The sequence below is a fragment of the Mesorhizobium sp. KR1-2 genome, assembly GCF_040045035.1.
Lineage (GTDB): Bacteria > Pseudomonadota > Alphaproteobacteria > Rhizobiales > Rhizobiaceae > Pseudaminobacter.
In genome coordinates, this window is the sequence record NZ_JBDZDS010000014.1 from 1 (window position 1) to 55,947 (window position 55,947).

Genomic DNA, 55,947 nt, shown 5'->3' on the forward strand with positions numbered 1-55,947 from the left:
AAATCGTCGGCCGCGCTCGAGATCTCGCCGGTGCCGGCATGGATCGCCCGCACGCTGGTCGAGATCGACGCCAGCGTCTGCTGCAGCTTCTCCACCGCGTCGTTGAAGTCGGCGCGCAGCTTGGCGAGCTTGTCCGGGAACGGCGCGTCGATGCGGTGCAGCAGGTCGCCCTGCGCCAGCTTGTCGAGCCCCTCGCCCAGCGCCGCGATCGCCACCTGGTCCTGACGGTCTTCCTCGGCCTTGGCCGCGGCGGAAGCCGCCCGCTCGGCCTCGGCCGCCGCCCGGCTCGCCTCGGCCTCCGCCTCCAGCCTCAGCTTGGCGATCGCCGCCTCCTTGAACGTCGCCACCGCCGCCGCCATCTGCCCGACCTCGTCGCGTCGCCCCACCGCCGGGATCGCCACCGTATGGTCGCCAGAAGCCAGCGCCCGCATCGCCCCCGTCATCCGGCTCACCGGACGCGCAATCTGATGCGAAAGCCACCAGCCAATCAGAACGAGGATGGCAACGATACCGATCGCGCCGCCAAGCTGGACATTCTTGACGATCGATGCGGCGTCGTTCTTCTTCGCGGTGACGTCATCCAGCCAGGAAGCGATCTTGGTTTGCACCTCCGAAATCGCCGAGCGCGCCATGGCTGCCTTTTCCGATCCCGCCGAGGAGGTGATCAGTTCGCGTCCCCGACTATAGGTGTCCGGCTTTGCCGCGTAGGAGACCCCTGGATCGCCAAATTCGGAGGTCCACTGACGTGCCATGGTGCGAATGTTTTCGATGGAGTCCTGCAGCAGCTGATCGCCGGCAGCGTCCTTCTTCGCTGCGTCGATCGCCTTGTCGAAGTCCTTGGTCAAGGCGAAATAGCGCTTCTGGATGTCTTCCCGCAGCGACAGCAGGTAGTGGCGCGCGAGGTTCATGCGATCGATGTTTGCGGCTTCAGCCTTGCCGATATTGGTCAGCAGGCGGTTGGCTATTTCATAGTCCCTCCCGGCGGTTTCCATCGTGTCGACGGCCCGCATCACCAGGAAAGCCACCACGACGCTGACCAGGGTCACAGCCGCGAACCCCAGCGCCAGCTTGCGGGTGATGTTGAGATTGGTGAGCGAAAAACCGCGGCTCCGTCCTGGGGCGTGGGAATTGGGCGCAGGCGCGGCGTATGGGAGGGAGCTCATCGGTTGTTTCCTTGCAGTAGAGATAGCGAGACTTCGGGGTTGCCTCCCCACAGGTCGCGGCGGGAAGGCTCCGGGTTGTCAAACAAATACACGGGGGGTGCGAGCCGGCAGAATTGCCGCGAGAAATGCCCGAGCCTGCATTTGGCCTGAATTAGCTGGTAAAAATTTTCTTAAAAATTTCCATGATGTTACTTTTCAATGTTTGATGCACGCAGGATCGACTTGTCGCCTGCCATGGAACGATGAAATCGATGATTGTTTATGAACACGCGACGTTCCCCCTCACGAATCGCACAGAAATCGCCCGTTAGAATTAACATCTGCCAAATAGCCCTCCACGCGCGGTCGCTCGATTGGGCGGCTGACGAAATAGCCCTGTGCATAGTCGCAGCCCTGCGCCTTGAGGAACCTGAACTGCTGCTCGGTTTCGACGCCCTCGGCGACAACCTTCATCTTCAGGCTTTGGGCGAGGCTGATTATGGTGCATGCGATCGCCGCATCGCAGACATCCGACTGGATCTCCTTGACGAAGGACTGGTCGATCTTGAGCTTGCTTACGGGATAGCGCTTGAGATGCGACAAGGACGCGTAGCCGGTGCCGAAGTCGTCCAGGGTGATGACAATGCCGGCGCGGTCCAGTTCCCGCAAAGCCTCCGAGATCCGGTCGCTGGAGCGGTCCAGCAGAACGTTCTCGGTCAGTTCGATCTCGAGTGCGTCGGCCGGCAAGTCGAACTTGCGCAGCAGCGCTAGAACCCCGCTGGCAAAGTCGCTCTGTTTAAGCTGCGCCGCCGCGACATTGACCGCGATCGGGCCCGGAGCGTAGCCGAGATCCCGCAGCCGGCGCGCCGTTTCCATGGACTTCTCGAGAACCTGGTAGCCGAGCTGAAGGATCAGGCCGGTTTCTTCGGCAACCGGGATGAATTCGCTCGGCGGGACAGACTGGCCATTGTGCGTCCAGCGGGCCAGGGCCTCGAAGCCGACATGGGTTCGATCGGCTAATCGCACCTGCGGCTGAAGGGCGATGTCGATCGCGCCGGTAGCCAGAGCCGCCCTCAGGGCATCGCCCGTTGACTGCCGCCGCTCAACCCGTTCGCGCAGGGCCGGATCGAAGAAGCAGGTCATGCCTCGCCCGCGCGCCTTGGCCTGATAGAGCGCTATGTCTGCATGCTTGAGCAGCTCCTTGGGCGCGTTGCCGTCGGTCGGAAACATGGCGACGCCGATGCTGCAACGCGGATTGAGGGTGCGGTGCTCGATATCCGTCGGCCGCTCGACGCAGGCCAGGATCTTGTCGGCAACCCTGACCGCATCGTCGACGCCCGCCAGGTTCGGCACGACGATAGCGAATTCATCGCCGCCGAGCCTGGCGATCGTATCGGACTTGCGCAGGGCTTCGCGGAACCGTTGCGCGATAGTCAGCAAAAGCACGTCGCCCGCGTCGTGCCCGAGCGTGTCGTTGACGCTCTTGAAGTCGTCCAGATCGACCACCAACAGCGCGCCTTCGCGGGCGGAACGTTCGCTTGCCGCGATGGCGTCGGTCAGCCGGTCGAACAGGACGCTGCGGTTGGACAGGCCGGTCAGCGGGTCCTGCTCGGCCTGGCGCTTGATGACAAGCTCAGCCTGCTTCAGATCGGTGATGTCGCTGCGAACGCCTACCACATGGCCCGAGCGCGACCGCCGCTCGCGCACCTGCAGCCAGCGGCCGTCGCTCAATTGCTGGAGCACGCGCTTGCCCGGATTTCGATGTTCGCGCATACGCGCCGCGATCCACGCCTCGCGTGCGTCGGGCGTCTTCCTGGCGATGTTGAACTGCCCGTGCTCGACGCCGAAGCGCAGGATACTCTCGAAGGACACGCCGAGTTCGATGATTGGTGCGGAAACGCCATAGTAGCGTTTGAAGGTTTCGTTGAACAAAGCCAGGCGATCGTTTTCGTCGAACGCGGCCACCGCGTCGGGTATCGCTTCGAGAATGTCGCGCAGGAGTGCCTCTGCTTCGCGCCGCTTCTGGTTCTCCGCGGTCAATGCCGCCTCGGCCGCCTTGCGCCGGGTTATGTCATAGCGGATCGAGACGTAGCCTTTGATATTTCCCGACGGGGCCAGCAGCGGCACGATGGTGGTGTCGACCCAATACAGGGCTCCATCCTTGGAGCGATTGCAGACTTCTGCGTGCCACAGGCCGCCGCTTGCGATCGTGCGCCACATGTCCGCAAAGAAACGTCTGGGGTGCAGACCGGAATTGACCACATTGTGCTTTCGCCCGATCAGTTCGTTGCGACGATAGCCGCTGATCTGGCAAAACAGGTCGTTGACATAAACGATGGTTCCGCCTTGATCGGTTATCGCCACGATGGCGTGTTGATCGAGGGCGGCTTTGTAGGCGCCGAACTCCGCTTGTATCTGCTTGACCTTGCTCCCCGCCATGTCAAAATCCCGACTGGCCACGGCAGCTACGGCGGAAGAATCTGCTCTCCCCTCGCTTCCGAACGACGTAGGTTCCTGATGCAATGACATGCTTCCCCCTTTCGGCCGCAGTGTCCCCCTCCCGCGGCCGCCCCATTCATCACTGTCTATGCAAGAGACACCCGTGCCCTTTCACAACTCCCGCTCAAAACAAACCACTCTAGCGGAGTCTTGCGGAACACCGTTATGTTCCAGCATTCCTGACTCTCGATACCGACGAAGTCATCATATGTACGGAGCCGAATGAACCATACCGTACACATCAAAAGGTTAATTGGAGATTAATGGCATTGAGCACGCAAGATACACTCCTCATCACTGCCGGAAATACCATGCAGTCGGCTCGGCACGCTGTATTGGGTAATGAAATTCGCAACAAGGTGCTTCTGTCATTGCGGCCCGAAGCGCAGGACTTCTTGAGAGAGCGCCTGGCAAGCAGGCCTATTGCAGTTGGCGATGTGATCTTTGCGGATGGCGCGCCCGTTACCCATGCGGTTTTTCCGAACGAGGGCGTGATTTCCTACATGGCCGAGATGGAAGATGGGCGAAGCGTTGAAAAGGTATCGATAGGACTTGAAGGGTTTGTCGGCGTGGCGCTGGTCATGGGAGGCGGCAACGCGATGGGAAGAACCGTGGTCCAAGTGGCCGGTTATGCGTCCTGGCTTTCCATTGACGATCTCAATGCCGCGCATGAACGCTTCGTGTGCGTTCGCGAAGCGATGCTGCGCTATTCGAAATCCCTGATCGTCCAACTCATGGAGTCGGTTGCCTGCAACAGCCTGCACACAGCCGAACAGCGTGTGACGCGTTGGCTGCTGCAAACCCACGATCGCATGCAAGGTGACGAGTTCATCTTGACGCAGGAGGCCGTATCGCAGGTGCTCGGACTGCGACGCGCCACGGTGAGCGGCATCTGCTCGGGGCTGCTCGATGCCGGCGTGATCAGCTACCACCGCGGCCACGTCACCATTCGCGACCGTGCCGCCTTGGAGGGACACGCCTGCGAATGCTATCGGCGAGTGCTGGACGCATCTTTGCTAAGATGATCGGGCGCAGCGACCAGGTTTGATTGCCGGCTTGCCACCCTTCCATGTCATCATTGTCATAACATTGTCATGGAATGCGTATCAAATATGGCGCATCTCGCGCATTCACTAGTAATTACTGTCTTGTCGGGGCTTGGCGGCGCCGTTCCAATTCAATGGCCAATAAATGCAGATAATTACTTGGTTGGTAATGAATTTTTCGAATCAAATTTAAATTAAGCTCCAATTAACATTTCGTTGTGTACGGTATTGTTCATTCGTTACCGTACACATGAAGACTTTCATCGACTCTGGTGAATGGGACGACCGCAACGGCGGCCGTATGGGGAAAGCGTGTCATTGCATAAGAATCCTAAGGGCGTTCGAAAAAGCGACTAGTAGGGGGCAATCTGCCGTAGTTGCCGGGCAAGCGGGGCTTACAGAGCATCATAGGAAGATCAGGTGGTTGCGGTGGAATTCGGCGCGCCGGGTCCGATTTCATGTAAACGCTCGCACATGACGGCTGCTCGACCAATGAAATGCCATCGCGATGGCGCCGCTGGACTGGATTTTTTTATTGTAATTGAACCGCAATATTCGTGCGGGAACTGCGAATTGACGCTTTAATCCATGAAATATCGCTTGCCGTGACTGGTGAAACGTAAGCGACATGGCCGATGAACTCAACTAGAGAGGAACATCTTGATGGCACATTCGACAGGTGGGCAGGGCTCTTTGAATGAACGTCTGCATTTCATTGGCATGGATCAAAAAGCGCGCGAAACGCTGAGCAGCTTGCAGCCACTTCTCGGCCGCTCGCTCGGGCCGGCTCTGACTGCCTTCTACGAAAAGGTGAAGGCGACGCCCGAAACACGGAGTTTCTTTGGCGACGATAAGCATATGGCCAGCGCAAAAAGCCGCCAGGAGCAGCATTGGCAAATCATCGCGGAGGCCCATTACAACGACGACTATTTGAATGCCGTACTCAAGGTCGGACAAACCCACGCGCGCATCGGCCTCGAACCGCGATGGTATGTCGCCGGATATGCGCTGGTGTTGGAGCAGTTGATCCATGCCGTCGTGAAGGAGCGGTGGCCGAGCTTCATGGCGATGGCCAAGCGGCGGCCAGAAGGGATGGCAGAGACGTTGTCGTGCCTCGTCAAGGCTGCCATGCTGGACATGGATCTCGCCATCTCGGTTTACCTGGAAACCCTAGACGAGCAACGCCGTAAAGCCGAGGAAGCTGGGCAGGAGGCACTCAGGCAAGAGCGGTCGCTTGTGGCCAATTCGATTGGCGTCGGCTTGGCCAAACTGGCGGCCAAAGACCTGTCCTATAGGATCGAGGAGGATATGCCCGAGGCCTATCGCAAGTTGCAAAGCGATTTCAACGCGGCGATCGAGCAGCTGGAAGGGGCGATGCAGAGCGTTGCCGGCAGCACGAATGCGATCCAGTCGGGAACGCAGGAAATGGCAGTGGCAGCCGACGACCTGTCACGCCGAACCGAACAACAGGCTGCAAGTCTCGAAGAGACCGCCGCCGCGCTCGACCAGTTGACGGCGACGGTCAAGAAATCGGCCGAAGGGGCGGCTCATGCGCGTCAAGTCGTCGTTACCGCCGACGAGGATGCCAAACAGAGCGCCCTTGTCGTGCGCCAAGCAGTCGAGGCGATGGACGCAATTTCGAAATCGGCGCGGCAGATCAACCAGATCATTGGTGTCATCGACGAAATCGCCTTCCAGACCAATCTTCTCGCCCTAAACGCTGGCGTCGAGGCGGCGCGGGCCGGCGATGCAGGTCGAGGCTTTGCAGTCGTCGCCTCCGAGGTGCGGGCGCTCGCTCAGCGCTCCGCCGAAGCGGCCAAGGAGATCAAGAATCTGATTTCTGACTCGACGACGCAGGTGGAAGGCGGTGTCAAACTGGTCGTCGAAACCGGCAAGTCGCTTGAAAGGATTTTGGCGCAGGTGGCTGACATCAACAATGTCGTCAGCGATATAGCCTCCGGGGCACAGGAACAGGCTGCCGGGCTTGACCAGGTCAACACTGCGATCAACCATATGGATCAGGCGACGCAGCAGAATGCGGCAATGGTTGAGGAATCAACGGCGGCCACCCATTCGCTGTCGCATGAAACCGGGCAACTGGCAGAGCTGATCGGCCAATTCCAGGTCGGCCGAAGCGGCGGAGACGATTACATTCGTCGCGAGCTGAAAAAAGTCGCGCCGCACGTCTTTCGGTCCGTGACCAAGCCCCCGGCTGCAAGAGGCGTCCAAAGATGATGTCAAGCGGAGAGGTAACTCGGGAAAAATGAACAGGGGCTTTAAGTGGAATTTCTGCCTGAAAGCGGCACAGACGCCGTAAACAGGAGAAACCATCACGAAACGCCCTTGCCGTAATCACGGCCCCGAGTTCAAGGCGAACCATTAGAGCGTTTTCCGATCATTCTTGGTCATATCCGCATGATATCAAGTAGTTTGTGCATTCATCGGGCTCGAAAATGTCGACGAGGGTTCCGATAAGATCCCACAACCTGGAGACGGTCCGCTCACCGGGTGTTCGCAGCATTGCCTTGAGCCGCGGGAAGGCTTTCTCAATGGGTGAAGTCGGGGCTGCAAGGCGGAAGGAAGGGGCAGAGCCCGCATCTAGGCGCGCCGCACGCGAGTGATTCACCGATCTCTGCGTCCGGATTGAAGCGATCGGTCGCCGTCATAACGATCATCGCTATCCAGCAGGCCCATCCCTTTGCAAGAGACACCTCCTTTTAGATGAATACCGTCGGCTAGCGAAGTCTGATTTGATCGGCATCTTGTGACCCGGCATGCGCTTTTATCTCGACCGGATCACCGGGCATGCAGCAAGCAGGCTGAAATCATGGATGGAAGCATTTTCCGGAACCTCGTGCCGCCCCGGATCAGGGCGACAAAGGATGCGCTGAAATCATGGTATGGTGGTGAGCCGGAGCTGCGGCTGCTGCCTCATATTTGTGCTCGCGACGAGCTCGCGATCGACATTGGGGCAAATCGCGGCGTTTATTCGTGGCATCTTCGTCGCTGGGCCAGCGGTGTCGTGGCCTTCGAACCGCTGCCCGAAATGGTGCGCGCCCTCGAGCGGGCGTTCGGCTCAAGCGTCCGAATAGAAGCGGTCGCACTGTCCGATGCAGACGGAACCGCGACGCTGCGCATACCATCAGACCGCATGCTTCAAGGCTGCGCCACGATCGAGGAAGAAAATGTGCTTGGCGGAGAGGTGGCAGAGATCCGCGTACCGCGCCGTAGACTGGACGGATATCGCTTCGATCGCGTAGCGGTCATCAAGATTGATGTCGAAGGCCATGAATTGGCCGTTTTGAAAGGCGCCTGCGCGCTTTTAGCGCGAGATCATCCAACTCTCATCGTGGAGGCGGAGGAGCGTCATCGTGAGGGCGCGCTCGAAAGCATCTGCGATTACCTGTCCACATGGGACTACCAGGGCTTCGTTCTTTGGGGCGGCCGCCTTCAACCTCTGAACGAAATATCGGGTGGGTCTGACTTCGGTCGCGAAGCTGCAAAGCAGGGCATATACAATTTCGTATTCGCGGCACGAGACGATGTGATCGAAAGAATGCGGATCCTTCACGCTCGTCGAACAGAGTAGGGACGAGGACGGTATGAGTAAGGAACCCTTGATGATGTCCCAAGGAGTGGTGTAGCTTCGGCGCTGGCCGTGCTTTCCGGCTTGGGCCGGGAACGGATCAGCTTGCCGCAGCGGGCCGGCAAGAGCGGACGGCGCGTCAAAATCGCGGGCTTGGCACCGCCAATTCGATTGTGGTTCTCTCTCGCCCGGATGGCGGCGTTGCTGACAATTCCGCTGCAATCGGTAGCGTCTGGAAACTGGGAGGCACAGCACCGAATTGAATGGCTGCATGCATATCTGCCCGTCCCCGTTCATATTCCCTGACGCGCTCGGCCTTCCGCAGATAGGCCTCCGCCTCCACATTCTGCTGAACAAAGGCCTTCAGCAACGCTGGAAAGTCTGGCTCGATCATACCAGCCTCACAGCTTGCGGCCTGGGCGCGGCGGTTCAGGTTCTTCAGAAGTTCCTCGTGATTGCGGCGAGCGAACAGGCGTTCCTCGGAAATGGGCCAGGCGTCCTGAAGATAGGTACGGAGTTCGGCAACGTTTTTCTGGAAGAGTGAACCGTAGTCGATGCTGACGTTCATCCGATGGAACCAGCCAAGGCATTCCGAAAGCCTCAGCCGAGCTAAGCGATAGTCGCTCGTTCCGAGAGAGGCGCGATAAAGTGGCTTGCCGACGAGCGGCGCGACCTGAACGGCGAAGCGAACCTGCATTAAGTAGCATCCGTCGCGCCGTGCCAAATAGGAGGTACGAGCCATGCCATCTCCGCTTACAATTGCGTGAGATGTCTCACAGCATCCAGAACCTGCTGATTCCTTTAACTAACTGATTTTCCGATCTGGGATCAATGGTAGCGGAGGAGGGAAAAATTCTCTCGCCGCGTAAGCTATTGAAATTCAACGATCCAGCGGATCGAAAAAGGTACCAAAAGGTACCAGGCATTATGCCTATCTGTAGGTGACGTGCAATGGAGATGTTTGCGAACTCGATTGCAATTGCTTGCCTCGCACGGTTCGCATCCAGATGAGCATTTTCGAACGGCTTTGATGCAGAACGCTTGACTTTGGCGAACTCAATGGTGATCTTGGTGCCTCAGCTTGGCAGAAACCATGGAGGGTAGCCCAAGCGCAACGGGAAACCGTGCGCGAGGTCTATGGTGGGTTCCGCGCACCGAAAATGGAGCGTGGGCGATGTCGAAGGACATTGTTGAGCAAGCAATGAAGTTCTCCCTGTCGGTCGCCGCTCAGGCGCAAACCGACAAAGTTGATCCTCCTATTCCCCAGCGGAAAGCTGCTGAGCATCTTGGTATTTCCGTCAGTACGTTGCTCCGCTGGCGAGCACGCGGACAAGGACCGAAGGGCTTCAAGATCGGAGGGCGCGTCAAGTATCGCCTCTCTGAACTGAATGCGTTCATCAGTCGGTGTGAGGATCCCTCGTGCACTGGGGTGACCAGCGATGAGTGAGGAGATCGACCGCATTGGCGACGAAGCATGGCGGGCGATACGTTACCGTATGACCGTCAACGAAAACGCGTCGCTGCAGATGCCTGCCGCAGTTTTCAGTCAGGCTGATCGTGGCGAAGCCAGTAAGGTGATAGCTGCATATCGCGCCGCATTGCAACGGCTGGAAAAGGCGTCCGCCAAAAAGAGTTTCAAGCAAATTCAGGACGCACGGAAACGCGTCTGCCGCAGCTTCTCGGCAAGGTTTGTGGCGACCGTCCGTGCAACTCGAAACTTCAAGGAGCCTGACGTTGCCCGCTGCAAGGACGAGCAGCAGGAAGCGCAGAAGAAGGCGCAGGAGCTCGAGCGCCAGCGTGACGAAAAAACGGTGAAGGCCGATCACCTGATCCATCAGCACCACTACTTCGCCTATACAGTGTCGCTGCTTTAGATTGCGATTGCTCTGGGCGCCGTGGCTGCATTGACGCGAAAGCGCCTCGCCTGGCTCGGTTCGACGGCGCTTGGCATCATCGGCGCTAGTATATTTCTCGGGGCGCTCGTTACATCCTGAGCCAAGCCGGGTTGGGAACCGGCACCAGCGGTCAGCCGGGAGGGTAGCCCGGCGTTTCGATTTCAGCAGCGTGGGGAAGCTCGGTCTATCCCGTCTGGTTCATACCCAGAAGATAGCCGGTTCAAATCCGGCCGCTGCAACCAGGCTCACGCGCAGCGCAACAGAGTTGGGTACAGATTACGGCGCCTCGGTCATGAGCCAGGCGGCGATCCAATCAGAGAGCGATTGGGTCGCCGCGCAACTGCCTCACTGGCAATCAGAGACAATCACCTTACAGTTGGGGCAATCCTTCAGGGCCATCTGCTCGGCGATGCGCTTGGTTTTTCCATAGCCAATACCGTAGTTGACCCGGTCGCCAGCATAAGCCCCGCACCGTTCAAACCAGACCGCTACCTCGCATGTCCTGTTCCCGGCAGCATGGCACGTCTTGATGGCGTCGCGCTCTGCTTCCCTTCGCGATGATCCCCATCCAACGCCATAACCAGCTTCTTCGGCAGACGTACCTTGTCCGTCATTCACCGCAATCGCGCCGAACGCGAATGCAGAAGTAACCTGTAGTCCAACAATGGTCGCGACGAGCAAACCCAGTCTGATTTTGTGAAACAATCTATCCCCCCTGTGGCGGCACTATGCCTGCCAGCCCCAGATATATTGATGGGGCTGAATGACAAATGAACGGCCAGAAAGATTCGGATCAGGACAGTGGAGGGACAAGGCTAAGGTCGATCTACTTTACTCCGCCAGCCATTGTTCATAGGTTTGGCTTTCGCTTCCTGCGAGCGATGCCGAGTGGAAACCACGGCTCGCTTCGGCAGCTATTCCGCTATCAGGAAGAAATCCACAGCCGCGAAGGTCAACGCCAGGCCGCCGATGAAGACAACCCAGGTGATGATCGAGGCGCGGATTTCGACCCTCTTCTCTGCAGGGGTGCGGTTGTCCTTGTCGGGCTCAGTCACTTGGCAAACTCCTGTCGGTGGCTCTATGGACGGTGACGAGCCGTGGGCCGCCACCGTCACCAAGATTATAGATCGACACCTGCCAGCCTGGTCATAAGCGCTTGCCGGTCACCGAGGGATTTGAGGCGGATCGTCAAAGTCTCGCTCTTGATTGGAACCTGAGGTGGCAAGCTGACTTCGATTTCAGGAGCATGCTCGGCTGCCCACTCCTTGAACCTGGGCAACTTGTTCGCACCGCTGATGGGGAACGTGAAACTGTATTTGAAGGTCATCGGATCAATCCCAAAGAAGTGGCGCTCGGCTGGGAGCGCGCGCGAAATCAAGCGCAGCAAACAGCACAGCCGGCGCACGTACATTTCTGATGTGGTGGATGTCGCTTCCCTGGCGCCGCTCTTGCCTTCGCAGGTAGCGGCACCAGGTTGTCAGCCTGTTTGAAGGCCGCCTTTGCAGATGATGACGATGGCAAAGGAAACTATGTGCATGGCCCGTATCTCGGCCATATGCCAGCGATTGTCAAATTGGTTGCCTGCGGTCAGTTCGCCGCACGGAGGCAGGAGTAGACATGGCGCTGACCGACAAGCGGCGTCATCCGGGCCGACCCGAGGCGGAAGCATACCGCAAGCTCTACCGTGACCAGCGCTGATGTGGCCGCCGGCCCAATGGGCGTCGAGTAGGGCAGAGATCCCGGCCGCGCGGGTAATCGCGGCATTTCTCAACCGAAAGGAACCCTGATGGTTCGAACCTTCCGAAGCATTTTCTTCGGCGGCCTCGCCATGCTTGCGGCTGCCATCATCTCTGCCATCATCTTCAGAATGCCGGCATCTGCCGTCAGTCGGGACGCCGGCATCTACAACCTGACCGATGAGCCGCCGGGCCATGTGGCGCCGGACCTGATGAAGGTCGCGGCGATCAATCCCGGGCTCGAAGCCGTGCCCAAGCCGGGTGACGGTGCTTTCGACGCCATTTTCGTTCGTTCGAACCAGTCGCTGACCGCCTGGCGCTTCGCCGCCGACTGCCACTCGCGCCGCGATCCGCACATTCGTCTCGGCTGAACCTTAGAAGGCCGTTGTCCTACAGCGGGCGACGGCATCGAGTTCCGCCGCTTATTTCCGCCAGATTTTATCATAGAACACGACCAGGTTTGGTGCATCCATCGGTGGTCCGATGCGATAGACGCCGAGCTTAAAGAACACCCTGTTGCCAGACATCGTTTTACCCTTGAAGTCGTAGGCAAGGGCGTCGTTAACGAAGACCTTGAAATAGCCATCCTGCGTCTTGCGCCAATACGCTTCGACGCGGATATCATGCCAGCGGCCGCGCAGTTCCTTCTCGTCAATGACGGTGCGAACATCAGTACCCACGCTGTTGCGTGTTTCATCCACCCTTCGCTTCACTTGCAGGCCGCCGCCCTGGCTCTGATAGAAAAACTGGAACGCCGGATGAGAATCGGCCTGATGGAATTGACCCATCACGATCTGCGAAAGGTCTTTCGGGTTCCAGTCGACTGGGAGGTAAATGCTCCATCCGTATTGAGTGCGGGAATTTGGCTTGATCCAACTCTTTTCTGGGGTGGTGAGTTCAACGCGCTCATTTGAGTGGTAGCAGTCATCCCAATCCGCGCTCTTTCCACAGTCGCCCTTGTGGAGTTCAATGCGGAGCGAGTACTTGCCGTCGCGAACAGGAAGCGGTGTGGAGGCCAGGAGCATCCCGTAGTCTTTTACATTCGACAACGGGTCGCGATAGACGCTCAGCCCGGTAGCAACGTCTTTTCCTAGGGGCTCCCCGGCAACGACTTTGGCTAGACCGTCGATTTCCTGGGACAAGCCAGCCGTCGGGAAAAAGGCCAAAGCAGCCAGCATAAAAGGCAATGCACGCGCGCCCATCGTCCCCTCCCGTCGCCTCAACGCAGGAAACCACACATGGCGCTGAGCGACAAGCAGCGGCCCCACTCCCGCCGGCCTGAGGCAGAAGCATACCGCAAGCTCTACAGAGATCTGCGCTGGTGCGGCCCGCATGGCATCCGCCAGCAGGCACTATTACGGGACCTCTACACCTGCCGGCGCTGCGGCTGCCTCCTGGTCACCGGCAACCGTCACCATCCACGTGCCGCTGTGGTCAACCACATCAAGCCGCACAAGGGCGACCCGAAACTGTTCTTCGACCTTGAGAACACTGAGAGCGTGTGCAAGGCCGACCACGACACGCTGATCCAGCGCGAGGAAGCCAGAGGCTACGCGATCGGCTCGGATGTGGCTGGCCGGCCTGTTGATCCTGGTCTGCCCCCTGAAAAGTGATCCTTCTTGAAGCATGGCTTGAATATCTTCTGCCCGAACAGCGTCACTTGAAGGGTATCTGGAAACATAGACGCCCACGGCTCGACATCGACATTGCCGCGAATTGCCGAGACTGGCGCAACACGTTCCAATCTCTCGATGATGGTGGGGTTTCCAATGTCGCCCGCATGGACGATGTGGTCGACGCCTTTAAGAAGCGCAACAGCGTCCTCACGCAGAAGGCCGTGAGTATCTGAGATCACACCGAGAATGTTCATAGAGCCCAGAACTATCAGTCCTCGCTGGCACTGGCGCCGAGCACTGGGCTACGATTGCCTCGCTCATCGAGAGCTGCAAGCTCAACGGCATCGAGCCTCACGCCTATCTCAGCGACGTCATCACCCGCATCGTCGCCGGCCATCCGCAAAGCCAGATCGATGATCTGCTGCCTTGGGCCTACATAGCTGAGCCGCTCAAGGCGGTGGCCTGAGAACAGCGCATACGTCGAACTGGCGGCCCTTGAACATTTAATCCTCCGAAAATGTCAGAGGCGCTCTTGCCACAGTGCCGGTGATGAAAAGGTTGCAACAGATCCCAGGCGGCACCAGCCCGTCGCATCATGCCCGTCATTCCGCGAAAGGCCAACGAGACGGGCAGGCCCCGGCTTCTCTACAAAGGCCGCGCCCGCATCGAGCAGGCCGTCGGCAAGCTCAAGCGCTTCAAACGTGTCGCCCTACGATGCGAAAAGACGAAGCGGAACTTCGCACCCACCGTCGCTCTCGCCGCAGGTTTCATCTTGGTCAAATCCGCCCACACTCCCTAGTTTTCCTTGATCCGCATCTGCAGAGGAAGGTTTAGCAGGCGAGTTCTTCCGCACGCTTCGCCAGTTTCCGATGCGCCTCCTCGATGGGATCGCGCACAAGAACGAATGGGCATGCCGCGAGGCTCAGAAGAGCCTTCAGATGGGCCCGGCCACCTTCACAGCCGGCAAGGCGGGCATAGGGCCTCATCTTAGATCCGATCCGATCGGGGTAGAGGCGCTCGTACTCCACGAAATTCGTGAAGTTCTCATGGTTGCGGTCCCAGACCCGTAAGGTCTCGGCGGGAGCGCCCTCGGCCAGGACTATCTGGTGGGTTGCCAGCACGAGGTGGAAATATTCGATCACCTCCAGGTGGTCGGGATTTACGGGGGCAACCGAAGTGCCGTTGACCAGGTGCTTTACCGGGATGAGAACCCCGTCGATGAACAGGGCGTGGTTAGGTGATAGATACAGATCCGAATGAGGCGTCTGCTCGGCCAAGGCCCCGCGCCCCACGTGAATGGGCACCACTTCCTCCGGCCAGGAAGAGCCGCTTCTGCGGTAGCTCTGGCGACCGATCCACAGCGCCGGCAAGGTCTTGCCGTCCACCGTTTCGATCGGATCGCCTACCTTCAGGTCCTCGACCCGCACCGGCCCAGAGGAGGTCAGGATCGAGGTGCCGCGAAGGAAACAGTTCGGGCCTCGGCCCTTTCCGTGACCGCCGCCGTCAGAATCTTCTCCCTGGCTGTTGTCGTCCTTGGCATTTGCCGACGATGGGAGAACCATGGCAGTCAGCGTGCCGAGCGCAGCAGCTCTGGCCGCCACTGCTGCCGTGAGGCCAATGAAATGACGGCGTGCCTCGTCGACTCGGCGCGCGGACTTGTTGCCTTGAAAATCATGGTTCTCCGTGGACCGGGGCATGGGTTCATTCCCTCTACCGTTATCACTCAAACAATTCGTCTACAGTCGTTCAATGTTCGCCGCCTGCAAACCTAGCCTTTTGATGAATGGTGACGAGTCGACTACACAAAAATGCTAGGTGGCCTTCGCCAGCCACCATCGCCTCGTTTGCAAACTTCCTGGGCGCGCGCTCTTCTTCACCACTCCGGCCGGAAGCAGGAGCCGCCGCCGAATTGGCGATAGCAGCTGCTCAGGAAACTCGATCCGGCTTCCGCTACCATCAACACCTCGGGTTGGCGCGAAACACCGACGATGGCTTCGCCAAGCGGGTCGCCGCACTGGTGGCATGGCGTCGCCTTATGAGTTCACGACCTAAGCAACGCGCGTCGTGGGGTATCCCGGCCTACGAAGCCGACATGGCGACGATGTCCGGCTTGACCCCAGCTATCCACTGGGGCGCTGTGCGGCGGCTCTCCGCGCACTTTTCGGAATAGTCCGGGTGCTTGGCATGTACCCGACTGGCGAAAAGCGCCATCAATGAACGGCGGGCACGCATGCCAAATGGCCAAGAAGGCGATGTTGCGCTCAGGTCCCACGATGTCGAGAAGGTGGCCCAGGTGTATGGCATTGCTGTCAACCCAGACGATCCTACGACGTTCCGCCTCCGCCCACGGGGCGCCAACGACACAATAAACGTTTCCATTGAGGCCTGGCACCGTCTTGCTGGGGCATGGCCAGTCCCACATTGCCCCGTAGCTCCGCAATGCGTTCGCGCCCGGCGACAATCGGCTCGCCGCTCCGTCGCTTGCCATGATCGCCCATCCGAGGGCAACGACGGTGCCGACAGAGAGAGCTCCAATCGAAACGGTGAGCTTCGGCCTGCGCAGCTTTCGCATTGGCTCCTCGACGCAGCGCCATGAAATCCACGACAGCAGGAAGGTGATGAATATGAGAAAGACAGCTTCATGCACCTCCGGACGGTCGCCATTGGCATAGTGTCGGAACAGCACAATTGTCGGCCAATGCCAGAGGTAGAGCGAGTAGGAAATTTTGCCCACAAATGTTGCTGGTTCCAATGACAGCAGGCGCGCCGCGACCGTGGTGGATGACTTCGGCCAGATGATCAGCGCCGCTCCAAGACAGGGGTAGGCGGCATCCGTGCAAAGGACGTCTTCTCCAAGGCTTGCGACACGGCCTGGAGCCAACTTCTGGAGGCCCAAGCCAATCACGACGGACAGGCCGGAATCATTGTTCTGGACGCTGCGTTGGCGGACAGTTCAGTGCTCGCCGAAGTCGACGACCTGAAATTCATTCCTGGCGTCGGTTTTGTGGTGATTGTTGATTCAGCTCGCGGTGACTACCGCAACTTAGCAATCGCTTATGCTTTGGCGCGGGACCCTATTCTCCGGCCTAAGAGCGACGACATCGATTTGGAAATACTTTCGCTGATCGTTAACCGGACCGCGAAGGATCTTGCTGACGTGGCGGCCATCCGCTCGCTTGTCCTTTCCAATATCGAGAACGCCAAAGCGATCCTGGCGCGCTTGGAAAAGAGCCTCCTCCTGATGGAATTCAACGGCCGGTATCTGGCGAACCTCATGAAGGACGGGACCCTGTCCAAACAGGATCTGATCAGCTTCTACTCCGGAGAGGAGATCAAAGAACGCTACCGTTCGGTAGAACAGGACATTAAGGTCTTGGGTACCTAGAGCCGGTTTCCCGAAAGCCGAACGATCGCAGGTCTGGAGCGAGAGACTGCGACGATGCTTGCCCTGACCTGAATGAACGCTTTTGAATGTTCGAGCCCCGAAGCTGTCAGTCAGATTTCGGCCACCAAACTGCCAGTCCGCTTCGCGCCCCAAGTCAGACGTAAGAAACACCTTCTTCGCTTCCTGAAAGCAGTCATCGTTGCTGGCCACGGTGGGGTGCTCTATGCGTGCCAAGTCGGCCGCTGAGGTGCGCCTTGCGTTTCCTGAAAGGGTTTTGGAAATTGTTGAGAGGCGATTAAGCCTGAGGCGAGTTGTTTGCGATGTCGATCATCATTTAGGATGACTGGACACGATACGGACTGATTGCTGCCTGCCTGGCCGCAAGGGTGGGCAAAGGGGGCCAGGCTCCCCCGCGGCCGGTCATGTGGATCGTCCCCGCGTCGGTCCCCCTGATGCCCCCGCGAGGAGCGTCGCGTTCACACTCGATCAAGTCATAACGAAATTCAATTTTCTATCTCCCAAGCCAGCCCATACGTTCCGCCGCGCTGGCGTAATTCCGATTTCACATCGCGACTGCGCCTGAATTTGGGAGGGAGAAAGCTTGATGAAATCTTCACGGACACGTTTGCGGATTCTGGCATCGGGGCTTGCGATTTCGCTTTGCCCGGCCGTCGCGCAGGCAGAGGAAAGCCTGTCGATCATGAGCTTCGGCGGGGCCTATCAGGCCGCCGAACGCCAGGCGGTGTTCGAGCCGTATACCGCGCAGACCGGCATCCGCATCATCGAACAGGAGTACGGCGGCGAGATCGCCAAGATCAAGGCCATGATCGAAGCCGGCAATACCACGCTCGACGTGGTGGATGTCGACGCGCCGACCTTGCGGCAGGGCTGCGACGAAGGCATTTACGAGATCATCGACTGGGCCCAGATCGGTTCGCAGGACGAATGGATCGAGGGCACGGCCTCGGAATGCGGGGTCGGCAACATCGTCTATTCCACCATTCTGGCCTTCGACACGGAAAAGCTCGCCGACGGGCCGAAGACTATTGCCGATCTCTTCGATACCGAGAAATTCCCGGGCAAGCGCGGTCTCTGGAAGAACCCGATGACCAACCTGGAATTCGCGCTGCTGGCCGACGGTGTCGCGAGTGCCGATGTGTATTCCCTGCTCTCCACCAAGGAAGGCGTCGATCGTGCCTTCGCCAAGCTCGACACGATCAAGAAGGACATCCTGTGGTGGGAGGCCGGGGCGCAGGCTGCGCAGCTGCTTGCTTCGGGCGAAGTGGTGATGACGACGGCGTGGAACGGCCGAATTCACGACGCCAACAAGGAGGGACGCAAGTTCGCAATCGTCTGGGACAACCAGATCCTGGATTCGATGTTCTGGACGATCCCCAAGGGAGCCAAGAATATCGAAGGTTCGATGAACTTCATCAAGTTCGCGGTGCAGCCCGAGAACCTGGCGGCCACCACCAAGTACATTCCCTACGGACCGGTCCGCAAGTCGGCCAGCGGCTTCGTCGCACCTGGGGACGAGGCGAACCTGCCGACAAGCCCCGCCAACATGACCACCTCCCTTTTGCTGGACAACGGTTTCTGGGGTGACCACGGCGAAGAGATCCGCCGCCGGTTCATATCCTGGCTGTCACAGTAAAGATCGAAGCGACCTGGCGATGAACATCAAGGCTCAGTCCTCGGGGCAGTCCACTGCCCGCAACACGACGTCGAAGGGATCAGCTGACAAGGACCTGGTTCGCTTCCAGTCCGTGCGCAAGTCCTATGACGGCGTCCATTTCGTGGTGAAGGACCTCAATCTGTCGGTCCGGGAAGGTGAGTTTCTCACCATGCTCGGCCCTTCGGGATCGGGGAAGACCACGACGTTGATGATGCTGGCCGGCTTCGAAAGGCCAACGCTGGGTCGCATCCTGCTCGACGGCAAACCCGTCGAGCAGCTGCCTCCGGAGAAACGCAACATCGGCATGGTCTTTCAAAACTATGCGCTGTTTCCGCATATGACCGTGGACGAGAACATCGCCTTTCCGCTGCGCTATCGCGGCATCAAGGGGATCGAGGCGCGGGATCGCATTCGCAAGGCGCGGTCGATGGTTCATCTGGACGCCATGGCCGAGCGGAAGCCGGCGCAGCTTTCGGGCGGCCAGCAGCAGCGCGTCGCGCTGGCGCGCGCGCTCGTCTTCGAACCGTCCCTGGTGCTCATGGACGAGCCGCTGGGCGCTCTCGACAAGCAACTGCGAGAGCACATGCAGATGGAGATCAAGCAGATCCAGACCTCGCTTGGCATCACCATGGTGTATGTGACGCATGACCAGTCCGAGGCGCTGACCATGTCGGACAGGATCGCGGTTTTCCATGACGGTGTCATCCAGCAGCTCGCCGATCCGGTGACGCTCTACAACGCCCCGCAAAACAACTTCGTCGCCGGCTTCATCGGCGAGAACAATGCCATCGTCTGCGACGTCCAGGAACGCGGCCCCGTCAGCGTCGTGAAGGCGCAGGACGGCACGCTGATGACGTGCGTCGCCCCCGATCCGGAGGACGACGGCAGGGATCTGCGGCTTATGATAAGGCCCGAAAAGCTGAGGCTTGCCGGCGCGGAGCAGACGGGTCGCTCCAACGTCTTCTCGGGACAGGTCCGTGAAGCCTTCTTCCTCGGCGATCACATCAGGCTGAGGGTAAGCGCTCTCGGGCAAGACAATATTTCCATCCGCGTGACTGCGTGGGAGGGACTTTCCTTCCAGCCAGGCGACACGGTGAAGGTGGCCTGCAACGTCGATGACTGCCTGTTGCTTCGGGGGCAGGCATGACTGCGGCGCTTCACGACCGGATCGATGTTTTCATGGCGGTCAAGCGGGCCGAACGCCCTGCGCGGCGCGCGGCCTTTTCGCTGTCCTTGCCGCTGCAGGGCTTCCTCCTGCTGGCCTTTTTCCTGCCGATCGCGTTTCTGCTGATAGCCGCCGTCGGCAACCCCGAAACGCGGCAGATTCTGCCGCAGACACTCGGAGCCCTCGAGGGCTGGGACGGCACTCAAATCCCTCCGGACGCGGTGTTCGAGGCTTTCGAGGAGGACCTCAAGGCAGCGCACGCGAACCGCACGGCTGCACTGCTAGGCAAGCGGCTCAACTACGAAGTTTCCGGAAGCCGCAGCGCCGTCGTCGCCGCCGGCCGGCTGGCAGCGAGCAGGCCGAGCGGCTCTTTCAAGGACGCGCTGCTGGCATCCAATCCCATGTGGGGAACCGCCGAAATCTGGTCCGTCATCAAGCGTAACGGCTCGGCGGTCACGCCCTACTATCTCCTGATGGCGGTGGACCTGACCCAAAGCGCAGACGGCTTATTGAGGTGGGCGGACGAAGACCAGGGCATTTTCCTGGCGGTGCTTGGGCGGACCCTGTTGATAGCCTTGATGGTGACTATCGGCACGCTGCTGCTGGGCTATCCGGTTGCCTATGTCCTGACGCTGGCACCGCGAGGCGTCGGCAGCGTGATGCTGCTGATGGTGCTGCTTCCGCTCTGGACCTCGCTGCTCGTCAGGACGACGGCATGGGTGGCGCTGCTGCAGACCGATGGCGTCATCAACGACGTTCTGATGTTCCTTGGCTTGATCGACGAGAAGGTTCAGCTCATCTACACGCGCGTGGGCACGGTCACCGCCATGACCCACATCCAGCTGCCCTTCACGATACTGCCGATCTACAGCGTCATGCGCGCGATCAATCCTTCGCATGTGCGCGCCGCGCGGTCTCTCGGGGCCGGTCCGCTGAGCGCCTTCTGGCGGGTCTACGCGCCGCAAACGCTTCCGGGCGTGGTGGCCGGCTGCCTGATGACCTTCATCCTGTCGCTTGGCTACTACATAACTCCCGCCCTCGTCGGCGGCGCCAACGACCAGATGGTTTCCAACCTCATCTCCATCTACATCAACCGCGAACTGAACTGGGGAATGGCCGCTGCTCTTGGTGTGGTTCTTCTCACCGTCACGGTCGCAATCTACGCGCTGTTCCTGCGCCTGGTCGGCGCGGACAAGATCCGGCTAGGGTGAACGCAATCATGTGGCTTCCAACATACGCAACGCCGGCGGAGCGGCTGGGACGCATCTGCGTCGTCCTTTTCGCCTGCGCCGTGCTCGCTTTCCTCGTCATGCCGCTATTCGTCGTCGTGCCGCTGTCCTTGTCGCACGACCCCTTCTTCAGCTTTCCCATCGCTCGCTATTCGTTGCGCTGGTACGAGGATTTCTTCGGCAACGAACGCTGGATCAAGGCCATCGCCAACAGCATGGTCGTGGCGCTGGCCACCACCGTGTTGGCCACGACGCTCGGCACCCTCGCTGCCCTAGGCATGTCGCGTCACGATTTTCCGTTCCGCAGGCTCGTCATGGCGATCCTCATATCGCCGATGATCGTGCCGGTGGTGATCGTGGCGGTGGGTGCCTATCTGTTCTTCGGCAAGCTTGGCCTGACGGACACGAAGCTCGGGCTGATCCTGGCGCATACCGCGCTCGCCACGCCCTTTGTCGTCATAACCGTGACCGCCACGCTGTCGACCTACGACACCAATCTCTCGCGGGCGGCACGCAGCCTGGGCGCATCCCCCATTTCAACCTTCTTCCGCGTGACGCTCCCCAACATCGCAACGGGCATGGTGTCGGGCGCGATCTTTGCATTCGCCACATCGTTCGATGAAGTCGTGATCGCGCTTTTCCTGACCGGTGCCGAGCAGCGTACTCTGCCGGTACAAATGTTCTCGGGGATCCGCGACCAGATCAATCCGACCATCATGGTCGCGGCCACCCTGCTGCTCGGGATATCGACCCTGCTGTTCGCAAGCGTCATGCTGCTGACCAGACGGGGAAAGAAATCGCGCGCTTGATGCGGCACTCGCCACAGAACCACACAGGTCGGGCAGCGCGTGGCGTTGCCCGACGGTGCTGGTTGCCGGTCAGTCTTGCGCGTTATGATTGACGAACATGTCGGCGAACCGCGCCGCGAAGCTCTGGGTGGCGGAGCGGGCCCGGTCGCTGACATAAATGCCTACGACGACATCCTCCAGACGCGGCAGGCCTTTGTCGGGGCCGATCTGGTAGACCTTGTCGGACAGGACTCGCTTTGCCAGTACGCTCACGCCAAAGCCGTTCGCGATCGCGGATTCGATGCAGGACTGGCTCGGGCTCGAATAGACGAGATCAAAGTTGCGTCCTTCCCGCTGCAGCGCGCCGAGCATGCTGCGACGGTAGATGCAACCCTCCGGGAAACTGACGATGCGCAGCGGGTCCTCGGGCGCTGCCTCGGGACTGCTGCCCACCCATGTCAGCGGTTCACGCCAGGTCATGAAGGCCGACTCTGCAGGACCGTCCGCCGTCATTGCGACCACGATGTCGAAGTGGCCCTCGCGCAGCCCCTTCAGCAGGACATATGACAGGTCGCAGACAACCTCGAAGGTGAAACCCGCCTGCTCGAAAGTCAGGCCGGCCATGAGCTTGGGCATGAAATGATCCGCGTAATCGCTGGGTATGCCCAGTCGCAGCTTCCCACGCGTGTCGCGCCGGGAAATCCGCAGCATCATTTCGTCGTTCAGGAGCAGCATGCGCCGCGCATAGCTCGCCACGATCTCCCCTTCCTCGGTGAGGTAGACGCCGCCGGCTTCCTTGATGTCACGGCTGAAAAGCTGGACGCCGAGCAGATCCTGCAGCCGCTTTATCTGGGAACTGATCGTGGGTTGCGTCCGACCGAGACGCTCGCCCGCGCGGGTGTAACCGCGCACGTCGATGATGGTGACGAAAGTTCGCAGCAGATCGGTCGGGATACTCCGCATTGAAAGAACCTCGTTGTTTCGTGGCTGTAGGCAGTTGCGGTGCGGCCGGCTTCTTTCCGCCGTCACCCACGCCGCTGCCCGCATTTGCTGTTTTAAGTGAACTCGTGGCGCGGGCAAAGCGACGCCGCATCGTTGCGAGTTGCACATCCTGGAAACTTGACGGCGCCCGACCCTTTGGGGTGGGCGCCGTCAGCTTCGCTTTAGGCAGAGATAATGTTGTGCTCTGGGCCGAAGGGGAACTTGGTGATGTTCTCGTTACCGTTCTCCTTGAGCACCAGGATGTCGTGCTCGCGGTAGCCGCCGGCTCCCGGCGTGCCTTCCGGGATGGAGACCATGGGCTCCATCGAGACGACCATGTTGGGTTGCAGGATGGTGTTGACGTCTTCCCGCAGTTCCACGCCTCCCTCGCGGCCGTAGTAGTGGCACATGACGCCGAAGGAGTGTCCGTAGCCGAACGACCTGTACTTCAGCAGGCCGTGCTCGCGATACATCTCGTTCAGCTCGGCGGCGACGTCACCGCAGCGCGCGCCCGGCTTCAGGAGCTCGAGGCCGCGGCGATGAACCATGCAGTTGACCTCCCAGATTCTGAGATGCTCGTCGGTCGCATGATCCAGGAACATGGTGCGCTCGAGCGCCGTGTAGTAGCCGGCGATCATCGGGAAGCAGTTCATCGACAGGATGTCGCCCTTCTGCAGCCGGCGGCTGGTCACCGGGTTGTGCGCGCCGTCCGTGTTGACGCCGGACTGGAACCAGACCCAGCTGTCCATCAGCTCGGCGTGCGGGTAGACCTGCGCGATATGGCGGACCATCGCCTGGGTGCCGGCCAGCGCAAGGTCGTATTCGGGCACGCCTTCGCCGATGAGCGCCTTGATTGCCGCGCCGCCAACGTCCGCCGTGCGGGCGCCTTCGGTGATGATGGCGATCTCCTCCGCGGATTTGATCGTGCGCATCCACATGACCGGCTGCCCGATGTCGCGGAACTCCACATCGGGAAACGCCTCTTCCAGAAGCGCGCGGGTTTCCAGCGTGACGTGGTCGAACTCGATTCCGACCCGCTTCAGCCCCTTCAGCTGGCGCTGGAGTGCGTGGAAATAGTTGTCCTTGCGCCAATCCGTGTAGGTGATGTTTTCGCCGAAGGTCCTGCGCCAGGGCTGCCCGGCATCCACGCCCGCCGAAATGCTCGTCGCCTTGCTGTCCGTCACGATGAGCGCGTAGCGGCGGGCGAAGGAACAATAAATGAAGTCGGCGAAATAATTGATGTTGTGATAGGACGTCAGCAGCGCGGCGTCGAGCTTCAGATCGGCCAGAATTCGACGCAAGCCCTCCTGTCGACGCTTCATCTCAGCTTCGCTGAAGGTGGGTACGACCTTTTCCCCGTTGTGCATTTCCTGGAGCCGGGGCAGATCGTCCGACTGTATGCCTGCATTCATTCTCTGTGTCTCCTGAGCGAGATGGTCCCATTGCGGGAGGCCGCTCAGCTTTTAGGAACCGCCGAGAGGGCGGTGAAATAGAAAAAGGACATGCCTTGATAGATATTTTCGTGAGACGACGACCGAGGATATTGTCTGGTAGCTATCTGCTGCGACTGGTCGAGCTCAAACTGATCGACCGGGAACGGCGTGTCATCGAATGGCATATCAAGCAGGCCAGATTCCCGCCCACAAAGAGCTCGACAGGCGGTTGACGAGTACGAAACACAGGTCGAACTTAACCAGCGTAATCCGAACGTGGTGGCCAAGCGCGAGATCGAGAGACGCCAGGTCGCTGTACAGGCCAAGGAGGAGGGGTGGCCGCGGCCGTTTCGAACGAGCAGACCTCGCAGACGAAAATCTCTTCGTTGCTGTCGGCACAGCTTGCCGAGTGCTTTGACATGCGCGCGTTCAAGAATGTCGCTCAGAGCCAGGTAAGAGCAGATCTTGCGCAACCCGAATGTCCGGTTATCGAGATCTGGAGCCAGAAACGGCCGGTCCGCTCCCGGCCCCGCCACTGCCGTCACTTTTTACGGGTGGGACCTCGATTGCCAATCAAGAAATTGACAAGACCTTGAGTTCGCGCGGTCCCAGTTGGACAACGTCGCCAACGGTTTTGCCGATCAATGCGATGGCCACTGGTGAGCCATGTGAGATGGATCCTTGAGACGGATTCGCTTCGTCTTCACCGACAATTTGGAAGGTCTGGGTCCGTCCATCATCACGTTCGAAGGTGACGGTATGGCCGAATCCGACCACGTCGTTAGAAGTGGGCGCCGGGTATAACTGGGCCGTTCGGATCCGCTCGGCATAATAGCTAACATCCCTAAACGGGACCGCCGACTGCCGTCGCCTCTCGTTGATGTCTTCCTGCAAGTTGGCAGCGTCGAGAGCCTGCTGAGCGCGCGCCAATTCGACCTGCAACATCTTAAGGCCCGCCTCCGTAACGAGGTTGACTCGATCGGAGATCGGGCGCGCCGGCAGGATGGTTTCCGATGCTGCCTCAGCGCTTTCCTCTTTGACAAATGCTACGCTCACTTGATCATGCCTCTCATCCTGTTCTCCAGTATTGGGATAGCCTGCCACCGACAATAAGTCACAACGCAGCGTCTGCGACACGGCGACGGCAGCGACTCAAACGGGCCTTAATGTGCTGTCGCTGAATTTTGCGACCCATTGTCGGCAAACTCGCTGCTCGCTCGTCCTAGGCATATGACGCCCGGTCCGAACAATTCATCAAGAAAGGACATGACATTGCCCAGCACCGTCCAACTGCACAGGGTTCTCGCCACCCAGCCCGAAAAAGTCTTCAGGGCCTTCATCGAACCGGACGCGATTGCAAGCTGGCTCCCTCCCTACGGATTTCTCTGTACGGTCCACGAACTGGATGCCAAGGTCGGCGGCAGGCACAAAATGTCGTTCCGCAACTTCACCACCGGCGGCAGCCATTCATTCGGCGGTACATATGTCGACGTCGTTCCCGGCGAGCGGCTCGTTTACACCGACAGCTTTGACGACCCCAACCTACCGGGCGAGATGACGGTTACCGTGACCCTGAAAGCCGTATCGGTGGGCACTGAGCTGAACATCGAGCAGCGGGGCATTCCCGACGTCATACCGCGCGAAGCCTGCTACCTGGGTTGGCAGGAATCCCTGCGCAAGCTCGCGAAACTCGTCGAACCCGAAATCAGAGAGTAAAACGCTCGCGGATTTGGTCGAGAGGCTACGTCCATGTTCGCGAGCTAAATTCCCAAAGCCGCATGCCCGCATCCGCGACTTCACGACAGGAAAATCCCCTCATGGACAGGAAAAAAATTGAACCTGATGTCAGGCTGTCGGAAAGCGACCTTATGGCACTGACGACAGACTTTCTGCTTTCGCATGGTCTGAATATACCGCAGTCTCATTCCTTAGCGCGAATCCTGGTCATTGCTCAGCGCGATGGAAGCTGGTCTCACGGTCTGCAACGGTTGCCGGGAACGCTGGACACGATGAGCCATCCCCGGTTCAACAAGCAGGCAGATCCCGCTCCCGAAAGCGTTTCTGCGGCTGCTGTGCGGATCGATGCACAATACGGTTTTTCATGTCTGGCGGCCGAGAGGGGCATCGAGGCATTGGTTGAAAAAACCAAGCAAATCGGCATAGGTCTGCTTGCCGTCAAAAATGGTTTTCATTCGACCGCCTTGTGGCCGCTGATCGAGCGAATTGCCGAGGCTGGACTTGTCGCCCTCTCGATGAATCCCACCCATGCCTGGGTCGCGCCCGCAGGCGGGACAAAAGGATTGCTGGGCACCAATCCACTCGCCTTCGCCTGGCCGCGAAAAGACAAGCCGCCCTATGTCTTCGACTTTGCGACCTCTGCCGCCTCCCGTGCCGATATCGCCATGCATCGCAACTCCGGCGAGGAAATTCCAGATAACTGGGGCGTGAATGCGCGAGGCGAGCGCACGACGGATCCGGCCGAAGTCCTGGCAGGTGCGATGCTTCCGTTCGGCGGTCACAAAGGCTCAGCCATCGCGACCTTGATTGAACTGATGGCCGGTCCTCTGATCGGAGATCGTACAAGCCGCTTATCGCAGGACTTCGATCAGGGTGCCAATGCCGCTCCGTGTCATGGTGAACTGCTGCTAGCCTTTTCGCCCGACATCATCGGCGGTGCGGATGCCAACGATAACGCCGAATCCCTATTTGCCGGATTCTCCGATCAGGGTGCGCGCCTACCGGGTGACCGGCGCTACCGGATGCGGGAGGTGAGCGCCCGGGAGGGTATTGCGGTTTCGAGCGAGCTATTAGATCGTATTCGTTGACTGGTCCGCTAAGAAGCTGATCGGGCGTTAAGTCTTGTGGTGCGTGGACAAGACACGCTACTCACTTAGAGATCTTTCCCGCAGTAATTCTCACATCGATCCAATGTGCGCATCTTAAGAGCCCGTTGGGGTCATTCTATAACTCTCGCCCGAAAGGCGGCTTCTGGTGTTAGCCGGGGTTGTCCGCCCCATTTCTCTCGATATCAGAGAGCGTAAATTGCTTCCGCCAGACACTGTCTTCCTTGCGGCATCGCGCAACGGGTCATTAGATGCCGGCATCACCAGGATTTTAACGCGTTTCCTTCAATTCCGACCGACGCGGATGACGCGCTTGCCGAAGTTTTCGCCTTTGAGAAGGCCGATGAAAGCTTCCGGCGCGTTTTCCAGACCATCAATGATCTCTTCGCGATATTTGATCTTGCCGCTCGCGACCCAGCCGCCTATTTCTTCGGCGAACTCAGGGTAAAGATGGCCGAATGTGTCAAAAATGATGAAACCCTGCATCCTGATCTTCTTGCGCAGGATCTGGCCCATTAGCCAGTTCATTCGATCTGGCCCTGCGGGTAGTTCGGTCGCGTTGTATTGCGATACCAGGCCGCACACAGGTACGCGCGCATTCGGGTTCAGAAGCGGGATGACCGCGTCCAGTACCTTGCCGCCGACATTCTCGAAATAGATGTCGACGCCGTCGGGGCTAGCCTTGGTGAGTTGTTCGGCAAAATTCGAGGCTTTGTGGTCGATGCATGCATCAAATCCCAGTTCGTTCACAGCATAGGCACATTTCTCGGGCCCGCCAGCAATGCCGACCACACGACAGCCCAAGAGCTTGCCGATCTGCCCAACTGTCGCACCGACTGGACCGGTTGCCGCAGCCACGGCGATTGTCTCACCGGGCTTGGGCGCACCGATCTGCTTCAGGCCTGCCCAGGCCGTGAATCCAGGCATGCCCAGGATGCCAAGCGCCCAGGAGGGGTGTGCCGGCGACTGGCCAAGGTTGGTCACCCCCTTGCCATCCGAAAGAGCATAGTCTTGCCAGCCATTGAAGCTGAGTACCCAATCGCCTTGCGCAAAGCGCTCGACATGCGAGGTAACAACCCGCGCGACCGTACCGCCAACCATCACGCCGCCGATTTCGACGGGGGCAGCATAAGACGGCGCATCGCTCATCCGACCCCGCATGTAGGGATCAAGCGAGAGGTATTCGGTGCGCAACAGCATCTGCCCTGCAGAAGGCACAGGAATGTGGCTCTCGACCAACCTCAGCGTATTCGCGTCGGGCTCGCCCTTCGGTCGCTCTGCCAGTATCAGTTGGCGATTTGTCCTGTCGGTTTGTGGCATGGGAATTGCTTTCAATGCGCGGTTTGAGGAATGCGGCGGACATCTGTTGAGGAAACAAGCAGGCTTCAGTTCGCCTTCATTGCTTCCGAAAGATGACGGACAGATTGTTCGCGGGCATCTCACGGATTTCAGGCGGTCCGAAGCTATGCAATATAGCGCAGCGGGCGACATCCTCCACATTGCGCAAGCCCCATTCCGGATTGCGCGCACGCAACTGCCCGTCGAAAGCCTCGTTGCTCGGTGACGTCGGCACGCCGTTCCGCCGATACGGGCCATAAAGAAAAAGGATGTCACCTTGGCTAAGGGCAATTTCCGCTCCACGAATGAGCCCTTCCGCGGCAGACCATGGCGCGATGTGAATCATGTTCAGGCAAATAATCGCTGTCGCAGGTCCTGCCCGCCACGGCAGTTCGGTCACGTCGAGCCGCAGTGGGGGGAGGATATTCGGCAGCGCCTCTGCCGCCATCCATTGTTTGATCGATTGGAGGGACGGCTCGTCGCGTTCACTGGGCTGCCATATCAGGTCCGGCATCTCGCGGGCAAAATGGACGACATGTTGCCCTGTCCCGCTGCTGATTTCGAGCACCCTGCCATGATCGGGCAAGACGCGTTTCAGAATGTCGGCGATAGGGCCTTTGTTGCGTTCCGCCGAGGGACTGACCAGGCGTTTATCAGGAAAAAGGTCGAGTTCTTCGTTTCGCATTTTTCGCTTTGCTCCATTTGCTGATGCCCGAGAAGAATGTCGGTGCCCAAAAAAAATGGTCGTCCATAACGGGAAGAAGTCTGCAGGGATCAGGTCGGTCGCCGCGCCTTGGACCGTGATTCCCCGGAAGGCGTTGCTTTTACCCGGATGCGCATTGTCCCGCCTTCGGGATGGTCGACTTGGAACTCGTTCGTCTTTCGCACGAGGTCGCTCAATTTGCGTGAGCCGAAGGTGCGCGGGTCGAAAATGGGCGTCAGAGCCTTCGATCCCGCCACCGGCGCTGCAGCAGACATTGATGTTGTTCGCTTTCGAGTTAGCAATTGAACAGCCTATCTGTCGTAGATTAGGGCGACAGTTTCTGGATCAGTAGTCTGGGCCCGAAATGTCGACAGGTAGTGGTTAGCGGACCTCTGGTTATTCGTCAGACCGATCACAAAGCGGCGCGCGGTTTGTGCCCCCACCTCACTTACACGTAATGGCGGCTCAAGCTATTCTGAAGCACCTGGGATGGAGATTTTCATATGGCGAAGCTCGTCTTTGGCATGAACCAGTCGTTGGACGGCTATGTCGACCACATGGCGTTCGCGCCAAGCCCCACGCTCTTTCGTCACTTCATTGAACAGGTTGGCGGCCTGGCCGGCAGCGTGTACGGCCGCCGAATGTACGAGGTGATGCGGTATAGGGACGATGACCGTGCCGAGTGGGGCGCGGAAGAACGCGAATTTGCGGCGGCGTGGCGAGGCCAGCCGAAACGGGTCGTGTCGCGTTCATTGAAGTCGGTCGGCCCCAATGCCACGCTCGTCGAGAATGACGTCGCGGGGGTGATACGCGGGCTCAAGGCTGAGCTTGATGGAGAGATTGACGTTGCTGGCCCGGACTTGGCGCGAAGCATGACGGACCTCGGTCTTATTGATGAGTATCGCATCTACTTGCACCCTGTCGTGCTCGGTTCCGGCAAGCCGTTCTTCGCAGGCGCTCGGCCGCCGCTGCGCCTTGGAGCCAGCGAGCGCATGGACGCGAACGTGATTAGGTTGTCGTACGTTCCTGCCTAATCACGCAACTAGCCCGACGGATCGCGCCGACGCGGCAAATCCGCTTTGAGGTCGCTTGCCGAATGTCCGCTTCAGCCGAATGTGTTTCGAAAGCGGAACGGCAGATGTCGGCCCCCAAACCGCCAGTCACCAATGCGCCCCATAGCGGCCATTTGGGCTGATTTCGCCATATCGTGCGGATGGCTTTTTGACGTGATGCTGAAAGTTCTGCGTCGGCCTCATTGCTGACAGTCGATCAAGCCGCTGAGGTGGCCGGCGCAAACGGCAAGGTTCTACCCAGACACCTCATTCACAGATGGCACTCGAGAGGTCGGCTCCTGGCGCGTTCGAATCCTTCACCCAAGTGCGGATCTATGATCGAGTCCTTGCGCGTAAGGTGAGGAGCTGATTCTGAGCGGTAGTTGAGCAGGGCCAAGTTAATTGTCTGCATTGGGTCCGGCTTCCACCGTAAGATGAGCAAATCCGGACCGCTGCAGCGGAGTCGTGAGATGCGCGCGTGCTCCCCTGACCTCGTTGATATGTCCATGCGGATCAGCGAGGTTACCAGGAAGCAGCGCTTTCTGACGATGCTGGCCCGTCAGAGCATTGGTGGCGTACAGGCGCAGGCGACGACTGCGACCGTGCGGCCGATATTGCGCAGGGTGTAGGGTTGACGCCCGATCAGCTGATAGCCGCCGCCGCGCCGCAGCACACGCGTCACGTCGCCGACCGTGACCTCGACCGTTCCCGTCAGCACGACCGCTGCCGTCTCGCCGTCATGGGCGATGGGCTCGTCGCCGGTTCCCGCGCCCGGCTGGTAGCGTTCGATGAACATCTGAAGGCTCTTGTCTCGTCGCTCGGCGGCCAGCACCCGCAGGTCGGCCTCGCCGCGCGCCACCACCGCCAGATCGTCACGGTCGTAGAACAGCACGTTCTGCTGTGACGAGGGCAGGGCAAAGAAATCGGCCATCGAGATCGGCACGGCCGAGAGAATCCGGTGTAGCGAAGCGAGCGACGGCGAATGCGCCTCCTGCTCGATCATCGAGATGGTCGAGTTCGTGACGCCCGCTCGCTTTGCCAGTTCCCGCTGCGACAGACCCGCACGTTTGCGCACCGCGCGCAATCTCGCGCCAAGGTCGAGGTCGCTCGGGTCGCGAGTGCTCGCCTCATCCTTTGCCGAAATCGGTTTCTGCCCCATCCCTGTCACTCTCCTGCATGCAACGCCGCAACGGCGGAAATGGTGTCGAGCGCGATATGCGCAAGGCTGCCGAGCGCGTCAATGTCAAGCGCGAGAATATGGCGCTTGACTGTTCAAGATTTCATGACATGTTTGCAAAAAAATCAAACATACAGGGGAGGGGCCCATGAGCGCCATTGAAACCTTCAGCAAGCTTTCGGGCAAGCTTTTCCTCGGCGGCGAGTTCGTGGCGAGCGCCGCCAGCGAGCGGCTCGACGTGATCGACCCGGCCACCGAGGACCGGATCGCCGAAATCGCGGACGCGACCGATGCCGAGGTGGATGCTGCGATCGAGGCGGCGCTGGTCGCCGGGAAAGGCTGGAATGCGATCGACATGCGCAGCCGCGCCGTGGTGATGCACGAAATTGCCGCCGTGATGCGGCGCGACAAGGCGCTTTATGCCGAATACCTGACACGCGAAGAGGGCAAGCCCTACAAGGAGGCCCTCGACGAAGTGTCGTGGTGCGCGACCGCAATGGACTACTATGCCGAAGTCGCGCGGCATGAGGCCGGCCGCATCGCGGGCACGACGGTCCCTGGCCAGTTCCATTTCGCGGTGAAGGAGCCGCTCGGCACCGTCGTCATCATCCTGCCGTTCAACTATCCGCTCGTTCTGCTCTGCTGGGAGGCGGCGGCCGCGCTGGCCGCGGGCAATGCGGTGATTGTGAAACCGCATGAGCAAACCAGCATCACCACGCTGAAATTCATGGAGCTGTTCCGCGCGCTGCCGGCGGGGCTGATGCAGTGCGTGACCGGTGGTCCGCGGGTGGCGCAGCGGCTGATTGCCAGCCGCAATACGCATGGCGTGGCCTATACCGGTTCCGTTTCTGTGGGGCAGGCTGTGGCACGGACCTGTGCGGAAACCTTCAAGCCTTGCCTGATCGAGGCTTCGGGCAACGACCCGTTCATCGTCATGCCCTCGGCCCCGCTCGACGTCGCGGCGCGGGGGGCGGCCTTCGCGGCCTATCTCAACTGCGGGCAGGTCTGTACCTCGGCCGAGCGGTTCTATGTGCACGAGGCGGTGCATGATGAGTTCGTCGACCTTCTGGTGCAGGAGGCGAAGAAGCTGCGCATTGGCAACGGGCTGCAGGAGGTCGACATGGGACCGATGGCCACCCACCGCCAGCGCGAGCGGTTCGAGGCGCTGATGGCCAATGCCCGCAAACAGGGGGCAAAGGTCGCGACGGGCGGCGGCCGTCCGGCTAGCCTGAACAAGGGCTGGTTCGTGGAGCCGACGGTGCTGACGGAAGTCACGCCCGAGATGTCGATCCTGCAAGAGGAATCCTTTGGCCCGGTCGCGCCGATCTGCCGGGTGACAAGCTTCGACGAGGCGATCGAACTGGCCAACCGTTCCGATTTCGGCCTGGGCGCCAACCTTTATAGTCGCGATACTGACGAGACCTTCCGGGCAGTGCGAGAGGTTCAGTCGGGCATCCTCTGGATCAACGCACCGCTGCTCGACAATGACGCGCTGCCTTTCGGAGGACGGAAGCTCTCGGGGAACGGGCGGCAGCTTGGGCCTGAGGGGCTGAGCCAGTTCCAGAACACGAAGTTCGTGATGATCGACCCGGGCGCCAGCAAACAGGACTTCTGGTGGTTCCCCTATGCCCGCGAGGAAAGCTATCCGGGTACGCGCTGAGGTAAGGGGGGATGATGGCGACGGAATTCCCGGATCGGGCCGAGGTGGTGATCGTCGGCGGAGGGGTGGCCGGCTGCTCGGTCGCCTATCACCTGACCAAGATCGGCATCACCGATGTGGTACTCTGCGAGCGCAAGCAACTGACCAGCGGCACCACCTGGCATGCAGCGGGGCTTGTGACCCAGCTGCGCGCCACGCGTCGCATGACGGAGCTTGCCAAGTACACGGGCGAACTGTTCGGTGAACTGGAAGCCGAGACGGGGCAGGCGACAGGGTTCAAGCGGAACGGCTCGCTGCGCGTTGCTAACACGCCAGCTCGCTACGAGGAATTGGCCCGCGGCGCCTCGATGGGCCGGAATTTCGGCCTGCCGGTGGAGCCGGTGACACCAGGAGAAATCAAGGAACGCTGGGCGCCGATCAACACCGACGGCATCGTCGGCGGCTTCTGGTTTCCCCATGACGGACAGGTGAACCCCGCCGATGTGACGCAGGCCTATGTCCGCGGCGCGCGGATGCGCGGGGCGCGGATATTCGAGAACACGGGTGTCACGAAAATCCTGGTCGAGAACGGCAAGGCCGCCGGGGTGATGACCGACAAGGGGCCGATCCGCGCGAACACTGTCGTCCTGTGCGGCGGGATGTGGTCGCGCGATCTGGCGGCCGAGGCCGGCGTCACCATTCCCCTCCATGCTGCTGAGCATTTCTACATCGTCACCGAGCCCGTCGAGGGGCTGCCGCGCAACCTGCCGGTGCTCTTCCTGGGCGACGAGTGGACTTATTACAAGGAAGACGCAGGCAAGCTGCTCGTCGGCTTCTTCGAGCCGAACGCCAAGCCATGGGGCCAGAAGGGCATCCCCGAGGATTTCTGCTTCGGCACGCTGCCCGAAGATGTCGAGCACATTGCGCCCTATCTCGAAATGGCCACCCAGCGTGTGCCGCTTCTGGAACGTACCGGTATCCAGCTGTTCTTCAACGGCCCCGAGAGCTTCACGCCTGATGACCGCTACCTGCTGGGCGAGACGCCAGAGGTGCCAGGTCTGTTCTGCGCGACGGGCTTCAACTCCATCGGCATCCTTTCATCGGGCGGGGTCGGCAAGGCGCTGGCGGACTGGATCCGCGACCGCCGTCCGCCGATGGAGCTGATGGATGTGGACGTGCGGCGGATGCAGGTCTTCCAGTCCAACCGGAAATATCTGGAAGACCGCACGACCGAGACGTTGGGCCTTCTCTTCGACATGCACTGGCCGAACCGCCAGTTCGAGACAGCGCGGGGAGTGCGCCGCAGCCCTTTCCACGACCGGCTGGTCGCGATGGGTGCCTTCATGACCGAGGCGGCGGGCTGGGAGCGCCCCGGGTTCTTCGGCGCGCCGGGCACAATGCCCAGCATAGGCTATTCCTATGGCCGGCAGACCTGGTTCGACGCCTGTGGCGAGGAATGCCGCAACACGGCAGAGAACGTGACGTTATTCGACCACAGCTGCTTCATCAAATATCTGGTCGAAGGGCGCGATGCTACGCGCGTCCTGAATCGCATCTGCGCCAATGAGGTCGACGTTCCGCCGGGCCGCGTCGTCTATACTCAGTGGCTGAATGAGGTTGGCGGGATCGAGGCGGATGTGACGGTCACGCGGCTGTCGGAAAGCTCGTTCCTCGTGGTCACCATCGCCGTGTCTCAGCGCCGCGACATGGCCTGGTTGAAGCGACGAATGCCCGGCGATGCCCATGTCTTCGTGCAGGATGTGACCTCTGGCATGCCGATGCTGGCTCTGATGGGGCCGAAATCGCGCGCGCTGCTGGAGAAGCTAACGCCCGCGGACCTGTCGGACGCAGCCTTTCCCTTCGGCACCAGCCGCGAGATCGACCTCGGCTATGCCCGTGTCCGAGCCAGCCGCCTGACCTACGTTGGCGAACTCGGCTGGGAGCTCTACATGCCCTCCGAATTCGCGGGCCATGTCTTTGAGAAACTGGTCGAGGCGGGTGAGGGGCTGAGCCTGAAGATGGGCGGCTATTTCGCCATCAACTCCCTCCGAATGGAAAAAGGCTACCGCCATTGGGGCCACGACATCGGCGAGGAAGATACACCCTTGCAGGCGGGCCTCGGCTTTGCCGTGGCTTTCGACAAGCCAGGCGGTTTCATCGGGCGCGAGGCGCTGCTTCGCCAGCGTGAGGCCGGGCCGGAGCGGCGGCTGGTGCAACTTCGGACCGAGACCGACGGCATTCCCCCGCATCTCTACCACAACGAGCCGATCCTGCGGGACGGCGAGATCGTCGGCTCCGTCACCTCGGGCGCCTACGGCCACAGGATCGGCGCCTCGCTTGGCATGGGCTATGTCGTCCGGCCCGGTGGCTTCGAGGCCGAGTGGCTCGAAACCGGTCGCTGGGAGGTCGAAATCGCCTGGAAGCGCTACCCAGTCCGGCTGCAACTGCGACCTTGGTATGACCCGAAGGGTGAACGGCTGCGCGGCTGACGGTTTGCACCTGTCTCCTGGGGTGCGCGTGAACCGGGAGCAAAGAAAACGAGAGACCAATGGGAGGGAAGGAAATGGCGCAGGAAAGGCTCCATCCGGAACTGGAAAAACGGATAGCTCTGCTTGAGAGCGAGCAGAATCAAGGCGACGACTATGACGGCGCGGCCTGGCTTGCCCTGATCGGGCTGGGGATCGTGCTGCCGATCATCGCGCTCTGGCTGGCGAGGTGACGGCGATGAGCAGCACGACCGAAGCCGTCCTGATCGAGGCGGACAAAAGCGCCTGGCCCCTGCTGCCCGGCGAACGCACCTGGGGCTCATGGAAGCTGGGCATCTCGCTGGCCACGGCTGCCGCCGCGACCTGGTGTTACATCATCGGCGAGTATGTCGGCTATTACCTGAACTTCCGCGAAGGCTTCTTCACGCTTTTCGCTGGCAGCATGATCGGCATGTTGATTGTGGCGCTGGCGGCCGTGCCGGTCAGCATCCGGTTCGGTGTGGATTCCATCGCCTCGTCGAAACCCCAGTTCGGCTCGCGCGGCTGGGTCATTCCTGCGGCCATGCAGTTCGTCTCCATCGTCGGCTGGAACTCGCTTCTGCTGATCTTTTTCGCCAAATCGACTAAGCAGCTTCTGCTCGCGCTTGGTTTTGTCACCGACGGCTCAGGCAGCTTACTCGTGTCAGCGACCGTGCTGCTGGCTTTGGCGCTCGTGTTCCTCTTCCTGCTCAAAGGTTCGTCCGGCGTCGACAGGGTAGCCAAGATCCTCGTGGCGCACGTCTTCGTCGGCTTCTGGATGCTCTACATCCTGCTGACCGAGCGCTGGGACGATCTTCAGGCGGCAATCCCGGCCTATGCCTCCGAACAGCCGCTGTGGAACTATACCACGGGGGTCGAGATCGGCATCGTTTCGCTGTTGTCCTGGTGGCCCTATATCGGCGCGATGGTGCGAATGGCCCCGAATGGGCGCAAGGCGGCGTTGCCAATCATGGTCGGCATGGGCGCACCGGTACCGCTCCTCTCCGCAATCGGAATCGCAGGGATCCTGGTTCTCCAGATTTCGGACCCTGCCGAATGGATGCGGACGGTCGGCGGCCCGGTCTACGGCGTGATCGCTCTGCTGTTCGTGGCTGCTGCCAATCTTGGTACTGCGGTTGCCGGCGTCTACTCTTCGTCGATCGGGCTGCGGCATTTCCCGGCGCTTCAAAACCTTCGTTGGCCGGCACTGCTGTTGATCTCCATTGCGCCGGTCGGGATCGTCGGATTGTTCATCCCGGAACTGTTCTTCGCCAACTTCGGAACGTTTCTGGCCTTCATCGGGCTGGGCTTTGCGCCACTCTGCGGCATCCAGATTGCAGACTACTATTTCTTGAGGAAGCGCAGAATCGACCTGCGGGGGCTGATTGAAAGCGGACCGCAAAGCGCCTACCGCTTTTGGGGCGGGTTCAATCCGGCCTCGCTCGTCGCGATGGTTGCCGGGTTCCTGACCTATCTCTACCTCCTAAACCCGATCAGCTATGACAGTCGTTGGCCCTACGACTATCTAACCGCGTCGCTGCCAACCGCTGTTGTTGCCGGGGTGGTCTACGCACTGATCACCGCACTGTTCGTGCGCCGCTCAGGCAAGGGGGGGTACCGGTAAAGGGAAGGGCTGCCGGTGGTCATTGCTGGTAGCCCTCTACATCGCCGTCGATCGGGCGGGCTCGTTTCAAGTTTGGCCAGCGGGTTATTTCCGTTGCGCAAATTATAGCCCTGAAATCGGCCAACACTGGTTGCCGGTTTGAAGAGTTGCTTCTGGCGCCTCTGCGAGCCGGCAGGGGTTGAAGATTCGTTTGACCGGAATCCATCTGAACGCGAAGGATTGACGTCCACACCTCATACTGCGAACGGCAGCTCTGCGCGCATTGTTTCCGAAAGCGGACAGGCGGGAAACGGCCCCCAATCAGACGTTGGCCTGATGGTGTCTTGATCGGAACTCCTGCGCGAGCAGCATCGCAACTGAAAAAGGGAGGCCCTAGCGTTTTCTCTGGAACGGTCGCTTCTCATGCATGGTGTCAGCAAGGGAAGGGCCGAAACTCTAATTGGCAGTGTTGAGGGCATGAGATGTCTCCTTGCACGGCGGCCCGCCCCGCTTCGTGCAACATGACATCACGATCTTACCCTTGGTTCGCCGCTGTCATACGCTTTCGAAAGGTTTCAGGAGCCAGGCGGTCAGGGCTTGGCGATCGTCGTTCCTTACCAAACCGTAAGCTGCCGGACAGGCGGAGTTGACCTTTGGGCTTTAGAGCTTTGTGCGACGGCGCTCTCTGGCCGTGACAAGACCCATTTTTCCGACACCAACGGGATAAACCTGCCATGAACGCACTTTCCCTCGCTGCCCTTTCACTTGTCGCTGCGATCAACGTTCTTCCTGCAATCGCCAGTGCCGCGGAAAATCCGGTGCCGTGCGAAAAGATGCTCAAGGACGTCAATGCGGCTCTCGAGGCCACCAAGGTTGGTGACGCCGACAAGGCCAAAGCCAACGATCTGAGATCTCAGGGTCTCGAGCGCTGCAAGGCTGACGACGATGCCGGCGCCGACGAGCTCTTTGCCCAGGCATTGAAAGCGCTCGCCAAGTAGGCGTCCCCCAAACAATTCATCCGAGATATCCCCGTCTTCGAGGAGACCATCCATGACGACGCTGGCAAACCGCGCGCCTATGCAGAACAAGGTACCCGAGGTCACTTTCGATTTCTGGCTGATAAAGCTGCTTGCGGTGACGGTGGGGGAAACCGCCGCCGACTATATGAACCTGGACCTGGAGCTGGGTCTCTCCACGACGTCATGGATTTTGAGCGGTGTGCTGATTGCAGCGCTTGTCCTGCAATTTGCTCAGAGGAAGTACATCCCCTGGGTCTACTGGGTCACCGTGGTCCTGATCAGCGTCGTTGGCACGTTGGTGACCGACAATCTGGTCGACAACTTCGGCGTCAGCCTTGAGACGACGACCATCGCCTTCAGCTTTGCCTTGGCCGCCACATTCGCGCTCTGGTATCTCGTCGAGAGAACGCTTTCGATCCATACGATCTTCACGACGCGGCGCGAGCTCTTCTACTGGCTGGCGGTGCTGTTCACCTTCGCCCTCGGCACCGCTGCTGGCGACCTCGTTGCCGAGGGCTTCAAGCTCGGGTACCTGGCAACGGGCCTCTTGTTTGGCGGCGTTATCGGCGTCATTGCCCTCGGCTATTATCTGCTCGGTCTCAACAGCATCCTGAGCTTCTGGCTCGCCTATATCCTGACACGCCCGGTGGGGGCTTCGCTGGGCGACTTCTTCTCCCAGCCGGGCCAGCACGGCGGCCTCGGTCTCGGCACGACGGTGACAAGCTTCATCTTTCTCGCCGGTATTGCCCTGCTGATCGGTTATATGACGCTGATGCAGCCGCGCGAGCAGATTGACCTCAGCGTTAGCGAGGCCGCACCTGATTGAGGTATTTGTCGCTCAGGCTCGAAGATGTCGCCGTTGTGCGAATGAAGTGATATCTATCGCCAACGACTTGCCTGGTGGGGCTGAGAGGCGGAGTGCATGCGCATCCTCGTCGTGGAAGACGACAAGAAAACGGCTGATTACGCGGTCAAAGGCTTTTCGGAAGCCGGGCATACCTGCGACGTCATCGTGGACGGCCGCGATGCGCTTTTCCAGGCAACGCGCTCGCCCTACGACGTGCTGGTGGTGGACCGGATGATCCCGGGCCTCGATGGCCTGTCGATGGTCAAGGCGCTGCGCGCTGCAAATGTGAAGGTCCCCGTTCTGTTCCTGACCTCGATCGGTGGCGTCGACGATCGGGTCGAGGGGCTCGAGGCCGGAGGCGACGACTACCTGGTCAAGCCCTTCGCGTTCTCCGAACTGCTGGCGCGCGTCCATGCCCTGGCTCGCCGGCCTCCGGTGCAAGACCAGAAGACCGTCTTGCAGGTGGCCGACCTTGAGCTGGACCTGGTGAAGCGACTGGTGACGCGGCAGGGCCAGCCGATCGATCTGCAACCTCGCGAATTCAGGCTTCTGGAAATCCTGATGCGCAACGAAGGGCGCGTGCTGACGCGCACCATGCTTTTGGAGCGCGTGTGGGATTTGCATTTCGATCCGAAGACCAGCGTGGTCGAGACACACATCAGCCGGCTTCGGGCCAAGATCGACAAGCCATTCGAAGCGCAGCTTCTCCACACGCTCCGGAACACCGGCTACAGCCTGCATGCGCCGCGTTAGCCTGTTCCGCAGCACGCCGTTCCGCCTTGCGGTGGCATTCGGCAGCCTGTTCGTCTTCGCATTCCTGTCCACCGGCTTCATCGCCTACCAGATCATGAAGGCCGATCTTGCCGCCGGGCTCGACAGCACGGCGCGCGAGACATGGTCGGTGGTGGCCGCCACCTATGGCGAAGGCGATTTGGAGGATCTCGTCGGCGTGGTCGAGACCTATGCGCGGCTGACCAAGCCGGAGGACAGGATTTTTGTCTTGTTGAATCCGACCGGCAAAACGCTGGCCGGCAACTTCACCATGACGTCCAAGCCGGCAGGCATCACGACATTGCCGGCCGGCGATCTCGGCTTACCGGGCAACACCAGCTACCGTATCGTCTCGGGAAAGGTCGGTGACAACTGGCTTGCCGTCGGCGTCAGCCTTGCCGAGACCGATCACCTGGAGAAGATCGCACTGACCAGTTTTGGCTGGGCGCTCGGCATTATCATTGCCATTGCCTTTGCCGGCAGTGCCTTGCTCGCCTCCCGCGTTCAACGGCGCCTCGATCGCATCGCCGACACGATGGTCGCCGTCTCCAACGGCAGGCTGGACGCCCGCATTCCCTTGCTTGGCAGCGGTGACGATATCGATGCGGTGTCCAGCCAGATCAATGCTGCGCTGGAACGACTGGCCGCATTGGTCGAAGGCATGAAGCAGGTCAGCACGGATATTGCGCATGATTTGAAGACGCCCCTCAATCGGCTCAAACTGACCATCGAGAGCGCCGTCAACAGCGATGAAAAAGGTGCGCCGGTTGCCGATGAGCTGAATGAAGCACGTGCCGAAGTCGACCGTATCAACGAAACCTTCGACGCGCTGCTCCGCATCGCACAGATCGAGGCGGGATCGCGCAAGGCCCGCTTCGCGCCGGTTGATCTCAATGAGGTGGTGGCCTCGATCATCGAGATTTACGCCGACGTGGCCGAGGATGACGGTAAGTCCCTGGCCATTGCGGAGGGACACCATAAGGCAAGCCCCATTTCCGGCGACCGTGAACTTCTGGTCCAGATGTTCGCCAACCTGGTCGAGAACGCCATTCGGCACTCTGGTCCCGGAACGCGGATCGAAATCAAGGTCGGAAATCGTGGCGACAAGGTCGTGACCGAGGTTTCCGACAATGGGCCTGGCATTCCGCCTGCCGAGCGGGAGCGGGTGTTTCAACGGCTCTACAGGGTCGAGAAGAGCCGGACGACACCAGGCAGCGGCCTTGGCCTCAGCCTGGTGCGCGCGATCGCCGACCTGCACGGGGCGGAACTTTCGCTCGATGACAACCGGCCCGGCGTGACGGTCAGAATCGCATTTCCTGCCATGTAAATGACGAACAGAGGCAGCCTGTATACCAGCCTGTATATCCGATGTTGCAGGCCTTGCATTTTGGACCTCGAGCGTTGTCCTGACCATTTGGAACGATTTCGCTAATTCGCGCTATCGGAGGCGCCTAAGTGCCGACCCGCACGCTGGGGAAACAGGACGATCCAGGCAACGATGAAGAGCGTCAGAGCCAGAGACGCCAGTGGTCGGCTGAGCGCGAGACCGCCGTCATGGAGCGGCTTGTCGAGAAAATCGCCGACCGTGGCGCCCAAGGGGCGCGTAAGCACAAAGGCGGCCCAGAACAGTATGACGCGTGAGAAATTCGTCCAAAAGTAGATTGCGCTAACAACAGCCAGTGCGGCGCCAAAAACCAGCGCGCCTCCGAGGTAGCCTAGGCCCGACGTATCAGCGACCCAGTCGCCAAGGGCGGTGCCAAGGGTTTGCGAGAAAGTGATGGCTGCCCAATAGAACATTTCCACCTTGGGGCTTGCCACCGTCTCTACCGATATCGACCCCATGGTCCAATACCAGAGCCCCAAAACCCCCAAAAGACAGGCAAGAAGCATCGAGGAGCCGCCAGTATAGCCGATGCCGAGCGAACGATCGACGAAATCGGCCATGGTCGTTCCAGCCGTCGTCGAGGCGACAATCGTAGCCCAATAGAGACCTGGATAGAATTTCTTGGCGGCGATCTGAGCTAGGACAAGCACGACGAGTAGTGACAGGAAGATAGCGGTTCCGACGAGATAGCCCCAGTTCAGTGTCATCGTGACCGTATCGCCGCCTGTTTCGCCAAGCGTTGTGGCAGCGATTTTCACTATCCAGAACCCGAGGGTCACCTCGGGAACCTTGGTGAGAGTTTTTTCCGGGATCGAGCTCATATCATTCGTCCTTGGAAGGCGCTGTCCGTTTGGACAGGGACGACAGATTACCGCGGGAGCACGCAACGGATCCTCGATCAGAGCGTCTCGTGGTAGATGCTGAACCCTGGCTCGGCACGTGGCAGCCAGCAAACCTAGCTTTGGAAACAGGCTCATATGCTCGAGACCGGGGGGAGAAGCCAGAAGCGCCGCCACAGCCCGATTACTATCCTCAAGATCTCACCGCTCCCTGACTGCTAGCTTACCATTTCGTAAGGAGGCAGCCGGTGTCGTATTCTTGGTAGCCTAGACAATTCAAAGGCACCTGCCCGCAAGGCGCTCTGCTTATTCAGCAGGTATCGCCTTTGGGTCAGGTGGCGACGTCAGTCTTGCCGCGCTGAATGACCGCTATCGCATTTTCGAGACCAGAAGCTGACCGTCCGGTAACGGCCCCAAGCCGGATGCCGCCGACGAAAAGCACAACGGCCAGATCGGTGGATTATAGACAGGCCGGTTCCAGGGGGCGGACCTGCGATAGCCGCCTTTGCCCAGGTGGCCGGCTTTCCCAAAAGGATTGGGAAACGGGAAGAACCGGCGCATCCGTCAGGGCCAGGCGGCCGGACAATCGCGGTCTTCGAACTCTTTAGCCCGCGTCGACAACAAACATGCGTGCTTCCTGCGCCGCGTCGCGCTCAACCTTGATCGGCGCGTACTCCGTTGACTGATAAAACGCCAGCGCGTCGGCTAGGGTCGAGAATTCGAAGATGCCGGCCATCGGCAATGGCGTCACGTCCCCTTCCAGCATCTGGGCTACCGGCCCAAAATGGAGGATGCGGCCCCCTGCAGCCTGTAGCGCTGACTGAAACCGCGGCGCCAATGCGGCTTGCCTTGCCGGATCTTTGATACGCAGATTGACGTGGACATAGGCCGTCATGGCGCAGCTCCCTAATAATGATGTATATGCAGTATTTCATGAATTGGAGAGTGTCGAGACCTGCAAATGACAGAGGCTTCTGATTTCTATCGCCGCGTCGAAACCGAATGCCCGGCCTTCCAGGCCCGGGTCACCGCACGGGCGCTCACTCGCTACTACAATGCCTGCTTTCGGCCCTTGGGGATCACCGCAGAGCAGTTCAGCCTTCTGGTGGGGATCGGCGGTAGCCATGAACCGACGCTCGCTGAGCTGGCGGCGCGCGCCGGGGTGGACGCCACCACTCTCAGCCGCGGCGTAAAGAACCTCGAGCGGAGCAATCTTGTGCGCAATCATGGGGGACGGGGCCGGGCCGGCAAACGCTTGGTGCTTACCGACGAGGGTCGCCGGTTGATGGACGAGTCCATGGCCGCCTGGGAGCGCGCCCGCATCCGGTTAGCTGAGGCTCTTGGCGAGGAGGCATTGCGTGTTGCGGGGAGCGTCATGTCTCAGCTTGCTGTCGCCGCACAGGCTGCGACCTCGACGGCCGGTTTCGCGACGCCCTGCGACGTGGCGGAATGACCGGTATTGGGGCGGATGCAGAACGGCAGCTTATCCGCTCATTGCCGCCCAGCAGCGGACGGCCCGGAACCGGCCCTTTGTCAGACATGCTGACGGCTTCAGTGAAGATCTGAGGCAATCTCGTAAATCTTGGGCACCAATCGCCCGTGGATGATCTGGACCATTGCCAAGGTGATGGGCAGCCTGAACCTGCGCGGGCCTGCACTGCCCGGGTTGAGATAAATAACGTCATCGCGGCTCTCGATACTGGCACGATGAGAATGACCAGAAATCACGAGATTGATGCCCATCCTGGCTGGAGCAAACGTCATATCCTTTCGGTCGTGGATCACGAATATCTTCTGCCCGAACAGCGTCACTTGAAGGGTATCTGGAAACATAGACGCCCACGGCTCGACATCGACATTGCCGCGAATTGCCGAGACTGGCGCAACACGTTCCAAACTCTCGATGATGGTGGGGTTTCCAATGTCGCCCGCATGGACGATGTGGTCGACGCCTTGGAGAAGCGCAACAGCGTCCTCACGCAGAAGGCCGTGAGTATCTGAGATCACGCCGAGAATGTTCATAGAGCCCAGAACTATCAGTCCTCGCTGGCACTGGCGAGAATGCTGACTTCGGAGTCGTTGGTCTGCGCTTGGAGACCCAGAACGAGGACTACGTCAAGAGTACGCCAATTAGAATCAGACCCTCGGCCGCTCGCTTCCTTCTAGATATGGAATGGCGCTACGGCGACAATTGACAGCAGCTTCCTGGCTGGACGTCCAATATCAGAAACTGCGATTGGGTTGCGACCCAACAGCCCCTCTCAAATTGTTGGCCCGCGACCCGCAGCATCCCTATCTAGCTGGTATCCTGAACAAGCCCCGAGATGTCATGCGCAGTCCCCGGTTCCAACACACTTATGCCGCCGACCTCCCCGAACGGCTTTACGCCCGTCCGGATCCATCCTCGGTTTCGACACCGCGTCTGCTTGAACTGAATGAAACACTGGCGACGGAACTAGGCCTCGACATCGGCTGGTTGCGTAGTCCTGACGGTATCGAAATGCTGGCCGGAAACCGCTTCCCCGCTGACGTGCGCCCCATCGCCCAGGCCTATGCGGGTCACCAGTTCGGCAACTTCGTGCCGCAGCTTGGCGACGGTCGTGCCGTCCTCGTCGGAGAGTTGCTCGATACCAGCGGCCAATTGCGCGACGTTCAATTGAAGGGCTCCGGTCCGACCCGGTTTTCCCGCAATGGCGATGGGCGCGCAGCGCTCGGACCGATGATGCGCGAGTACATCGTCAGCGAGGCGATGCACGCACTCGGGATCCCAACCACCCGAACCCTATCGCTGGTTGCCACTGGCGAGCACGTCTACCGCGAGACCAGGCTTCCCGGAGCGCTGATAGCGCGCGTTGCCGCCAGCCACATCCGCGTCGGCACGTTCCAGTACCTTGCCGTACGGGAAGACATCGACGGCCTGAGGGCGTTGGCGGACTACGCAATTGCGCGGCACTATCCGCATCTCGCCGAAGTCCCCCGTCGCTACCTTGGGTTCCTCAACGCCGTTGTAGCAGCGCAGGCGAAGCTGGTGGCACAATGGATGCTGGTCGGCTTTATCCATGGCGTCCTCAATACCGACAACGTAGCAATTTCTGGCGAGACGATCGATTATGGTCCATGTGCGTTCATGGACGCCTATCATCCGGCGACTGTGTTCAGTTCCATCGACCATCAAGGCCGCTACGCGTTTGCAAACCAGCCCCGCATCACCGTCTGGAACCTGGCGCGACTGGCCGAAGCGCTGCTGCCCATTCTGGGAAGCGAAGCAGGCGGAGACGATGAAGGCTTTGAGCAGGCGAAAGCGGCGATCGGATTGTTCCAGGCACGCTACGAGGCTGCGTTTCATGAAGGCATCCGCCACAAGATCGGGCTGTTTACCGAACGGCCGGGCGACCTTGATCTTGCCGCCGAACTGCTTGACCTGATGGCGCGCAACGGGGCGGATTTCACCCTTACATTTCGCGATCTCGCTCATGAGGTCGACGGCTCCGGCCCAGTACGCAACCACTTCATCGACCCTACTGCTTTCGATAGCTGGGCTTCGCGCTGGCGTGAACGGCTGGCTCGCGAGCCGGAGAATGCAGCCGACCGGACTGCTCGGATGCGCACGGTGAACCCGAAGTACATAGCCCGCAATCACCGTGTCGAAGCTGCCATCGCCGCCACCACCGATGAAGGCGACTTTGGCCCTTTCCAGAGCTTGCTCGCTGTCCTGGCGCGTCCGTTCGACGAGCAGCCCGAGATGGAGGAATACGCGCAGCCACCAGCAGACGAAGAGCGCGTCCTGCAGACATTCTGCGGTACGTAATTGCTACTACGGTACAGGTGCCGAATGAGATCGGTTGCTGTCTGATCGTTTAACCATGCATGGTTCGGCGAGAATGGGGTGGGGGAGCGGAATGGCAGCTATTGCTGTCTGTGGGGGCGGAAGCCGTCTCTGGGATCGCCGCGCTTTTTTGCCGGCAGCTATCCCACATCAGAGGCTCGAAACCGGACTGTCTGCTGCCGGCCCCCAAGCTGTAGTGTTGGCTTTTGTCCGTTTCTCTGTCGGCCAATCAAGGCCGAGGAGAACTGACATGGGTTACTCTCAATACGATGACGCTATTCGAGGTCGCGCTCGCCGCCATCATGCGGCGAGTCAGGACCTCGCCGAACGCAGAACGCCCTATGCAGCGCATTTTGGATCCGCGTGACTAGACTGACTGAGCATAAGTTGCAAAATCACCAAACTCGGGAACTCCAATCAAAGAAGTCCGGCTGTGTCGCAACTGTCTATGCTGAATCTGGTGGCCGGACGCTATTTCATGGAGGTGGCTCGCGCCCAGTCTATCCGCCAGGCAGCCGACCGGTTGCAAGTGGCACCTTCGGCAATCAGTCGCCAGATCAGCAAGCTGGAGCATGACCTTGGAATTCGGCTGGTGGAGCGCCGCTCCGGGGGTGTCGTGCTGACAGAGGCCGGGCACATTCTGCTCAGCCATCTGGAAGAGATCTTCGACAGAGTCGACAGAATTGAAGGCGAAATTGCCGACCTCCAAGGGCTGAAGGGCGGATCCGTTTCTATCGCGACCGTCGAAGGCATCACCCGGCCGTTTCTCTCCGACCAGATCGCTTCGTTCCGACAGACACACGGTGCTGTGAACTTCAGGGTGCGGGTCAGGGGGCGTATGCGGGTGCTGGAGGCGCTCGAACAGCATGTCTGCCAAATCGGCTTCCTCTACGATCATTTTTCGCATCCAATGATCGAAATCGTCGGTTCATGGCGCCAGTCACTGCTGGCTCTTGCCTCGCCTGATCATCCCTTTGCCGATGGGCGGGAAGTCACACTCACCGATCTGGCCGACATGCCATGCGTGCTGCCTGACGATACATTCGGTATCCATCACCTGGTCAAGCGTGCCTTCGCCCGCATCGGTCGGCGGCCCAACGCCGCCCTGGTTGCCGACCAATTCCACTTCCTCGCCTATCACGCCAGTTGCACGGGCGCGGTTATCTATCTTCCCCTGCAGGCGGCCTTGAATGAAGTGAGGGCGGGGCTACTGGTCCCTATCAACCTGAAATGTCCAGAGTTCGAACACCGGCATATTCACGCCGTAGTTCGCCGCAACCAGCAGCTTCCGCCCGCAGCGTCCACCTTTCTGAGCTCTATCGTCGACGCCTTCGCGGTTGGCGAGAGGGCCGACGCCGAGTTGATGGCCAGCTTGTCGGCTGCTTATTCGTAGATCTCGATCGTCAGTTCTGCCTCGACCGGCGCATTGAAACCCAGCTCGTGCTGAGTCAAGGCGGCACGGGCGTGTTTGCCGCGTTCCTCCCCCCACAGTGCCACATAGAGATCTGAAGCACCGTTGAGAACCAGATGCGGAAGCTGGAAACCAGGGCCACAGGTTATGTAGCCGACCATTTTGACGATCCGCTTCACGCGATCCAGATCGCCGAGCACGGCCTTCATCATGGCCAGATGGTTAATGGCCATCAGCCGGGCCGAGGCGTAGCCCTGCTCGATGGTCAGATCGGTCCCGATCTTGCCGGCATAGGGCAGAACATCTTCGTCATTCTCGTCCGGCTGGGTGCCGAGCGTCCCGGCCAGGTAGAGAATGTTGCCCACCACCACGCCTGGAACATAGTTGCCGACAGCCTTGGGTGGCCTCGGAAGGACGATTCCCAATTCCTTCAGCCGCCTCTCCGTTTCATGCGCCATATCTGATCTCCTGAGGTTTCGGCGCCGACCCTAATTGGAAAGAACGGGCAATCGAGCGCAAATGAGGGCAACGGACTTTTGCCTTCCCGGCAACACGCAGCGTAGCCGAGCGCCTACCAGGGCAGTCACATCCATCAAATTCGATAGCGATATCAAACGGATATTGCTTTGAAGAGCAGCCATCCGAGTGGAGCCCTCCAGCACGGGGGTTCCAGTCTCGCGGCACAAAGGCGTTGCCGTCCCGCACCCGTCTGGTCTTAGTCGTCGCAACGACGAATTTGGGAGGTATGGATGTTGTACGCCGACAGGTCGCTGCGCCAGATCGCAGGCGATTTGAGGGAAGGTCACCTTACCGCGCGGGCGCTAATGGAGGAAGCGACCGCGCGCTATCGGTCGACCGAGGCAAGGTTGAATGCCTACAAGACCTGGGCAGGCGAGCGCGCGATGGTCCATGCCGGAGCGGTCGACACTCTGCTCGCGAGCGGTGTCGACCTCGGCCCGCTCATGGGCATTCCGGTTTCGGTGAAGGACCTTTTCGGGGTTCCGGGACTGCCGGTATTCGCGGGAACGGACACTGCCTTTCCCGAAAGCTGGGCACGCTCCGGCCCGCTGGTGCAGCGGCTGCTCGGCCAGTTGGGCGTGGTAACAGGCAAGACCCATACGGTCGAGTTTGCCTTCGGCGGTTTGGGCGTCAACGCCCACTGGGGCGCGCCGGTCAATCCATGGTCGGCTCCCGGAGCGCCGCGCGCGCCCGGCGGCTCCAGTTCGGGGGCCGGCGTTTCGCTGGCACAGGGATCGGCGCTGGTGGCGCTGGGCACCGATACCGCCGGTTCTGTCCGTATCCCCGCTTCGTTGACCGGTCAGGTCGCGCTCAAGAACACCCATGGGCGCTGGTCGAACCAGGGGATAGTTCCCTTGTCTCCATCGCTCGATACGCCCGGCATATTGTGTCGAACGGTTGAAGATCTGGCCTATGCCTTCGCCGCGCTCGACGGTGAATCCGATGAGTCCATCCAGGCTTGCCCGCTCGCCGGCTTGCGTATAGGCGTGCCCCAAAATTTCTTCTGGGACGAGGTCGAGCCGTCGATTGCGGATGTCACTGAAATCGCCTTGCGCAAGCTCGAGGCGCAGGGCGCGCGGCTGGTACCGCTCGAACTGCCAGGTTGCGACGAGGTGATCGCAGTGTTCCAACTCGGCGGGCTGGGCAGCCTCGAACTGCGTGATTTCCTGAACCGCAATTTTCCCGAGCGAATCGCCCGACTGGACCCGGTTGTCCGCATGCGCGTGGAAGGCGCCGAAAGCGTCTCCGCGACCGAATATCTGCGCCGGCGCGCCGTGCTGGCGCAAAACGGTCTTCTTGCAAGGCAGGCCCTGGAACAGTGCGACGTGCTTGCCACGCCGACAGTGGCGATCAGCGCACCGCTGCTGTCGGAGCTGGAGGATACCGAATCCTATCGCAGGGCCAACATGATGGTGCTGCGCAACACCGCTATCGCCAACCTCTTCGGCTGGTGTGCCATGAGCCTTCCCATTGGCCTCGACGCCCACGCCATGCCGGTCGGCCTCCAACTGATTGGGCCGCCCATGCAGGAGCGGGACCTGCTCGCAGCCGGCCTCGCCGTCGAGGCTGCGCTGGGCAAAGCGACGGACATCCTCGGGTCCCTGCCCCTTTCAAATTGAAACCGCCCAATCCATTCATGATTCAAAGAGGAGAAGAACCATGACAATGCATAAGTTCAAATTGTCGGCTGCGACCGCCATGGCCGTCTGCTTCGGCGCGATCGGAGCCATGGCCGCCGACTTCGACTTCACCTTCGCCCACGTGCTGACGGAAAACACTCCGAACGCAAGAGCCGCCGTTGTCTTCAAGGAAGAGGTGGAGAAGAACTCCGACGGCCGCATCCAGATCAACATTCGCCCGGCCGCCCAGCTTGGGGGTGACGTCGAGATCATCGAACAGACCCAGATGGGGCTCGTCCACATCGCCATTCCGCCGACGGGCAATCTCGCGAACTTCAACGAGAAGATGTACCTGATGGACCTGCCGTTCCTGCTCACCGACGACGAGTCGATGAAGCGGGTGCTCGACGGCGAGGTCGGCCGTGAGCTGCTCGATTCTCTCGAGCCGAACAATCTGAAGGGCATTGCCATGTGGGGTGCCGGCTTCCGGCACATGACCAACAATGTGCGCCCGATCGAGAGCCCGGATGACCTCAAGGGCATCAAGATGCGCACGCTGCAGGCCCCGACCATCCTGTCCACCTATCGCGCCTATGGGGCGAACCCGACCGCGATGGCCTACACCGAGGTCTATAACGGTCTTCAGCAGGGCGTTGTCGAGGGGCAGGAGAATCCCTTCGCCAACATCTATTCCATGAAGTTCTACGAAGTTCAGAAAAACATGACGCTGACTGCCCACACCTATCACACCTATGCGGCGATCATGAACAAGCAGGCGTGGGACAGTCTGCCGGATGACCTGAAGAAAGTGGTCGAGGACGCCATGGTCGTGGGCCGCGACGCGGCGCGCCAATACACGCTCGAGGACGAGGCCAAGATCCTGGAAGAGATCAAGGGATTGATTGATATTCGCGAGCTTTCGTCGGAAGGGCGTGAAGCCTTCATCGAGCGGTCGAAGCCGATCTATGAGGAGTTCCGCCCCAAGGTGACGCCGGAACTTCTGGACAAGGCCATCGCCGCGGCCAAGGGCTGACGGTTTCGGGGGCCGGAAATCATGATCGAGGCATCGAACCGGATCGTGGACTGGATCGAAAACGGTCTGGTCACAGTCCTGGTACTCACGGCAACCATCGTCGCCATCATCCAAGTGGTGGCGCGGTATGTCTTCAACAACTCTATCTACTGGTCGGAGGAATTGATCCTGTATTCCCTGATCACCATGAGTTTCCTGACCATGGGAATGGGAGTCCGCTATGCCGCGCACATCAGCGTCGATGCCGCCTACGCCTTTTCCGGCCCCCGTTTGTCGCACGCCCTGCGTATCGGGTCCGTTTGCCTCGGCCTGATCTTCGCCAGCGTGCTGATCTATTACGGCAGCCGCTTGTCGATAAACACGCTGCGCATGGGGCAACTCTCGCCCGCCATGCGCGTGCCGGTCGGCTACATCTATCTGGTCATACCGGCTTCGGGCGTGTTCATGATGCTGCGTTACCTGCTGGTGCTCGCCAATCTTCTCGCCGGGCGGGACTATGTCCCGCCGCAGGCCGACATCATGAACACCTGACGGAGAAAGAACCATGGTAGGAACGCTGGTTCCGGCCTTTTTCGGGCTGCTGGTGCTTGGTCTGCCGATTTTTGCGGCGCTCGCCCTCGCGGTCACCTTGATCCTCTATTTTGCGGGCGGGATCGACCCCCTCGTGGTGCCGATGCGCATGTTCTCAGGCATGAACAACTTCTCGCTCATGTCCATTCCGTTCTTCGTGCTGGCCGCCGAACTGATGCGCATCGGCGGCCTGTCGGACCGGCTGATCGACGTGGCGCGGGCGCTCATCGGCTGGCTGCCTGGCGGCCTGGCCGCCGCCACGGTGGTCGCCTGCCTGATGTTCGGCTCCATATCGGGATCCAGTCCCGCCACCGTCGTTGCCATCGGCACGATCATGTATCCGGCCATGGTCAAGGCGGGTTACGATCGCTTCTTCTCGATCGGGCTCGTGACCACCGCCGGCACGCTCGGCCCCATAGTGCCGCCTTCCATCGCGCTCATCATCTATGGTTCCGTCACCGGCACCTCGGTCGGCAAGCTGTTTGCCGCTGGGCTTTTGCCTGCGCTGGTGATCGGTGGGCTGCTGATCGGCTATGCGTGCTGGTATTCCGCCCGCAAGGGCTATCCGCGCGATCCGTTCCCCACCCTGGAGCGCATCGTCACTGCATTCAAGCGAGCGGCATGGGGGCTCGGCCTGCCCGTGATCTTGTTGGGTGGAATCTACACCGGCGTGTTCACCCCGACCGAATCCGCCGCCACCGCCTGCATCTATGGCTGGTTCATCGGGGCTATTGTCTATCGTACCATTTCTGTGCGGGAAACGCTGGTCATCCTGCGCAATACCGGCCTGCTGGCCGGGCCGCTGCTGTTGATCACCGCTGGCGCCTCGGCCTTCTCATGGCTGCTGGCAACGACCGGCGCCCCTTCGCAACTGGCCAGCCAGATCCTGTCGGGCACCGACAATCCGGTCCTGATCGTGGCGTTGTTCAACCTCATCCTGCTGGTGGCGGGTTGCTTCCTCGACAGCGCCTCCGCCATCATCATCCTCGGCCCGCTGATGCAACCCATCGCTCAGCAGGTCGGCGTCGATCCGATCCATTTCGGCATCATCATGCTGGTCAACCTGTCGGTGGGGATGCTCACCCCTCCTGTCGGCCTCAACCTGTTCGTTGCCATGGGCGTCGCCAAAATGACCCTGTTCGAGGTTTTCAGGGCCGCCTTGCCGACGATTTTGCTTATGATGGTGGCCCTGCTTATCGTGTCCTACATTCCAGTCCTCAGCATGCTGCTGCCGAACATCTTGTACTGAGGCTGCAAAGGCCGATCCGCCAAACGGCACCGCGCATCTGCGCGATGCTTCAGACTGCTGACAAACCCCGTCGATTTTCGGCGGGGTTTGTCATTATGGGTCTGAATGGATCAATTTCAGGATGATTTGTTGGGAGCGCGCCTGCCTCAGGCGAGGTAGTGGCTATGGGCTCATCGCCAGGCCCCGGGCGAATTCGACAGCGAATGTCCGGGCTATTGCGGCGCCTACCGCAAGCAGACGGTCGGCTTGCGGCACCCCAACTGCCAGTCAGCAACGCGCCCCATGTCGGCCATAAAGATCAGGTTCGCGGCTTCCTGAGAGCAGACATCGCCGGCGATCACGCTGAAGGTCGCGGTTGCGCCACTTCCGGACATCCGTGGTGCATCTCAACAGCGGACGTTCTTCGTACGACCGGATGCGACCCGTCGCCTCTGCTCAAAGCCTGGGCGATGAAGGTGTTCGAACTCGGTGAAATAGTCGGCGACGCGGCGTTGCCGGCCGCCGCGTCGCCGCCTGCTGGCGGCACCCACCTCGCGCGATCCGCTTACGCTTATCGAGGCCCTTTGAACCGCAGCATAACTCCCCATTGCTATCGCATCAGCATGAGCCCGAGAAATACGGCGGCAAGGGAGCCGGCGACCGACACGAGCACGTAGAGCAATGCCACAACGGGCTGCCCCCGTTCGTAGAGATAAGCTGTATCGAGCGAGAAGGCCGAGAAGGTAGTGTAGCCCCCAAGGACCCCTGTCATGAAAAAAATCCGCCAGGCCTGAGCCGCTTCTCCCTTGGGGGCGAAGTAGGCGGCAAGCAGGCCCATCACGAACGAGCCCACGATGTTGACTGTCAGCGTGCCGACGGGAAAGGCGAGCCCGAAGATACGAACCGCAGCAACGTTGACGCCGTAGCGAAGCGCCGAGCCGATGCCGCCCCCTAGAAAAACGAGAACAGTAGGGAACATCGCAGCACCTGATGGTAGTTGCGGGAGGCTTGCGCTTGAGACGTCATGTCCCGCCAACGGCAACGCTCGGCTCACAACCATCCGGCGTTCTCGCGGCCGCATGCCCATGCTGTACTAGTCAGCGGGCAGGACGCCATCGGAAGCAAATTTGCTCCGGCATCGGTGGGGAACGAGGCGGCCGTACGACGGCAGTCCTGCCCTGCATGGCCATGATAGACCGCCTTGATGGGCGGGACCGGCGGCGCACCAGGCCGTCGGTCGCTGGACTACCGGTGGCCAAAGCTGCTTGTCACGCAACAGTTGCAGAGGCCGGCGCCATGAAGCCGGGACTGTGTCGGCGCGGCAGCCTCGCATTGCCATTGCTGCCGGCTGACCACGCGGGGCTCGTGAGCGCTGCGCTCGTTCCGCTCATGGGCGTAACGGACCAGAGGATTCACGCCCCGGCCCCAGATATAGGGGGCCGAAACTGTCCGTGGAGCCGGACTTCCGCAGAGCGGGCACGCCGCGTCCTCGGCCGCCCGGTCCATGCTGCGCATGTCGGTGAACTCGCCACAGGTCAGACAGGCGAAAGAATAGATTGGCATGGCTGTGATCTCCCGAATGGCTGAGCGCCGCGATCTCATCTGTCAGGTCGGGGGAGGGACCGGGCCGCCTGGCATCAGGCCGCTGAGCAGCAGGTAGCCGGGGATCCATCCGGTGTAGATGCCCTGGAGCATGCATAGAAACCCTGTCGATCGCGTCAGCTGCGTGCGGCCAAGCGCCAGGATCAGGAAGAACAGGAACCAGAGGACGCCCCAGGATAGCCAGGAGATGCCGAACCAGATGTCCCAGGTGGATTTCGCATGCGCGAAGGTGTCCAGGAACACTGGAACCGTCGTGATTGCCACAAACAGGCAGAACCAGCCAAGGCCACGGCCATCCGCTCCGTTCCACCGGTTCCAGGCAACCCAAAAATACGTGAACGAAAAGAGCAGCGTCAGCGCCGCTGCCTTTATCGAGGCTGCGTTTGCGCCCGGCCCGAAGGCAAAATATAGCGCGACAATAAGGGTGAGCCCACCGACGAAGACGTCGATGACTGCAATCTCCCGGTCGCCGATCTTCCCCATGAGCCAGATGCCATTGAGGAAAAGAACTGCTCCCACCCAAAACAGAGCCAATCCGAGGATCATCACACGTTCCTCCCGCTTGATTGAGTGCCGCCCGAGCGCGGATGGCCCGCCTCGGGCGGATAAGTGCCCCTCAAGTGGTTACCGCCACATCGCGCTCTCCGGAAACCTGCCGGGTCGGTCCCGAGGCATTCGGACGAATGTCGAAGTCGAAGATTTCCGTCGGAATGGCGAGGGTGCAGCAGGCATTCGGGATATCCACGATGCCGCTGATGCGGCCCTCCACCGGGGCAGTCCCGAGAAGGACATAGGCCTGCTCGCCCGTGTATCCGAATTTCTTCAGGTACTCGATGGCATTCAGGCAGGCCCGGCGATAGGCAACGTGGGCATCGAGGTAATATTGTTTGCCGGTGGTCTCGTCCACCGAAATGCCCTCGAAAATCAGATACTCGGAAAAGCGCGGTTCGATCGGGCTGGGCTGGAAGATCGGGTTGGTGACGCCATATTTGCGGACGCCATCCTTGATGATGTCGACGCCGATATCGATAAAGCCGGCCATTTCGATGGCGCCGCAGAACGTGATTTCACCGTCACCCTGTGACCAATGGATATCGCCCATCGAGAGTCCGGCGCCCTTCTGATACACGGGGAAGTAGACCCGCGATCCACGCGACAGGTTTTTGATGTCGCAATTGCCGCCGTGCTCCCGGGGAGGAACGGTGCGCCATGCCTCCTTCGCGGCATCCTGAGCCTTCTTGCCCGTCATCTTGCCCATCAGGGCGGTGTCCGCGAACGGCGGAACGGCCAAGGGCGGTACCCGGTTCGGATCGGTGGAGATGAGCTCCGCCTCGCGCTTGTTGGCCCGCTCGAGGAGCTCGCGTGAGGGCAGCGTGCCGATCAGGCCCGGGTGAATGATGCCGGCCCACCGAACCCCCGGCACATGCCGCGAGGTGCAGTATATACCATGGAAGTCCCAAATGGCCTTGCGGGCCTGCGGGTAGTGTTGGGTCAGGAATCCGCCGCCGTTCTCGCGCGCGAATATCCCGGTGAAGCCCCATTGCGAGTCCGGCAAGGCACCGAGATCGAGCAAGTCGACGACGAGGAGATCACCAGGCTCCGCACCCTCCACACCGAAGGGACCGCTCAGATAGTGAACCCTGGTGAGGTCGACGTCGCGAACGTCGTTGGCGCTGTCATTGTTGTCGATCTGGCCGCCTGTCCAATCGTAGCACTCGACCCGGAATTCGTCTCCCGGTCGAAACGTCTCGACCATGGGAATGTCCGAATGCCAGCGATTGTGGGTTTTGAGCTCCGCCTGCTCGGGAGCCTTCGACAGATCGACTTTGAACGCTGTCTTGGGCATGGCTGTTTCCTCCCGTGGGGTTGGCAAAAAATCCGCACTCCGCGACTGTTGCGGAGGAAGGCGCTGGACGAATGGCCGTGTTCTGCCGTGGCTATCGGATCGCCTGCCAGCGGTTCACCGCCTTTTCGTTGATGCAATGCGAGTTTGAACAGGAAAGATGTAACTCATGCCGCCGCCTGTCATCACCTCTCGGGGTGACAAGGCCGAAGTCCGGGTCTGGGAACGAAGGCCGAGGTCATTCGGATCGACCCTGCAAGTCCCAAGCTGTAGTACCGAGCAGCCGCTGCAGATCAGACCACGTCCCCGTTTCGGTCTTGGCGTGAATACGCTTCATATGCGTGCGTGCCGTGTTCTTCGAGATTTGCAGGGCGGCGGCGGCCGCGAGCAGGCTTCGCTCG

At 60.3% G+C, this 55,947-nt stretch carries 54 protein-coding genes, 1 tRNA gene and 4 pseudogenes (1 of these 59 only partly in view); 33 read left to right on the forward strand and 26 right to left on the reverse strand.

Features of this window, described 5'->3' with window-relative positions; genetic code table 11:
* On the reverse strand, nt 1-1,163 hold a 1,163-nt coding region (locus ABLE85_RS22305; RefSeq protein ID WP_348794909.1), incomplete at its 3' end, for a HAMP domain-containing protein.
* A gap of 282 nt (nt 1,164-1,445) precedes the next feature.
* Complete coding sequence (locus ABLE85_RS22310) at nt 1,446-3,581, reverse strand: EAL domain-containing protein (RefSeq protein WP_348794910.1); 2,136 nt, start codon at nt 3,579-3,581, stop codon at nt 1,446-1,448.
* 323 nt (nt 3,582-3,904) lie between these two features.
* Here ABLE85_RS22310 and ABLE85_RS22315 point away from each other — a divergent pair, with 323 nt between their 5' ends.
* Complete coding sequence (locus tag ABLE85_RS22315) at nt 3,905-4,666, forward strand: Crp/Fnr family transcriptional regulator (RefSeq protein WP_348794911.1); 762 nt, start codon at nt 3,905-3,907, stop codon at nt 4,664-4,666.
* 684 nt (nt 4,667-5,350) lie between these two features.
* A complete protein-coding gene (locus tag ABLE85_RS22320) occupies nt 5,351-6,922 on the forward strand; it encodes a globin-coupled sensor protein (RefSeq protein ID WP_348794912.1) in 1,572 nt (523 codons plus the stop codon).
* A 160-nt stretch (nt 6,923-7,082) separates the two neighbouring features.
* Here ABLE85_RS22320 and ABLE85_RS22325 read toward each other — a convergent pair.
* Nucleotides 7,083-7,269: pseudogene (locus tag ABLE85_RS22325) on the reverse strand (transposase); the annotation flags it as partial.
* 245 nt (nt 7,270-7,514) lie between these two features.
* Between ABLE85_RS22325 and ABLE85_RS22330 the strand changes: the two are divergent.
* A complete protein-coding gene (locus ABLE85_RS22330; RefSeq protein ID WP_348794913.1) occupies nt 7,515-8,276 on the forward strand; it encodes an FkbM family methyltransferase in 762 nt (253 codons plus the stop codon).
* 136 nt (nt 8,277-8,412) lie between these two features.
* On the opposite strand, the gene ABLE85_RS22335 is transcribed toward ABLE85_RS22330, so the two are convergent.
* On the reverse strand, nt 8,413-9,015 hold the full coding sequence (locus ABLE85_RS22335; RefSeq protein WP_348794914.1) for a hypothetical protein: 603 nt from the start codon (nt 9,013-9,015) through the stop codon (nt 8,413-8,415).
* 432 nt (nt 9,016-9,447) lie between these two features.
* Here ABLE85_RS22335 and ABLE85_RS22340 point away from each other — a divergent pair, with 432 nt between their 5' ends.
* The 3 genes from ABLE85_RS22340 to ABLE85_RS22350 all read left to right on the forward strand — a co-directional run bounded on the left by ABLE85_RS22340 (nt 9,448) and on the right by ABLE85_RS22350 (nt 10,410).
* Nucleotides 9,448-9,720, forward strand: coding sequence for a helix-turn-helix domain-containing protein (locus ABLE85_RS22340; RefSeq protein WP_348794915.1), 273 nt, complete (start codon nt 9,448-9,450; stop codon nt 9,718-9,720).
* On the forward strand, nt 9,713-10,147 hold the full coding sequence (locus ABLE85_RS22345; protein WP_348794916.1) for a hypothetical protein: 435 nt from the start codon (nt 9,713-9,715) through the stop codon (nt 10,145-10,147). The genes ABLE85_RS22340 and ABLE85_RS22345 overlap by 8 nt, the downstream gene beginning before the upstream one ends.
* Nucleotides 10,148-10,331: 184 nt before the next feature.
* A tRNA-Met gene (locus ABLE85_RS22350) sits at nt 10,332-10,410 on the forward strand.
* Between the two features lie 103 nt (nt 10,411-10,513).
* Here the strand turns inward: ABLE85_RS22350 and ABLE85_RS22355 are convergent.
* The 3 genes from ABLE85_RS22355 to ABLE85_RS22365 form a co-directional block, all read right to left on the reverse strand.
* Entirely contained in the window at nt 10,514-10,873 is a 360-nt protein-coding gene (locus ABLE85_RS22355) for a DUF4189 domain-containing protein (RefSeq protein ID WP_348794917.1), read from the reverse strand.
* 209 nt (nt 10,874-11,082) lie between these two features.
* Complete coding sequence (locus ABLE85_RS22360; protein WP_348794918.1) at nt 11,083-11,223, reverse strand: hypothetical protein; 141 nt, start codon at nt 11,221-11,223, stop codon at nt 11,083-11,085.
* 65 nt (nt 11,224-11,288) lie between these two features.
* On the reverse strand, nt 11,289-11,495 hold the full coding sequence (locus ABLE85_RS22365; RefSeq protein WP_348794919.1) for a hypothetical protein: 207 nt from the start codon (nt 11,493-11,495) through the stop codon (nt 11,289-11,291).
* A 459-nt stretch (nt 11,496-11,954) separates the two neighbouring features.
* On the opposite strand from ABLE85_RS22365, the gene ABLE85_RS22370 reads away from it, so the two are divergent.
* Nucleotides 11,955-12,275 (forward strand): hypothetical protein, encoded by a 321-nt coding sequence (locus tag ABLE85_RS22370; protein WP_348794920.1) that lies wholly within the window; start codon nt 11,955-11,957, stop codon nt 12,273-12,275.
* A 51-nt stretch (nt 12,276-12,326) separates the two neighbouring features.
* Here ABLE85_RS22370 and ABLE85_RS22375 read toward each other — a convergent pair whose 3' ends face one another.
* The gene (locus ABLE85_RS22375) at nt 12,327-13,106 is read right to left on the reverse strand and encodes a heparin lyase I family protein (protein WP_348794921.1); all 780 of its coding nucleotides are present in this window, start codon (nt 13,104-13,106) and stop codon (nt 12,327-12,329) included.
* Nucleotides 13,107-13,142: 36 nt separating this feature from the next.
* Between ABLE85_RS22375 and ABLE85_RS22380 the strand changes: the two genes are divergently transcribed.
* Nucleotides 13,143-13,517: a hypothetical protein gene (locus tag ABLE85_RS22380; protein WP_348794922.1), complete on the forward strand. Its 375-nt coding sequence runs from the start codon at nt 13,143-13,145 to the stop codon at nt 13,515-13,517.
* Here ABLE85_RS22380 and ABLE85_RS22385 read toward each other — a convergent pair.
* Complete coding sequence (locus ABLE85_RS22385) at nt 13,454-13,759, reverse strand: metallophosphoesterase family protein (protein ID WP_348794923.1); 306 nt, start codon at nt 13,757-13,759, stop codon at nt 13,454-13,456. The two genes, ABLE85_RS22380 and ABLE85_RS22385, sit on opposite strands and share 64 nt — an antisense overlap.
* Between ABLE85_RS22385 and ABLE85_RS22390 the strand changes: the two are divergent.
* A pseudogene (locus ABLE85_RS22390) lies at nt 13,753-13,986 on the forward strand (transposase domain-containing protein); the annotation flags it as partial. The gene ABLE85_RS22385 and the pseudogene ABLE85_RS22390 sit on opposite strands and share 7 nt — an antisense overlap.
* 364 nt (nt 13,987-14,350) lie before the next feature.
* Here the strand turns inward: ABLE85_RS22390 and ABLE85_RS22395 are convergent.
* Nucleotides 14,351-15,217: a Hint domain-containing protein gene (locus tag ABLE85_RS22395; RefSeq protein ID WP_348794924.1), complete on the reverse strand. Its 867-nt coding sequence runs from the start codon at nt 15,215-15,217 to the stop codon at nt 14,351-14,353.
* A gap of 344 nt (nt 15,218-15,561) precedes the next feature.
* The gene (locus ABLE85_RS22400; protein ID WP_348794925.1) at nt 15,562-16,416 is read right to left on the reverse strand and encodes an acyltransferase family protein; all 855 of its coding nucleotides are present in this window, start codon (nt 16,414-16,416) and stop codon (nt 15,562-15,564) included.
* 60 nt (nt 16,417-16,476) lie between these two features.
* Here ABLE85_RS22400 and ABLE85_RS22405 point away from each other — a divergent pair, with 60 nt between their 5' ends.
* The 5 genes from ABLE85_RS22405 (at nt 16,477) to ABLE85_RS22425 (ending at nt 21,783) form a co-directional block, all read left to right on the forward strand.
* Nucleotides 16,477-16,905, forward strand: coding sequence for a hypothetical protein (locus ABLE85_RS22405; protein ID WP_348794926.1), 429 nt, complete (start codon nt 16,477-16,479; stop codon nt 16,903-16,905).
* 604 nt (nt 16,906-17,509) lie between these two features.
* Nucleotides 17,510-18,559: an ABC transporter substrate-binding protein gene (locus ABLE85_RS22410; protein ID WP_348794927.1), complete on the forward strand. Its 1,050-nt coding sequence runs from the start codon at nt 17,510-17,512 to the stop codon at nt 18,557-18,559.
* 19 nt (nt 18,560-18,578) lie between these two features.
* Nucleotides 18,579-19,727 carry an ABC transporter ATP-binding protein gene (locus ABLE85_RS22415; protein WP_348794928.1) on the forward strand — a complete coding sequence of 383 codons (1,149 nt, stop codon included), beginning with the start codon at nt 18,579-18,581 and terminating at the stop codon, nt 19,725-19,727.
* A complete protein-coding gene (locus tag ABLE85_RS22420) occupies nt 19,724-20,956 on the forward strand; it encodes an ABC transporter permease (RefSeq protein WP_348794929.1) in 1,233 nt (410 codons plus the stop codon). Before ABLE85_RS22415 ends, ABLE85_RS22420 begins: the two co-directional genes overlap by 4 nt.
* 8 nt (nt 20,957-20,964) lie before the next feature.
* Complete coding sequence (locus ABLE85_RS22425) at nt 20,965-21,783, forward strand: ABC transporter permease (RefSeq protein ID WP_348794930.1); 819 nt, start codon at nt 20,965-20,967, stop codon at nt 21,781-21,783.
* A 69-nt stretch (nt 21,784-21,852) separates the two neighbouring features.
* On the opposite strand, the gene ABLE85_RS22430 is transcribed toward ABLE85_RS22425, so the two are convergent.
* Nucleotides 21,853-22,872, reverse strand: a complete 1,020-nt coding sequence (locus tag ABLE85_RS22430) for a LysR family transcriptional regulator (RefSeq protein ID WP_348794931.1) — start codon at nt 22,870-22,872, stop codon at nt 21,853-21,855.
* A gap of 53 nt (nt 22,873-22,925) precedes the next feature.
* Complete coding sequence (locus ABLE85_RS22435) at nt 22,926-24,155, reverse strand: M24 family metallopeptidase (protein WP_348794932.1); 1,230 nt, start codon at nt 24,153-24,155, stop codon at nt 22,926-22,928.
* Between the two features lie 243 nt (nt 24,156-24,398).
* On the opposite strand from ABLE85_RS22435, the pseudogene ABLE85_RS22440 reads away from it, so the two are divergent.
* Nucleotides 24,399-24,577, forward strand: a pseudogene (locus tag ABLE85_RS22440) (HlyD family secretion protein); the annotation flags it as partial.
* Nucleotides 24,578-24,749: 172 nt separating this feature from the next.
* Here the strand turns inward: ABLE85_RS22440 and greA are convergent.
* Nucleotides 24,750-25,232: a transcription elongation factor GreA gene (gene greA, locus ABLE85_RS22445; protein ID WP_348794964.1), complete on the reverse strand. Its 483-nt coding sequence runs from the start codon at nt 25,230-25,232 to the stop codon at nt 24,750-24,752.
* 216 nt (nt 25,233-25,448) lie between these two features.
* Here greA and ABLE85_RS22450 point away from each other — a divergent pair, with 216 nt between their 5' ends.
* Nucleotides 25,449-25,892 carry an SRPBCC family protein gene (locus ABLE85_RS22450; protein WP_348794933.1) on the forward strand — a complete coding sequence of 148 codons (444 nt, stop codon included), beginning with the start codon at nt 25,449-25,451 and terminating at the stop codon, nt 25,890-25,892.
* Nucleotides 25,893-25,993: 101 nt separating this feature from the next.
* Nucleotides 25,994-27,001: an Ldh family oxidoreductase gene (locus ABLE85_RS22455; RefSeq protein WP_348794934.1), complete on the forward strand. Its 1,008-nt coding sequence runs from the start codon at nt 25,994-25,996 to the stop codon at nt 26,999-27,001.
* Nucleotides 27,002-27,304: 303 nt separating this feature from the next.
* On the opposite strand, the gene ABLE85_RS22460 is transcribed toward ABLE85_RS22455, so the two are convergent.
* The 3 genes and pseudogenes from ABLE85_RS22460 to ABLE85_RS22470 form a co-directional block, all read right to left on the reverse strand.
* A complete protein-coding gene (locus tag ABLE85_RS22460) occupies nt 27,305-28,339 on the reverse strand; it encodes an NADP-dependent oxidoreductase (RefSeq protein WP_348794935.1) in 1,035 nt (344 codons plus the stop codon).
* Nucleotides 28,340-28,415: 76 nt separating this feature from the next.
* On the reverse strand, nt 28,416-29,042 hold the full coding sequence (locus ABLE85_RS22465) for a DUF938 domain-containing protein (RefSeq protein WP_348794936.1): 627 nt from the start codon (nt 29,040-29,042) through the stop codon (nt 28,416-28,418).
* Nucleotides 29,043-29,131: 89 nt separating this feature from the next.
* Nucleotides 29,132-29,287: pseudogene (locus tag ABLE85_RS22470) on the reverse strand (OST-HTH/LOTUS domain-containing protein); the annotation flags it as partial.
* Nucleotides 29,288-29,563: 276 nt separating this feature from the next.
* Here ABLE85_RS22470 and ABLE85_RS22475 point away from each other — a divergent pair.
* Nucleotides 29,564-30,094, forward strand: coding sequence for a dihydrofolate reductase family protein (locus tag ABLE85_RS22475; RefSeq protein ID WP_348794937.1), 531 nt, complete (start codon nt 29,564-29,566; stop codon nt 30,092-30,094).
* Nucleotides 30,095-30,671: 577 nt separating this feature from the next.
* Here the strand turns inward: ABLE85_RS22475 and ABLE85_RS22480 are convergent.
* On the reverse strand, nt 30,672-31,271 hold the full coding sequence (locus tag ABLE85_RS22480) for a helix-turn-helix domain-containing protein (RefSeq protein WP_348794938.1): 600 nt from the start codon (nt 31,269-31,271) through the stop codon (nt 30,672-30,674).
* A 166-nt stretch (nt 31,272-31,437) separates the two neighbouring features.
* Here ABLE85_RS22480 and ABLE85_RS22485 point away from each other — a divergent pair, with 166 nt between their 5' ends.
* From ABLE85_RS22485 to ABLE85_RS22520, 8 genes are all read left to right on the forward strand, one after another.
* On the forward strand, nt 31,438-32,949 hold the full coding sequence (locus tag ABLE85_RS22485; protein WP_348794939.1) for an aldehyde dehydrogenase family protein: 1,512 nt from the start codon (nt 31,438-31,440) through the stop codon (nt 32,947-32,949).
* 14 nt (nt 32,950-32,963) lie between these two features.
* Nucleotides 32,964-35,417 (forward strand): FAD-dependent oxidoreductase, encoded by a 2,454-nt coding sequence (locus tag ABLE85_RS22490; protein WP_348794940.1) that lies wholly within the window; start codon nt 32,964-32,966, stop codon nt 35,415-35,417.
* A 59-nt stretch (nt 35,418-35,476) separates the two neighbouring features.
* Nucleotides 35,477-35,647 (forward strand): hypothetical protein, encoded by a 171-nt coding sequence (locus ABLE85_RS22495; protein ID WP_348794941.1) that lies wholly within the window; start codon nt 35,477-35,479, stop codon nt 35,645-35,647.
* 5 nt (nt 35,648-35,652) lie between these two features.
* Nucleotides 35,653-37,056, forward strand: a complete 1,404-nt coding sequence (locus ABLE85_RS22500; protein ID WP_348794942.1) for a cytosine permease — start codon at nt 35,653-35,655, stop codon at nt 37,054-37,056.
* Between the two features lie 713 nt (nt 37,057-37,769).
* Nucleotides 37,770-38,033: a hypothetical protein gene (locus ABLE85_RS22505; RefSeq protein WP_348794943.1), complete on the forward strand. Its 264-nt coding sequence runs from the start codon at nt 37,770-37,772 to the stop codon at nt 38,031-38,033.
* 52 nt (nt 38,034-38,085) lie between these two features.
* The gene (locus ABLE85_RS22510; protein WP_348794944.1) at nt 38,086-38,880 is read left to right on the forward strand and encodes a hypothetical protein; all 795 of its coding nucleotides are present in this window, start codon (nt 38,086-38,088) and stop codon (nt 38,878-38,880) included.
* Between the two features lie 96 nt (nt 38,881-38,976).
* A complete protein-coding gene (locus ABLE85_RS22515; protein WP_348794945.1) occupies nt 38,977-39,654 on the forward strand; it encodes a winged helix-turn-helix domain-containing protein in 678 nt (225 codons plus the stop codon).
* A gap of 151 nt (nt 39,655-39,805) precedes the next feature.
* Nucleotides 39,806-40,999, forward strand: a complete 1,194-nt coding sequence (locus ABLE85_RS22520) for a HAMP domain-containing sensor histidine kinase (RefSeq protein ID WP_348794946.1) — start codon at nt 39,806-39,808, stop codon at nt 40,997-40,999.
* Between the two features lie 101 nt (nt 41,000-41,100).
* On the opposite strand, the gene ABLE85_RS22525 is transcribed toward ABLE85_RS22520, so the two are convergent.
* Together ABLE85_RS22525 and ABLE85_RS22530 are read right to left on the reverse strand one after the other, a co-directional pair.
* Nucleotides 41,101-41,877, reverse strand: a complete 777-nt coding sequence (locus tag ABLE85_RS22525; RefSeq protein WP_348794947.1) for a hypothetical protein — start codon at nt 41,875-41,877, stop codon at nt 41,101-41,103.
* A gap of 622 nt (nt 41,878-42,499) precedes the next feature.
* Nucleotides 42,500-42,790 carry a DUF1330 domain-containing protein gene (locus ABLE85_RS22530; protein WP_348794948.1) on the reverse strand — a complete coding sequence of 97 codons (291 nt, stop codon included), beginning with the start codon at nt 42,788-42,790 and terminating at the stop codon, nt 42,500-42,502.
* A gap of 66 nt (nt 42,791-42,856) precedes the next feature.
* Here ABLE85_RS22530 and ABLE85_RS22535 point away from each other — a divergent pair, with 66 nt between their 5' ends.
* Complete coding sequence (locus tag ABLE85_RS22535) at nt 42,857-43,348, forward strand: MarR family winged helix-turn-helix transcriptional regulator (RefSeq protein ID WP_348794949.1); 492 nt, start codon at nt 42,857-42,859, stop codon at nt 43,346-43,348.
* A gap of 98 nt (nt 43,349-43,446) precedes the next feature.
* On the opposite strand, the gene ABLE85_RS22540 is transcribed toward ABLE85_RS22535, so the two are convergent.
* On the reverse strand, nt 43,447-43,917 hold the full coding sequence (locus tag ABLE85_RS22540) for a metallophosphoesterase family protein (protein WP_348794950.1): 471 nt from the start codon (nt 43,915-43,917) through the stop codon (nt 43,447-43,449).
* Nucleotides 43,918-44,224: 307 nt separating this feature from the next.
* Between ABLE85_RS22540 and ABLE85_RS22545 the strand changes: the two genes are divergently transcribed.
* A complete protein-coding gene (locus tag ABLE85_RS22545; protein ID WP_348794965.1) occupies nt 44,225-45,703 on the forward strand; it encodes a protein adenylyltransferase SelO in 1,479 nt (492 codons plus the stop codon).
* Between the two features lie 466 nt (nt 45,704-46,169).
* The gene (locus ABLE85_RS22550) at nt 46,170-47,114 is read left to right on the forward strand and encodes a LysR family transcriptional regulator (RefSeq protein WP_348794951.1); all 945 of its coding nucleotides are present in this window, start codon (nt 46,170-46,172) and stop codon (nt 47,112-47,114) included.
* On the opposite strand, the gene ABLE85_RS22555 is transcribed toward ABLE85_RS22550, so the two are convergent.
* Nucleotides 47,105-47,590 carry a RidA family protein gene (locus ABLE85_RS22555; RefSeq protein ID WP_348794952.1) on the reverse strand — a complete coding sequence of 162 codons (486 nt, stop codon included), beginning with the start codon at nt 47,588-47,590 and terminating at the stop codon, nt 47,105-47,107. The genes ABLE85_RS22550 and ABLE85_RS22555 overlap by 10 nt on opposite strands.
* A gap of 291 nt (nt 47,591-47,881) precedes the next feature.
* Between ABLE85_RS22555 and ABLE85_RS22560 the strand changes: the two genes are divergently transcribed.
* From ABLE85_RS22560 to ABLE85_RS22575, 4 genes are read left to right on the forward strand one after another with little or no spacing between them, the layout of a single operon-like run.
* Complete coding sequence (locus ABLE85_RS22560; RefSeq protein WP_348794953.1) at nt 47,882-49,270, forward strand: amidase; 1,389 nt, start codon at nt 47,882-47,884, stop codon at nt 49,268-49,270.
* 40 nt (nt 49,271-49,310) lie between these two features.
* Nucleotides 49,311-50,303, forward strand: coding sequence for a TRAP transporter substrate-binding protein (locus tag ABLE85_RS22565; RefSeq protein ID WP_348794954.1), 993 nt, complete (start codon nt 49,311-49,313; stop codon nt 50,301-50,303).
* A gap of 21 nt (nt 50,304-50,324) precedes the next feature.
* The gene (locus ABLE85_RS22570) at nt 50,325-50,834 is read left to right on the forward strand and encodes a TRAP transporter small permease (protein ID WP_348794955.1); all 510 of its coding nucleotides are present in this window, start codon (nt 50,325-50,327) and stop codon (nt 50,832-50,834) included.
* A gap of 13 nt (nt 50,835-50,847) precedes the next feature.
* A complete protein-coding gene (locus tag ABLE85_RS22575; RefSeq protein ID WP_348794956.1) occupies nt 50,848-52,122 on the forward strand; it encodes a TRAP transporter large permease in 1,275 nt (424 codons plus the stop codon).
* Nucleotides 52,123-52,711: 589 nt separating this feature from the next.
* Here the strand turns inward: ABLE85_RS22575 and crcB are convergent.
* From crcB to ABLE85_RS22595, 4 genes are all read right to left on the reverse strand, one after another.
* Nucleotides 52,712-53,080 carry a fluoride efflux transporter CrcB gene (gene crcB / locus ABLE85_RS22580; RefSeq protein WP_348794957.1) on the reverse strand — a complete coding sequence of 123 codons (369 nt, stop codon included), beginning with the start codon at nt 53,078-53,080 and terminating at the stop codon, nt 52,712-52,714.
* Nucleotides 53,081-53,706: 626 nt separating this feature from the next.
* On the reverse strand, nt 53,707-54,249 hold the full coding sequence (locus ABLE85_RS22585; RefSeq protein ID WP_348794958.1) for an AmiS/UreI family transporter: 543 nt from the start codon (nt 54,247-54,249) through the stop codon (nt 53,707-53,709).
* A gap of 70 nt (nt 54,250-54,319) precedes the next feature.
* On the reverse strand, nt 54,320-55,549 hold the full coding sequence (gene fmdA, locus ABLE85_RS22590; protein ID WP_348794959.1) for a formamidase: 1,230 nt from the start codon (nt 55,547-55,549) through the stop codon (nt 54,320-54,322).
* A gap of 235 nt (nt 55,550-55,784) precedes the next feature.
* Nucleotides 55,785-55,947, reverse strand: partial view of a hypothetical protein gene (locus ABLE85_RS22595; protein WP_348794960.1) — the end only. The gene runs 962 nt beyond the window's last position; the window shows 163 of its 1,125 coding nt (coding positions 963-1,125); its start codon lies beyond the right edge, outside the window; its stop codon occupies nt 55,785-55,787.

Bases quoted from the DNA above. Each gene is read 5' to 3' on its own strand.
- ABLE85_RS22430 (WP_348794931.1), bottom strand. From the start codon at position 22,872: ATGTGCAACTCGCAACGATGCGGCGTCGCTTTGCCCGCGCCACGAGTT.
- ABLE85_RS22410 (WP_348794927.1), top strand. From the start codon at position 17,510: ATGAAATCTTCACGGACACGTTTGCGGATTCTGGCATCGGGGCTTGCG.
- ABLE85_RS22525 (WP_348794947.1), bottom strand. From the start codon at position 41,877: ATGAGCTCGATCCCGGAAAAAACTCTCACCAAGGTTCCCGAGGTGACC.
- ABLE85_RS22365 (WP_348794919.1), bottom strand. From the start codon at position 11,495: ATGACCTTCAAATACAGTTTCACGTTCCCCATCAGCGGTGCGAACAAG.
- ABLE85_RS22370 (WP_348794920.1), top strand. From the start codon at position 11,955: ATGGTTCGAACCTTCCGAAGCATTTTCTTCGGCGGCCTCGCCATGCTT.
- ABLE85_RS22545 (WP_348794965.1), top strand. From the start codon at position 44,225: ATGCGCAGTCCCCGGTTCCAACACACTTATGCCGCCGACCTCCCCGAA.
- ABLE85_RS22315 (WP_348794911.1), top strand. From the start codon at position 3,905: ATGGCATTGAGCACGCAAGATACACTCCTCATCACTGCCGGAAATACC.
- ABLE85_RS22415 (WP_348794928.1), top strand. From the start codon at position 18,579: ATGAACATCAAGGCTCAGTCCTCGGGGCAGTCCACTGCCCGCAACACG.
- ABLE85_RS22480 (WP_348794938.1), bottom strand. From the start codon at position 31,271: ATGGGGCAGAAACCGATTTCGGCAAAGGATGAGGCGAGCACTCGCGAC.
- ABLE85_RS22540 (WP_348794950.1), bottom strand. From the start codon at position 43,917: ATGAACATTCTCGGCGTGATCTCAGATACTCACGGCCTTCTGCGTGAG.
- ABLE85_RS22560 (WP_348794953.1), top strand. From the start codon at position 47,882: ATGTTGTACGCCGACAGGTCGCTGCGCCAGATCGCAGGCGATTTGAGG.
- ABLE85_RS22345 (WP_348794916.1), top strand. From the start codon at position 9,713: ATGAGTGAGGAGATCGACCGCATTGGCGACGAAGCATGGCGGGCGATA.
- ABLE85_RS22375 (WP_348794921.1), bottom strand. From the start codon at position 13,106: ATGGGCGCGCGTGCATTGCCTTTTATGCTGGCTGCTTTGGCCTTTTTC.
- ABLE85_RS22505 (WP_348794943.1), top strand. From the start codon at position 37,770: ATGAACGCACTTTCCCTCGCTGCCCTTTCACTTGTCGCTGCGATCAAC.
- ABLE85_RS22455 (WP_348794934.1), top strand. From the start codon at position 25,994: ATGGACAGGAAAAAAATTGAACCTGATGTCAGGCTGTCGGAAAGCGAC.
- ABLE85_RS22570 (WP_348794955.1), top strand. From the start codon at position 50,325: ATGATCGAGGCATCGAACCGGATCGTGGACTGGATCGAAAACGGTCTG.
- ABLE85_RS22585 (WP_348794958.1), bottom strand. From the start codon at position 54,249: ATGATCCTCGGATTGGCTCTGTTTTGGGTGGGAGCAGTTCTTTTCCTC.
- ABLE85_RS22310 (WP_348794910.1), bottom strand. From the start codon at position 3,581: ATGGCGGGGAGCAAGGTCAAGCAGATACAAGCGGAGTTCGGCGCCTAC.
- ABLE85_RS22485 (WP_348794939.1), top strand. From the start codon at position 31,438: ATGAGCGCCATTGAAACCTTCAGCAAGCTTTCGGGCAAGCTTTTCCTC.
- ABLE85_RS22460 (WP_348794935.1), bottom strand. From the start codon at position 28,339: ATGCCACAAACCGACAGGACAAATCGCCAACTGATACTGGCAGAGCGA.
- ABLE85_RS22380 (WP_348794922.1), top strand. From the start codon at position 13,143: ATGGCGCTGAGCGACAAGCAGCGGCCCCACTCCCGCCGGCCTGAGGCA.
- ABLE85_RS22435 (WP_348794932.1), bottom strand. From the start codon at position 24,155: ATGAATGCAGGCATACAGTCGGACGATCTGCCCCGGCTCCAGGAAATG.
- ABLE85_RS22465 (WP_348794936.1), bottom strand. From the start codon at position 29,042: ATGCGAAACGAAGAACTCGACCTTTTTCCTGATAAACGCCTGGTCAGT.
- ABLE85_RS22425 (WP_348794930.1), top strand. From the start codon at position 20,965: ATGTGGCTTCCAACATACGCAACGCCGGCGGAGCGGCTGGGACGCATC.
- ABLE85_RS22515 (WP_348794945.1), top strand. From the start codon at position 38,977: ATGCGCATCCTCGTCGTGGAAGACGACAAGAAAACGGCTGATTACGCG.
- ABLE85_RS22330 (WP_348794913.1), top strand. From the start codon at position 7,515: ATGGATGGAAGCATTTTCCGGAACCTCGTGCCGCCCCGGATCAGGGCG.
- ABLE85_RS22510 (WP_348794944.1), top strand. From the start codon at position 38,086: ATGACGACGCTGGCAAACCGCGCGCCTATGCAGAACAAGGTACCCGAG.
- ABLE85_RS22420 (WP_348794929.1), top strand. From the start codon at position 19,724: ATGACTGCGGCGCTTCACGACCGGATCGATGTTTTCATGGCGGTCAAG.
- ABLE85_RS22500 (WP_348794942.1), top strand. From the start codon at position 35,653: ATGAGCAGCACGACCGAAGCCGTCCTGATCGAGGCGGACAAAAGCGCC.
- crcB (WP_348794957.1), bottom strand. From the start codon at position 53,080: ATGTTCCCTACTGTTCTCGTTTTTCTAGGGGGCGGCATCGGCTCGGCG.
- ABLE85_RS22320 (WP_348794912.1), top strand. From the start codon at position 5,351: ATGGCACATTCGACAGGTGGGCAGGGCTCTTTGAATGAACGTCTGCAT.
- ABLE85_RS22335 (WP_348794914.1), bottom strand. From the start codon at position 9,015: ATGGCTCGTACCTCCTATTTGGCACGGCGCGACGGATGCTACTTAATG.
- ABLE85_RS22495 (WP_348794941.1), top strand. From the start codon at position 35,477: ATGGGAGGGAAGGAAATGGCGCAGGAAAGGCTCCATCCGGAACTGGAA.
- ABLE85_RS22550 (WP_348794951.1), top strand. From the start codon at position 46,170: ATGCTGAATCTGGTGGCCGGACGCTATTTCATGGAGGTGGCTCGCGCC.
- ABLE85_RS22555 (WP_348794952.1), bottom strand. From the start codon at position 47,590: ATGGCGCATGAAACGGAGAGGCGGCTGAAGGAATTGGGAATCGTCCTT.
- ABLE85_RS22395 (WP_348794924.1), bottom strand. From the start codon at position 15,217: ATGCCCCGGTCCACGGAGAACCATGATTTTCAAGGCAACAAGTCCGCG.
- ABLE85_RS22475 (WP_348794937.1), top strand. From the start codon at position 29,564: ATGGCGAAGCTCGTCTTTGGCATGAACCAGTCGTTGGACGGCTATGTC.
- ABLE85_RS22340 (WP_348794915.1), top strand. From the start codon at position 9,448: ATGTCGAAGGACATTGTTGAGCAAGCAATGAAGTTCTCCCTGTCGGTC.
- ABLE85_RS22535 (WP_348794949.1), top strand. From the start codon at position 42,857: ATGACAGAGGCTTCTGATTTCTATCGCCGCGTCGAAACCGAATGCCCG.
- ABLE85_RS22575 (WP_348794956.1), top strand. From the start codon at position 50,848: ATGGTAGGAACGCTGGTTCCGGCCTTTTTCGGGCTGCTGGTGCTTGGT.
- ABLE85_RS22490 (WP_348794940.1), top strand. From the start codon at position 32,964: ATGGCGACGGAATTCCCGGATCGGGCCGAGGTGGTGATCGTCGGCGGA.
- ABLE85_RS22530 (WP_348794948.1), bottom strand. From the start codon at position 42,790: ATGACGGCCTATGTCCACGTCAATCTGCGTATCAAAGATCCGGCAAGG.
- ABLE85_RS22565 (WP_348794954.1), top strand. From the start codon at position 49,311: ATGACAATGCATAAGTTCAAATTGTCGGCTGCGACCGCCATGGCCGTC.
- fmdA (WP_348794959.1), bottom strand. From the start codon at position 55,549: ATGCCCAAGACAGCGTTCAAAGTCGATCTGTCGAAGGCTCCCGAGCAG.